Source organism: Bacillus cereus group sp. MYBK30-2, from assembly GCF_051915945.1.
GTDB classification, from domain to species: Bacteria; Bacillota; Bacilli; order Bacillales; family Bacillaceae_G; genus Bacillus_A; species Bacillus_A paramycoides.
The window spans coordinates 692,057-748,743 of sequence record NZ_JBQAFR010000002.1; the positions used below are offsets into that span (position 1 = coordinate 692,057).

Here is a 56,687-nt window from a genome sequence, read left to right on the forward strand (position 1 = left end):
AAATGGGACGTAATGTCCCATTTTCATCCTTTCGTACCTCCAGCTGTTAAACCAGAAATAAAGTATTTTTGTAATGATAGGAATAAAATCGAAATTGGTATTGCAATTAATACAGAACCCGCTGCAAATGTTGTAAATTCATTACCAAATTTTTTCGCTACCATTTCATATAACCCAACTGCTAAAGTATAATTTTCCGGTGTGCGTAAAATAACACTTGCTAAAATAAAATCTGTAAATGGACCGATGAAAGTGAATAACGCTACAACCGCTACGATTGGTTTTGCAAGTGGCATAATAATTTGCCAGAAAATACGGAAATGCCCTGCTCCATCCATTCGAGCTGATTCGTCCAACTCTTTCGGAATCGTATCAAAATACCCTTTCATAAGCCATGTATTCATCGGAATTGCTCCGCCCACATAAATTAAAATTAATGCAAGATGTGTATCAATTAATCCTGTTAACTGAGCTAATATATATAGCGCGATTAACGCTGCAAAGTTCGGAATCATTTGGAGAATTAAAAATGTTAATAAACCATTCTTTCTTCCAACAAAACGATATCTCGAAAACGCATAAGCAGTAAAGCTAATTGCTAACACCGAAAAGATCATCGTCATTACACTAATTTTTAAAGTATTTTTATACCAAAGTAAGTAATTACTTGAATCAAGATCAAGTAGCTGACGATAATGATCTAACGTTGCATTTTTCGGAATAATGCTAGAACCAGACAAACTATCTCCTGGATTAAACGATGAGCCAATAATCCATAGTAATGGATAGAAAATAATGACACACATTATGAAGATAACGAAATAACTTAATGAAAGACGTAACATCTTTTGTCGTTTAATATTCATTTACATCATATCCTCTTCTTGGAATGATTTTGTTCTCTTAAATTGCCATAACGCAACTGTAATAACGATTAACGATAAAATCATTGTAAGAGCTGCTGCTTTTCCGTACTGCGCCGAAGTCATCGTTAACTTATAGATCCATGAAATTAAAATATCCGTTCCACCTGCATTTTGTCCAGACACAGCAGGTCCCCCGCTATTAAATAGATAAATAATACTAAAATTATTAAAGTTAAACGTATATTGTGTAATCAAGATTGGAGCTGTTGCATATAGAACGAGTGGCAATGTAATTTTGCGGAACTGTTGCCAAGCTGTTGCTCCATCTACTGTAGCTGCTTCATATAATTCTCCTGGAATCGATTGCAATATACCTGTTGTCATTGCAAAGACAAACGGGAAACCGAGCCATGTTTGAATCATAATTAAAGCGATTTTCGACCAAAATGGATCAGTCATCCAAGCAACCTTTTCAATTCCGAATAAATCTAATACTTGATTGTTAATTGCTCCAAATGTCTCATTAAACATACCAGCAAATACAAGAATAGACACGAATGCTGGAACAGCCCACGGCAAAATAAAGATTGTACGAATAATCGCCTTCCCTTTAATACCAGGCTGATTTACGATAATCGCTAAAAAAATTCCAAGTGCTACTTGTAATGTCGTTGCAACGAACGTCCAAATGACAGTCCAAGAGAACACACTTAAAAATGTATCTCTCCACATTGGTAATGTGAAAATATCAATAAAGTTTTTAAAGCCCACCCAATCAACCAATTTAGCTGGTGGCGAATGATACAAATCGTAGTTCGTAAATCCAATTAAAATTACGAAAATGATTGGAAATACAACAACAAAGATAAGTAATAGAAACCCTGGTGAAACCATTAAATATGGAAAACCTTGATCTAATAAGTTACGATATTGCTCTTTTACGGAGTTTAATGGTGTTCCTATATCACGTTTCTTCCCATTTTGATATGCATCATATAAATTAAATGCATATATTCCTAGTCCGAACACTATGACGATAAGTGCCAAAATCCCTTCTACTAATAGAAAGACAGAATGGTCGCGTGGAACTTCTGTACCTAGTGTTACAATTCCCCATAATCCTATATTTAATAAATCAGCAAATGCTACAATAAATGAACCTGTTAATACTAGAAAAATAAGACCTTTAACATATTGTTTATTATATAGTTGACCAATGCCTGGAATGATTGATAACATGGTCGCTAATTTCCTATGCTTTGAACCGTTCACATCTTTCGTTGGTTCTATAGATGTTTGCATGTTCCTTCCCCCTTTTTTCTTCCTACTTGGAAGGGAGAGAATTCGTGCCTCTCATATTTAGAGGCACGAATTTCACCTTATTTTTTCTTACTATGATTTGCCTCAATATTACCTTTAATTTGTTTCACTGCATCATCAAGTGCTGCTTTTGGCTCTTGTTTATTTGATACAACTAATTGAAGCGCATCTCCAGCTGGTTTCCAAACTTCTTGCATTTCTGGAATATTTGGCATTGGAATTCCATTTTCTGATTGAGTCGCAACTGCTTTTGCAGCCTCATTATCTTTAATAACTGGATCTTCCATTACTGATTTAACTGGAGGAATTTCTTTTGTTTTCTCAAATCGAATTTTCGCGTTTTCTTCATTTGTTACCCACTCAGTGAATTTTGTAGCTAAATCATTTTGTTTAGAGAAGCTTGTTACATGCCATCCTTTTACCCCAACAAATGTTTTCATCGGTTGACCGTTTGGTAATTTCGGCATTGGAGCAACACCATAATCAATTCCAGCCTTTTCCATCGCTTGGAATGCCCATGGTCCGTTCATAATAGATGCTGCTTTTCCTTCATTAAATAATCCATCTGCAGCTGAACCGCCAGATTCACCAATAATTCCTTTTGGTAATAATTTTTCTTTATACCATTTTTGAATATATTCAGCACCTTGTACTGCACCACTATTATTTAATCCAATATCTGTCGGAGTCAGTTTTCCATCTTTTTCACCAAATACATAACCGCCCATACCCGCCATAAACGCGTTAGCAAAGTAGAAGTTATCTCCTAATGCTAAAAATCCGTACTTGCCATCCTTCGTAAAGTCTTTTGAGAAGTTAAACAGCTCGTCCATCGTTTCTGGTGCTTTTTGCATGAATTTTTTATTGTAAATAAAAATTGGTGTTTCAATTGCTTTTGGTAAACCGTATAGTTTTCCGTCGTATGTTTGTGCCTTTATTGATAGATCTGTAAATTTATTTTTTACCGTATCATCCACTTTCACCTCTGAAAGTAGCCCTTCTGTTACCGCATTACCAATATGATCATGCGGTAATGTTACAACATCTGGTCCTGTACCAGCTGGACCGTCGAGACGAAGTTTTTCTATTTGTTTCGTCATCTGAACCTCTACAACTTTTACTTTCACATTATATTTCTTTTCAAAACTTTCCACTGCCGGCTCTAGACCAACACCTTTTTTCTCATCTTCCCAAACGAGAAGATCATAATCCTTCTTCTCTTTACTTGCTTCTTTTTTCCCTGAATCTTTCGGTCCACATGCAGATAACATACCGATTGACAATGCTGAAATCGTTAATAGTGATAATGCTTTCTTCATCCCAAAAACCTCCCTAAATTGTCTATGTACCTTTTGATTGAAAACGTTTGCATTAGATAGTTTAATAGAAGCGCAAACAATATCATAATCTATGAAAACGTTTGCGCTATTTGTCTATCATTATACATCCTTTTATTCATTTTGCAAATATTAATTTTCAAAATAATCTTCTTCTACTCTTTATACATTGACTTTATATGAAATGAATACTACTCTTATAAGCAATATTAAAGTTATGAGAAAAGCAATCGTTTGCAACACATTCTTTATTATTACGTTTAAGGGAACGATATGTATAGAGATATTAAAGGGGGATTTTCTATATGTTTAAAGAAGCGATTTATCATAGGCCAAAAGATAATTATGCATACGCTTACGACGAAAAAACGATTCACATCCGGATGCGTACAAAAAGAAACGATGTTCACACCGCCACTCTTATCTACGGTGATCCTTACGAATGGCAAGATGGGAAATGGATTACAGCAAGTACATCGATGAAAAAAACTGGTTCTACTGAGCTATTTGATTATTGGTCAATTTCGATCGAACCAAAGTTTAAACGCTTACGTTATGGATTTGAATTAAAAAATGATGCAGAAACTCTTATTTATACAGAGCGCGGTTTTTTTTCTAACATCCCAAATGACGATGTTGGTAACTTTTTCTGTTTTCCGTTTATTCATGCAAAAGATGTTTTCAAAGCCCCGTCCTGGATTAAAGACACAGTATGGTATCAAATTTTCCCAGAACGATTTGCTAACGGGGATAGCGCAATAAATCCGGAGGATACTCTTCCTTGGGGAAGTACAGAGCCAACTGCGACTAATTTTTTCGGAGGTGACTTTGCTGGGATTCTTCAAAATCTTAATTATCTTGCGAAGCTTGGAATCTCCGGCATTTATTTCACTCCTATTTTTAAAGCTCATTCGAATCATAAATATGACACAATTGACTACATGAAAATCGATCCACAATTTGGGACAAAAGAAACTTTTAAAGAACTCGTTCAAGCGTGTCATAAACATGGTATAAAAGTAATGCTTGACGCTGTTTTTAATCATAGTGGATATTTTTTCGATAAATTCCAAGACGTACTAGAAAATGGCGAGAAGTCAGCTTATAAAGAGTGGTTCCACATTCATGAATTTCCGATCATAACCGAGCCACTTCCTAATTACGATACTTTCGCGTTTACACCATATATGCCTAAATTAAATACTGCACACCCAGATGTAAAAGAATACTTACTTGAAGTAGGTCGTTATTGGGTAAGAGAATTCCATATAGATGGTTGGCGCCTTGATGTAGCAAATGAAGTCGATCATAGTTTTTGGAGAGAATTCCGAAGTGAAATAAAAACAATAAATCCTGAAGTATATATTTTAGGAGAAATTTGGCACGATGCACTCCCATGGCTACAAGGTGATCAATTTGATGCTGTAATGAGCTACCCTGTTACAAACGCTCTACTTTCTTACTTTGCTAACGACTCCATTAAAGCAAGTGAATTCATGAAACAAATTACAGAATCTCTACATTCCTACTCTATGAATGTAAATGAAGCAGCATTTCATTTATTAGACAGCCATGATACACCAAGAATTTTAACAACATGTAAAGGAGATAAAAATAAGTTAAAGTTACTCTATGTATTCCACCTTTCTTTCATCGGTTCTCCTTGTATTTATTACGGAGATGAAATCGGTATGGATGGCGGAATGGACCCGGATTGCCGCAAATGTATGATTTGGGATACAAAAGAACAAGACCATGTATTATTTACACATATACAAACATTAATTTCATTACGGAAACAATATAAAGCATTTGGAGGACATGGTACTTTCCAATTCATCGAAGCAAATAATGAGCATAATTATATTTCTTATACAAAAACATATGAAGATGAAATTATCTTTTTCGTTCTAAATCCTACTAACGATGAAGTTACAGCTCCACTTCCTATTCATATTACAGGAAAAAAAATAATCAATATATATACAAATGAAGAATTTTCAGCGGAAGCAAGTGTACTACAAGTTACACTCCCTCCGTATGGATTCTCAATATTAAAATGGTAATAGAAAAGGCCTTATGCCGCTCGGGCATAAGGCTTTTTCTTATTTTAATTTATACACCATTGCTTCATATGGACGTAATGTAATGTTATCTATCGATCCGCTTTCCACGTCGTAATTGTGTATTAATAACTCTGATTCGCTATAAATGATGTCCTCAGGCAATTCAAATACACATTCATCGGCAGTGAAGTTTGCAATAACAAGAAGTCTTTCTTCTCCATACGTTCTTACATAAGCAAAAATAGACGGGTTATTTTCTAGTATTAAATCATATGCTCCATATACTACTATTTCATTGTTTTTGCGTAACTCAATTAACTTTTTATAGTAATAAAAAATTGATTCTTCGTCTCGCATCGCTTGTTTCACATTAATCTCTTTGTAATTAGGATTTACCGCAATCCAAGGCTCACCCGTTGTGAATCCAGCATGTTCTCTATCATCCCACTGCATCGGAGTTCTAGCGTTATCTCGGCCCTTTATATAAATAGATTGCATCACCTTATCTTTATCTTCGCCACGCTCTATAACTTTTTCTTTATACATATTTAGTGTTTCAATATCTCGATATTCATTAATTGATTCAAAGCGAACATTGGTCATTCCGATTTCTTCCCCTTGATAAATATACGGTGTTCCCTTCATCATATGAAGTACTGTCGCTAACATTTTCGCTGATTCAGTACGATAAACCCCATCATTACCAAAACGAGATACAACGCGCGGCTGATCATGATTATTCCAATAAAGACTATTCCATCCCGTTTGTTCTAATGCTTTTTGCCATTTTGTTAAATTTTGTTTCAACGTAAGGAGTGAACATGACTTTACATCCCATTTCCCGCCTTCTCCAGAATCTAAATCCATATGTTCAAATTGGAATACCATTTGCAATTCGTCCCGGTCTTCTCCTGTATACAATTTAGCCTCTTCTGTCGTTACTCCTGGCATTTCACCAACTGTCATAATATCATAATGAGACAATACCGCTTCATTCATTTCATGCAAATATTTATGAATGTTCGGACCGTTCATAAAATGCTTATGACCTGAAACATATCCTTCTTCGTCAGTTTCAACGGCTGGTAAGCCTTCTTCTTTAGAAATAAAATTAATAACATCCATACGGAATCCATCAATTCCTTTTTCTAACCAAAACTTCATCATTTCATAAACATCTTGTCTTACCTTTTCATTATCCCAATTTAAATCTGGCTGTTTTTTGGAAAACAGATGTAAATAATATTCATCTGTCATTTCATCATACTGCCATGCAGATCCACTAAAAGCTGCTCCCCAGTTATTCGGCTCTTTCCCGTCTTTTCCAGGACGCCATATATAGTAATCTCTATATTCATTATCTTTCGATTTACGTGATTCAATAAACCAATTATGTTCATCTGAAGTATGATTAACAACTAAGTCCATCATAAGTTTCATATTACGTTTATGCATTTCATGCAATAGTTCATCCCAATCTCCCATTGATCCAAACTCATGCATGATTTTACAATAATCACTTATATCATAACCGTTATCATCGTTTGGAGATTCATAGACTGGTGATAACCAAATTACATCAATACCTAATTCTTTTAAGTAATCTAGCTTCGAAAGAATTCCACGAAGATCACCTATACCATCACCGTTACTATCCATAAAACTACGAGGATAAATTTGATATACTACACTTTCTTTCCACCATTGCTTTTCCATTATGCTACCCCATTTCATCTATACTATAAATTTTTTCTTTTTTAAGGCGCAAACGTTTTCATTACTGAATGATAACAGATTCTATCCAAATTTAAAATAGCGCTTACAATGTTTATTTTCTTTTTTTAAGAAAACATACGGAACTTATTATATATTCAATAAGAAGAATGAAAACGTTTTATTTTTTTCTAGTGTTTTTATTTCTTTTTTGAATCTATTCGTTTATAATGAATTCAAAGAAAACGTTTGCATAAATTTCTAGGGGGAAATATCATGGCAGAACTGAAATTAGAAAACATTTATAAAATATATGATAATAACGTAACAGCCGTAACAGATTTTAATTTACATATTCAAGATAAAGAATTTATCGTATTCGTTGGTCCTTCTGGCTGCGGAAAATCTACAACACTACGAATGGTGGCTGGCCTTGAAGATATTTCAAAGGGAGAATTTTCAATTGATGGTAAGCTAATGAACGATGTTCCTCCAAAAGATCGAGATATCGCAATGGTCTTCCAAAACTACGCTCTTTATCCACATATGAGTGTATATGATAATATGGCATTTGGATTAAAACTTCGAAAAATACCGAAAGATGAAATCGACCGTCGAGTGAAAGATGCCGCTCAAATTTTAGGGCTTGAAGAATATTTAAATAGAAAACCAAAAGCGTTATCAGGTGGACAACGCCAACGTGTTGCATTAGGTCGAGCAATTGTTCGAGACGCAAAAGTTTTCTTAATGGATGAACCATTATCAAACTTAGACGCAAAACTACGTGTTGCAATGCGTTCAGAAATTTCCAAATTACATCACCGCCTTGGCACAACGACAATTTACGTAACACATGATCAAACAGAAGCAATGACAATGGCTTCACGTCTTGTTGTTATGAAAGACGGGAAAATCCAACAAATCGGAACTCCAAAAGAAGTATATGAAACACCTGAAAATATTTTCGTTGGTGGATTTATCGGCTCACCAGCAATGAATTTCTTCCGTGGAAAATTAACTGAAACCGATTTCGTTATAGAAAATGCACTAAAGATTAAAGTATCTGAAGGAAAAATGAAGTTATTACGCGAACAAGGCTATGTAAACAAAGAAATTGTTTTAGGTATTCGTCCAGAAGATATTCATGATGAACTATTATTTTTAGAAGCTTCACAAACTACTACTTTCACAACAAAAATTGAAGTTGCAGAGTTGTTAGGTGCTGAATCCATTTTATATATGAAACTTGGAAGTCAAGATTTCGCAGCACGTGTTGATGCAAGACATACTTTTTCACCTGGTGACCAAATTAAACTTGCATTTGATATGAACAAAGCACATTTCTTTGATAGTCAAACCGAACAACGTATTCGTTAAAAAGTAAATTCTTAATATATAACATACAAAAAAACCGTCCACATATATGCTGAGGGCGGTTTTCCATTATTATACTAGGGGTTCTATTGTATGAAATGATTGTCCTTTCGTGCTAATAATACCGAAAACCGGTAAGTCACTGAGCACCACTTCTTCTTGCTGTTTCATAAAAGATGACGTTAATTGTTTTATCTCTATCCAAACGTCATTAATACAAAGTACATTGGAATCGTTCTCTTGTTGACGGGAAAAAATAGAATCTATTTTATATAGACCAGCATTTTGAAAAAGCATATCAACACGACTGTATGCCTCCATTGCAAAACTGATAACTCGTTGCCAATCTCCTTGCTTTTCCATATCATAGGAGACAAAAAGTGCCTCTCCGCCTAGATTCGTAATTTCATCCGCTGTTGCTTGTCCACTTTCTTGATCAATGTCCGTCACAATTACTTTTGCGCCTTGCTTAGCCAACAAAAGAGCTGTACTACGTCCAATACCGATGCCACCACCAGTTACAATGGCAACTTTTCCTGCAAGCTTCATTTTCATTACCCCTTCTATAAGTCTTACCGTCATTCAGTATACTCCTTTATTAGATTAGTCTGCAAGCAGGAAAAGTTAACACTATGAATTGTAAACGTTTACTTTTTTACTCCTTCTTTTTTCTTACTATTATATTGATCAAAAATTAAACCTATAAAAATAAGAATTCCCCAAAAAATCAAGCTACCTCCCGTCATTCTAACTTCCCCCTTTGTTATATAACAATATTATGTGCATTCATTATATCATTTTCTTAATTTTCAATCTATTAAAACAAAAAATAGGATGTTTGAATTAGCTACTCGCTTCTTTAAACATCCTTCAGCAATATGGAGGGTACTATATAGGAGATATCCGCCCTATATAAATTCCATTATATCAATTCCATTTATCGAATTTTGTAAAATAATAAGAGGTAAATGATTATTTTTACAAAATTTAAATAAGACTCCCATCTAAATTAAATGGGAGTCTCACTGCTCGTAAAAGCACGATTGGTATGGCTTATAATCAATAGGGAGAGAAACGCTGATTCCCCCCACTTTATTACTATTATTTTTAATAGAATACATAATTTACATATCGCTTATACAAGACTCATCACTTTCGTCTTTGCAATTAAATCATGGAAGCCACAATTATCTTTGCGGAATAACATCATATATACATTGCATATTAATGGAATTCCAAGTAATAATATGCCTGGTAATAATAATACAAAAAATCGTATTATTAATGTTTGTAACGTTAGTTTTTCACTCGTTAATGAGATTATTTTTGTTCTTGTTACCTTTTTACCAAGTGTAGAACCGTTCCAAAGAAAAGGTAACATAATAAAATTTATTGCCATTAATACGAAAACAAGTGTGAGGTCATACCTATAGTCACCTAAACTTATATTAAAACGATTAAAAATAGCACTATAGTTTCCGGTGATAATAGCTACTACTGCACCGTACGTAACCGAGATTAAAAACATGTCAATAAGGGAAGCACCTATGCGATTCATTACAAGCGCTGGACGATGCATCTTTAACTTCATTCTGTGTCGACTCCTTCATATCCTTCTTTACCCGTTTCATCGTACCACTTCTAAAAAACATTGTAAACTAGCGTTTCTCTTACTTTTCTTGTACAATGTGTTACAACAGCATTGTAAAGGAGGTTCCCATATTGAAAAGATGGATAATCCTATTTGCCGCATTCTTATTAACAGGTTGTGCAGGCAATACAAATCATTTAACCTATACGATTAACGATGAATACGAACTCATGCATACTTCTGGAGATGCATTTGAACTTTTCCCCACACAGGATGCTGTATATGCAACACAGTATATCCCTGCAAAAATTACAGAGATTGCTTGGGATGATAAATATATTATCGCAAAACAAATTGAGGAAAAATCAGATCCAAATAATCCTGATTCAGCAATAACAAATAAAAAAAGTGAACATTATTGGATTATCGATGTAAAACACAATAAACGATTCGGTCCTTATAATGAAAAACAATTTAATGAACAAAAAGATGCTTTTAAAATTAAAGTGCCTTTTCAAAATGTAGAGTCATACGTTAAAGAACTAAAAAAACAGTCAGCATAATTTTGAATGCTGACTGTTTTTTCTTACATTATTATTAAGATATCTTATTTAGAAAGTGAAATATTAAAAGTTTGCGGTTCTTTAACAGTTTCATTTGTATCTCCTGCTGCTAAATCATCTGTCGTAAACTTAATATCCTTTACCTTTTCTTTTCCATCATCGAGTATTAGACCGATAATTCCTTCTCGTGTCTCACCAGGCTTATAATCTTCCCTTGATACACTCTTTGTACCAACGAGGGTGTCTTCATCGTATAAAAAGTTTTGAGTCGCTACATTAAAATGTTGTTTGTCATTTATTGTAACATCATTCATAGAGAAAAATTGCATATTTTTATCTCCACTATTTTCTACCTTATATGTAATTTCAACATAACGAATCGTATCACTAATCTCTGTTCCACTTAACGATGCGTATAATTCAGCATCTTCTTGACTAACTTTATCTCCCAATCTACGCTTTACTTCTTCAGGAGTTAATGCAGTATACACTTTTAATGTATTTTTTGCATCTTTGCTCATTTGTGATAATGAGATTACTTTAACGTCTTGTACGTGAATTTTCATTGGGGCCACTTCAAATGTTTGATTCACAGAATTGATCTGTTCTAATTCAAAAGTCCCCCATCCTTTTTCTTTCACCTTTTGCCCTACTTTTTTAAGCTCACGCCCACCATACTCTTTTGTTTCTGGAATAGATTCTTTCTTTTTAGGCTCTGCTTTCTTTTCTTCTTGATGGAAGCAACCACTTAACATAAGAAGAAAACTACATAAAACAAAAATACTTTTCCATGCTTTCATCATTTAATTTCTCCTAACACTATCATTCATTAAAATACACAATTAGTCCCTTGTTTTGTAAACTATAGAAACAATGAGAAGTCCACAAAACGAACTTGTCAGTCCAGCTACTATTATACCTCCTATTTGGAAAATATGAAAATAGGGGTCTAATAACGCGTGAACGATAAATATAATGGCTGCCACAACGATTGATGAAGCCCAATATTTCCTTTTTTCCGAAGCTAAACTAGTATCTTTATCCGTTTCTCTCCTATATTTCCATAGTACATATATTAGTAATAGTAGACCAAAACATGTACTCCCATGCTGCACATATTTATAAATTGGAATACCATGTAATCCTTGCTGTAACAACGGCATTTTCACAACAAAATAGCCTGTCTTATGGGTAAACGCATCCCAAACTACATGCGTCACCATACCGAATAGAGCAGAATAGCAAAATACAAAAAGATCTTTCCATGTATAAAGCCCCCACTTCTCATCTACTACATATTTATAATAACTAGCAAAAGGCTTAGGTAAATGTGTTATAAATGGTCCTTTTAAAATACGATGATATGCATATGCTAATAAAATAACAAGTGGTAAATTCAAATATAAAAACCCAGACCATGTATGTCCAATAATACCGTATGGCCTAAAATGTAAAAAATATTCAAAATCAGGTGCCATACTACCTAATATAAGAGCCGTCACTGAAATATAGCTAGAATGTTTCTTAGCGAAAGGGAGAACAGCTGCTGGATGTGCAAATGTAAACGGCATGTTTTAACTCCTTTTCATATTTTCAATAGAATACATTCTATCATAACGACATGAACAATCTCTATGCAATATTTATTTTCACATTGGAATATGATAGTTTAAATGTTATAATCACATGAAATATTCAGATAATAAGGAGAGGTTCATGTGTCGTTAACACTTTTCTTTTCTCTTATTCTTTCTATTCTTTTAATAAGTACATACATAGGATTTTTTCTATGGAAGAACTTTAACATTATAAAATATACGCCTGCTCTAGTTGGCTTTATAAGCGTTCTTTTCATTTTTATATTGAAGAGAATGACTTTCGGATGGGAAGGTCTCGGTTTTGGCGCACTTCAATATACGATATTATTAGCAAGCTGTCTTACACTTGTATTCGCTGCTTTTTTAGAAACAAAATCCCTTATGAATTGAGGTTTGTACATTGATCGAAACACCCTTTTTAAAAAGTGTCTCATTACAAAAAGAAAATATCCCTAGTTTTTCCGCATATCCATACTGTTTACCGGCCATCCGAACATTACAATCACTCGTTTTCCATCCGAATGTAACATTCATTATTGGAGAAAATGGAACTGGTAAATCAACATTACTCGAAGGAATTGCAGTTTCTCTAGGTTTTAATGCAGAAGGAGGAACGAAGAACTTCCGTTTTAACACGTATGATTCACATTCACCTTTACATGAATACATTCGAATTTCAAAAAGTTTCAACACACCAAAAGACGGATTCTTTCTACGTGCCGAATCATTTTATAACGTCGCTTCTTACATTGATGAAATGGATAACGATTCAGAAGGACTTGGGGAAAAAGTTATTAATTCTTATGGTGGTATTTCACTACACGAACAATCCCATGGAGAATCATTCTTCTCATTATTTATGAATCGTTTTTCAGGGCAAGGTTTATACATTTTAGATGAGCCTGAGGCAGCTTTATCCCCAATGAGACAACTTTCAATGCTTATTCGTATGCATGAACTAGCTGAACAAGGTTCACAATTTGTTATTGCGACCCATTCTCCTATTTTAATGGCTTATCCCGAATCTACTATATACTCTTTAACTCAAGAAGGGATTCACGAATCGACATTAGAAGAAACGGAGCATTACCAAACGACGAAACTTTTCTTTGAAAATCGCGATCGATTATTTCATCATTTATTTGAGTCATAAAAAAAGAGGCAGCAATCGCTGCCTCTTTTTTATAGCGCTTCTATAAATAATGCTACTCCAATACCGCCTCCAACGCATAGAGAGGCAATACCTTTTTCTAATCCACGTCGTTTTAATTCGTGAATTAAACTTACCGTAATACGAGCTCCTGTACAACCGATTGGATGTCCAAGTCCTACACCACTACCGTTTACATTCACTTTCTCACGATCTAAACCTAATTCTTTCTCTACAGCTAAATATTGCGCAGCGAAAGCTTCATTAATTTCAAGTAAATCAGCGTCTTCTAATGACCACTCTACTTTTTCTAATCCTTTGCGAATTGCTGGTGCCGGTCCAATCCCCATAATTTTCGGATCTACTCCAGCTACTGAATATCCAACAATTTTAGCTAATGGCTGTAAGCCTTTTTCCTTCGCTTTTTCTTCACTCATTAATACTAGAACTGCACTTCCATCATTAAGACCAGATGCATTCCCTGCAGTTACTGATCCATCTTTACGGAAAGCTGGTTTTAATCCTGCTAATTTTTCAGCTGTAATATCTGCACGTGGATGTTCATCCTTTGCAAATACAACTTCTTTTCTACGTTCTTTTATCGTAATAGGAACAATTTGATCGTCAAAATATCCAGATTCAATCGCTTGCAGCGCCAATGTATGACTACGAAGCGCAACTTCATCTTGTTCCTCTCTTGTAATTTCATATTGTTCAACTAAGTTTTCCGCTGTTTCCCCCATCATAATATGATGGATCGGATCTTCTAAAACTTCCCACACCGTATCACGAATTTCTCCGTGCTGTAGACGTTGTCCCCAGCGGTGTTGTTTTAATGCATAAGGGCTCGAACTCATCGCTTCTACTCCACCTGCAACAACAATATCACTTACACCTAATTGGATTTGCATTGCAGCGGACATAATCGCTTGCATACCTGAAGAACATTGACGTTGAATCGTATAACCAGTAACTGTGTCAGGAAATCCTGCCGCTAATGCAGCCGTTCTTGCCGTATTTGCTTCATCAGTTCTTTGAATACAATGACCTAAAATTACTTCATCAACTTCATGTGGCTCCACTCCGCCTCTTTTTACAGCTTCCTGAAGTACAGGAACAGCTAATTCTACTGGTGTTATATTTTTTAGTGCTCCTCCAAAAGTTCCAATTGGTGAACGAACTGCAGCTGTAATGACAACATTATGCATTTTGTACTTGCCCCTCTCTTATGTACCCTAATAAGTTTTTAGATGGATTTCCATAAGATGTATGTCTACCATTATCATACTATAAACATACTAAAAAATCAAAATATTTAATATAATAAAAATAGAAGGAATTAACCTTCTATTCTGTTAATGCATATAAAAATTTTTGTAAAATCTTCTCTGTCGTTTCATTCAATTTCGGTAACTTATCTACCGGAAAATATTGAAGCTGCAGCCCTTCATGATCCAGCCTTAATTCTCCACTTACATGATGCGCCTGATAAAGATGAATTACATTAAAAATTTCATCTCCATTTGGATAACGGAAATAAACTTCCTTTCCTGAAAGAACACCAAGAAATTGCATTATTTTCGCACTTAGCCCCGTCTCCTCGAATAATTCTCTACGAGCAGTTTCTTCTGTCGTTTCACCCAGTTCCATCGCCCCACCAGGTACACCCCAATCATATGTATCTGAACGATATTGAAGCAATACTTCTTGATTATCATTTAATATAATAATTGCTGACCCTACTAGAATAAGTGGTCTCGTACCAACTACTTTGCGTAACTCTTCAATATACCCCAATATGCAAACTCTCCTTTCCTGACCCTTCCTTATCATAACAAAATTCTCTTCCCTTTGTTGATGTAATTTTCAATTAAAAAAGGAAGCTTTCGCTTCCTTTTTTACCTTTATTTTCTAAGACTTTCGTATTTTACAGTTTCAAAAGCCTCTTCAATTTCCTCATTACGATAATGGACATATGTAAAACGCCCCAATTCTACTAATCTAGCTATTTCTTGTAGCGCTTTATATTGGTCATATTTTTCTTCAATTGTAATATGTACATGAAATTTCATTAATGGATGTTCATATAAAGGTTCTCCCACCTCTACATATACATCTTCAACCCCTTGCACAACTCTTACATAGCTCGCAAATTGATAAAGAGCTTCTCTGTCTGAAACAATTTTTAATGTATACATATATACTCCCCCTTTTCTTTACTATATCAAAAAGATGACCATACTACGTTATAGAACTATGAAATTTTTTCGACTTATATTATATATATTTCAACAAAAACGGTTATACGCCTCCAAAAATAGAAGTAATGACAACTAGGGTTTTTATCCATACCTACCACCTTTTCCTCACATATATTATAGGAAGAATTTTTTCCATTTGAGGTGTTTTCAATGGATCAATATTTAAATATATGTATTTGCATTACCCCAGGAGCTGATATTTCAGACGAACGTATCGCAAAAGATTTAGCTGTCGCAGAATCAATATGGTATCCCATTACATTTCAAATTAAAGATGTAATTGTATTAAACGAGTTATTCCGCTTTACGAATGGAGAAATTAGTTATAAAAACTCTATTCAAAACCAACCGAAATTATCATCTTTTTTTAACACTTGTATTTCCGAATCCCCAAATTGTGATTTGTACATTTGCTACATCGCTAGTGATTATTTCAAAGAAACGGCAGTAATTGCCTGCGCTTACTCTTTAGCGAAGCAACAGCAACTCACTGGCTATATCGTTTTAACAAACTCAGCTGCTCCAATAAAAAATATATACACCCTCGCTCACGAAATTGGTCATATTTTATTTACAAGGCGGATTCATGGAAAACTTACGCACGCTGATCCCCATTCTCCAACAGGTTCTGAACATCATCCTTCTCCATCCAACCTTATGTATCCTATAGTCCCCCGCCCTGATCAAGTTCATATCAATTCATTATTAACAAATGAGCAAAAAGCTCTTTCTTTACAAAGTCCTTTATTACACAGAAAAAAACAGTAACAATATTGTTACTGTTTAAAACATCATATTCACATCAACAAAGCAAATACCGGCTGCCAGAAATAAAAATATACAACTAAAAGTAAACGTAACCCCTCTAAAAATCCTAATATAATATTTCTTTGGAAATATTATATTGCATATCTAGAGCAGCCTTTTTCTTATTAAACACCTAATTCACACTTTTTTCTCTTCAATTTTTAAATACCATCTCATTAATCCATATAAACTACCATACATAAGTAAAACCTTTGCAATTCCCCAAAATATATTCCTCTCTTCTAAGTCTTTAAATATAAACATAATTACTAAAGGGACAATTAACGCAAGAACGCCCATCCAACCAAGAACATACACTTCACCAATAAGAAGTAACAAAAAGATAATTGCGGCTAATATATAAGTTTGTATTGTCGTCAATTGTAAGACAGATGTACCGTACCATTTATCAATAAACATCAATAATACTAATAATAGAATAGGGACCATCACTATCATATAAATAATTCCGAACTCTACTAACTTACTTTTAAAAGAAGACATTCTAAACGCAACAATGGTTCCGACGATCGTAATCATTAATACGATTGGATAACCAATTAATTGTACATTAGTTAGTGTAAATTGCTGATTTGGATTATTAAACAAAATATGAGTTAATAACCAATACCCACCAACACCAATTATCATTGCAAGAATACTTTTTATACTCCCGCTTTTATCCTTCTCCATCTCTTTCGCTAACTCTTCCGCGTATGCTTTTGGTGAATCACCAAATATATCACTTACCGTCTTTCCCTCTTTCTCACCTTCTATTAAATGAAGCTCTGCATCTTCTAGAAAAGCATCCACATCTTCTTCTTTAATTCCCTTCGTTATTAAATACACTTTCGTATCGATTAAAAACTTTTCCCCTTCTTTAGAAACTTGCATCATAACCCCTCCCTTATTTGACCGTCTCTCTTTTATTCGCCTTCATCATAATTTCAAGGAAAATTAAAACAAATAAACTTCCGTATAAACATATAATTTGAAATAACATTGGAATTAGTTCTTCTGATGTAAATGTTTTAAAAACTAACATAATAGAAAGTGGAATGATTAAGTATAAATTTTTAAACCATCCTTCAAAATATACATTTATAACTACCGTGATAATGAAAATTATCCCAGCCAATATATAACTTTGTACTAGAGTGAACGTAAACATCGTTGTAGGATATATCACATCTAATATAATAACTACACCTAATAAAAACATTGGCGCTATCATTACTAAAAACCACATAGAAAACCAGTTTTTTGTAAAACTTGTCAAAAAGGTCATTTTACGAAGTAGAAAATTAGGACCAATAATAGCTAGAATCAATGTAAGGCTATATCCAACACATTGAATAAACGAAATCTGTAGAATCCCATTATTGACTACTAGAATAGAACCGATAATCCAAAACGAAACGATATTCATTACCGTATAGCCAATTTGCTTCCACGTTTCCTGTCTATCCTTTTCCATCACTTTTACAAGTTCATTTGCGTATTCTTTCGGTGAACTCCCAAAAATGTCTACTACACTTTTCCCATCACTCTCACCTTCAATTAAATGGAGTTCTGCATCTTCTAAAAAATTATGAACATCACTTTCTTTAACACCCTTTGCAGTCAAAAATAATCTCATATCTAATAAAAACTTGCGTGCTTCATTTGATAGCATTATTTTCTGCTCCTCTTCCCTTCCAGTAGACGCTCTACACTACTTTGCATCGCTTCCCAGCGATCCATAAATTCATCTAGTGCTTCTTCGCCTTTTTCTGTTAATGTATAATATTTTCGCTTTGGGCCAGATGGAGATTCCTTCATTACACTTGTTATTAATCCTTCCTTTTGCATTCGTATTAATAACGGATAAATACTCCCCTCACTTGCCATTGTGAAACCATATTTCGCTAGTTTTTCACTCATTTCATAACCATATATTTCACCTTCAGAAATAATAGCAAGGAGGCAACCTTCTAAAATCCCTTTTAGCATTTGACTTGTCGACATAATTCAAATCCTCCTACTATCTTGTTTTACAAGGTAGATAAGCGTAAGTATCTCGCTTTACAAAATAGTATAGCAGAGGCTATTTTGCAAAGCAAGATAGCTAACGACATTATTTCCAAATGTTTGCAGGAATTTCATTATCGCTTCTCTAAATAGAGCAATAAGAGAACTATTAGCCCGCTATTTGTGGGCTAATAATCAGTGAGGGATGCCCTCCACTGATTAAAATTTCACTTTATTATGAAGGAGTGTTTTTCATCATGGTTACAAATCGAGTTGTTTTTTTAACAGGTGCTGCGAGCGGTATTGGTTATGAAATGGGAAATGCTTTCGCAAAAGAAGGTGCAAAAGTTGTCATTAGTGATCGCCTTGAAGATCGTGCAAAAGAAGCTGCTGAACAATTACAAAAAGAAGGTTTTCAAGCTATCGGTTTAAAATGTGACGTTACCTCCGAAGAAGAAATTGCAGCAGCAATTTCTCAAACAGTTACTCATTTCGGTTCATTAGATATATTAATTAATAACGCCGGAATGCAACATGTCTCACCAATTGAAGATTTTCCAACGGATAAGTTCGAACTTCTTATTAAAATTATGCAGATTGCTCCGTTTATCGCAATTAAGCATGCCTTTCCTATTATGAAGAACCAAAAATATGGGCGAATTATTAATATTGCTTCTATTAACGGCCTTATCGGATTTGCTGGAAAAGCTGCTTATAATAGTGCGAAACACGGAGTAATTGGATTAACAAAAGTGGCTGCTTTAGAGGGAGCAACTCATGGAATTACTGTAAATGCTCTTTGCCCTGGATATGTTGATACCCCCCTTGTACGCAATCAACTACAAGACTTAGCAACTACACGGAATGTACCACTTGAAAATGTTTTAGAAGATGTCATTTATCCACTTGTACCACAGAAAAGATTGTTACAAGTACAAGAAATTGCTGATTATGCTATATTTTTAGCTGGTGAAAAAGCAAAAGGTATAACTGGTCAAGCTGTCGTTATCGACGGTGGTTATACTGCTCAATAAGAGAAATAACGTGAAACTTTAATCAGTGAGGATTTTGTCCATCCTCACTGATTATTATCCCGCACATAGCGGGATAAAGTTTGCTCACAAAGAGCAAACTTTATTCTATTTTCTATCGCGAGGATCTTCATACTTTAGTAATTGTTGCGGGAGTTTTTCAATTGCAACAATTACTCCATCTAATTTACTTTCAATACGATGTAGTAAATATAATGTTACAACAATCGGAAACCCCACATTACCTATCATCGAGATCCACTCTTCCATCCTTCTCTCCTCCCTTCATTACATAAATAAGGGAAAAAGAAAACTTTAGGCATAAAAAAACAAGCTATTATTAATTAGCTTGTTTTTTAAATAATGACGTAATTTCATCTTTATAATCCCCTCTTAAAATACCCTTCTCAGTAATAATACCTGTAATTAATTCATGTGGTGTTACGTCAAATGCAGGGTTAAATACAGGAGTACCTATTGGCGCCACTTGTTTCCCAAAAATTTTCGTAACTTCTGTTTCGTCTCTTTCTTCAATGACAATTTCAGCACCTGTTTGTTTCGTAATATCAAATGTAGATAGCGGAGCTGCAACATAAAATGGGATACCGAAATACTTTGCTAGTATAGCTAAATTTAATGTTCCTATTTTATTAGCAGTATCACCATTTTCAACGATTCGATCTGCCCCTACGATAATTGCATTAATTTCTTTCGTTCGAATTGCATGAGCTGCCGTATTATCCGTAATAAGCGTTACATCAATGTTTGCTTGCTCTAATTCCCATGTCGTTAAACGACCACCTTGTAACACTGGTCTCGTTTCACACGCATACGCATGTAAATGCACACCTTTCTCGTTCCCAATATAAAACGGTGCTAATGCGGTACCATATCTAGCAGTTGCAATACTCCCTGCATTACAAATTGTTAAAATTTTATCACCGTCTTTAAAACATGTTAAACCATGTTCTCCAATACTTCGGCACACCTCTTCATCCTCTTGTTGAATGCGAAGCGCTTCGTCTTCTAATATTTTTTGTGCTTCTTTTATTGTAGTAATCTCTTGAATAGATTCTCTCATACGATCGATTGCCCAAAATAAATTCACTGCCGTCGGACGTGATGTCCCTAAATAATTACAATCTCGATTAAACTTCTTTTGAAATTCATCGATATTTGGTGCATTGTATTTCTTTGCCGCAAGTGCCAAACCAAACGCAGCTACAATTCCAATTGCAGGTGCTCCGCGTACTTCTAACATAATGATGCTTTTCCATACCTCTTCAATAGTCGTTAATGTTTTGTATTCAGTGACATGCGGTAGTTTGGTTTGATTTAATACCGCAATGGCATCGCCTTTCCAACTTACAGATCTCGGAACAGTAATAATTGTACTCATGCCTTTATGCCTCCTGAAACTGTATGTTGAAATAATGTTCGAAACAGTTGAATATCTGCGCTCTTTGATTCATATTTTAATAGTTCTTTTCCTAAGTAAAGTGCTTGTTTCTTAGCTTGGATTCTTCTTTCTTTATCTGCTATTTCATCTAAATCAGCTACATGCGCTAAGCCAATTGTTCTACGAATAAGTTCACATCCGGCAAATCCAACAGCATCACTAAAAATGTTTTGCAAAATAATTGGTAACCATTGCTTTTCTTTCGTATATGCTTCTACACCTTCTCCAATCCATAACTTCGTAAAAGCTTCTACAAAATAACTCCATGTCTTCTCTATATGGAAAAACAACACATTTCTTTTTTCCTCTTCTCGCGATAACGCATTTAACAATAAATTTGCAATAAATTGACCTAAATCAAATCCAAACGGGCCATAAGTTGCGAACTCTGGATCAATTACTTTCGTTTCAGCAGGTGATGAAAAAATACTACCAGTATGCAAATCCCCATGAATGAGCGCTTCTTTTCTCGTTAAGAACTTATATTTATGCTGCGCTACTTTTAATTTTAAAGTTTTGTCACTCCAAAGTTCATCAACTACTAGTTTCAAATCTGGCTCATAATCATTCGTATCATAATGACCAAATGGATCTGTAAATACTAAATCTTCTGTAATTTTACAAAGATCCGGATTAACAAATGTGCCATCCAACACTCTTTTCTCTTCTGAGCGTAAGCCGAAATCTGAAGTATAAAATAAAACATGTGCTAGAAAACGACCGATATGCTGAGATAAAAGCGGATACTCTTCTCCGTCTATTAATCCTTTTCTTGTAATTGTCAACCTTGATAAATCTTCTATTACTGTTACTGCCAGCTTCTCATCATGACTGTATACTTCCGGAACGTATTCCGGTACATACTTCGCAAAAATTTGCAGTGCTTTACTTTCAATTGTCGCTCTTTTTATAGACAGTGGCCAGCTCTCACCAACTACTTTTGCATATGGAAGTGCTTGTTTTATTATAATCGTCTTCTCTCCATCATCTAATTTGAAGACGTAATTTAAATTGCCATCCCCAATTTCATGGCAGACTACAGTTGCTTTCTTTTCAAAATAGCCATGTTCTTTTGCGTATTGCACAGCTGTTTCTTCTGTTAATGAATAATATCCCACCGTCTTCTCCTCCTTTTAATTCAGAGGTTTTTCAACATAAGAAAAACCTCTTTCCACGAAGAAAGAGGTTTGAAGTTTATCTTCTCCCCTCTTATCTGCCAGAAAGTTTACTTTCTGCTGGAATTAGCACCGTGCCTTTTTGGCGTAATAAACGCCCCATTTCACAATGGTATTACGGTCGGTTGCTGGGCTTCATCGGGCCAAATCCCTCCACCTGCTCTTGATAAGAGTTGTATATTTTTGAATTTTCAACTTTATGATGAAGACTATACCAAGAATAAAAATCATTTGTCAACATTTTATTTGTATAATTCTGGACGGCGATCAGCGAACACTGGAATTCCTTTACGTACTTCTTTAATTTTCTCGAGTTTAAGCTCTCCAAATAAAATAGATTCCTCTTCACTTACCTCTACAACAACTTCACCCCAAGGATCCACAATTAAAGAATGACCTGCAAACTCATTATTCGGATCCTTTCCTGCTCTATTACACGCCACAACATAACACTGGTTTTCAACTGCTCTCGCTTGCAAAAGCAAGCGCCAATGTGCTAAACGGGCTAACGGCCACTCTGCTACAACAAATAAAACTTTTGCGCCTTTAGCAGTATGAACACGCATCCACTCTGGAAAACGAATGTCATAGCAAATTGCTCCCGCGCACTCTACATCATCTAGCGTAAATTCACCTGTTCCATTACCAGCGATTAAATACTTATGTTCATCCATAAGCTGAAATAAATGCACTTTACTGTATTCATTTACTAGCTGCCCTTCGCGATTTACAACATACATCGTATTTGTAACACCTTGCTTCGTTTGCTTTGCTATAGAACCACCAACAATATGTACACCATATTGTTTTGACCATTCTTTCAACATATCTTTCGTTTCCAATCCATTCCTATCCGCAATCTCAGAAAGCCTCGTTAAATCATAACCTGTTGTCCATAGTTCTGGCAGTACAATAACATCCGGCTGCTCTTTCATAGCTTCGCTTATTTGTTTTTTTGCATTTTCAATATTCTTTTCCACATCCCCAAATACGATATCCATTTGAATACATGCGACTTTCATTTTGTCAGCCCCATTCATTATTTTTTCTTTACAAAATACTGGAAAGATTATATCATTTGTCACTAGAATTGTAACAACTTTCAAAAGAGGTGGAAAGTATGAAAAATTTTCAACCTTCCGAGGTAGTAACATCATTGCCGACACAATTTTTCGCTTCACTTGTTGCAAAAGTTAACAAAGTCGTTGCAGCTGGTCACGATGTTATTAATCTAGGTCAAGGAAATCCAGATCAACCAACACCGTCGCATATCGTAAAAGCTTTACAAGATGCGGCAGAAAAGACCCTTCATCATAAATATCCGCCATTTCGCGGACATGAAAGCTTAAAAGAAGCCGTTGCCACGTTTTATGAACGTGAATACGGAGTGACAGTAAATCCCGCTACCGAAGTCGCTATTTTATTTGGCGGAAAAGCTGGACTCGTTGAATTACCACTTTGTTTTACAAACCCTGGTGATACTATTCTCGTTCCAGATCCAGGGTATCCAGATTATTTATCTGGTGTTTCTTTAGCAAAAGCACACTTTGAAATAATGCCACTTGTCTCAGAAAATAATTTTTTACCGGACTATTCAAAAATAGATGACTCTATTGCCAAACAAACAAAGTTAATGTTTTTGAACTACCCTAATAATCCAACTGGGGCTGTAGCATCAAAAGAATTCTTTGATGAAACAATTCATTTCGCTAATAAGCATAATATATTAGTTGTTCACGATTTTGCATACGGTGCTATCGGATTTGACGGAAAAAAGCCCGTTAGTTTCTTGCAAGCAGACGGCGCCAAAGATACCGGCATTGAAATCTACACTTTATCAAAAACTTTCAATATGGCCGGATGGCGTATCGCTTTTGCTGTCGGCAATGAAAGTGTCATTGAAACGATTAACTTATTACAAGATCATATGTATGTTAGTATTTTTGGAGCTGTACAAGAAGCTGCCCGTGAGGCTCTATTAAGCCCGCAGTCTTGTGTAGTAGAACTTGTAAATTGTTATGAATCTCGAAGAAATGCTCTTATTAAAGCTTGTCATTCAATCGGATGGAATGTAACTATTCCAAAAGGATCATTCTTTGCATGGCTTCCTGTCCCAGAAGGTTTCACTTCTGAACAATTTGCTGATATGTTACTTGAAGAGGCCCATGTCGCTGTTGCCCCTGGTGTTGGATTCGGTGAACATGGCGAAGGTTATGTTCGTGTCGGTCTATTACATACGGAGGAACGATTGCAAGAAGCCATTAATCGAATCGATAAATTAAAAATTTTCAAAAAGTCATTGACAACATAAAAGATATCTGACAAAATTCAGATATCATAAAAATTTAAACATTTCTAAATACTTCTTATCAAGAGCAGGTGGAGGGACGAGCCCGACGAAGCCCGGCAACCGATCTACAATTGTAGACACGGTGCTAATTCTCGCAGCGTTACGCTGACAGATAAGGAGCTGGTTGTAAAAAAACCTCTCCTTAGCTGAGAGGTTTTTTTATTTAACTAGGAGGTTATAACAATGAGCGGAATTATAGCGACATATTTAATCCATGATGATTCTCACAACTTAGAAAGAAAAGCAGAACAAATTGCAATTGGTTTAACAATTGGTTCATGGACTCATTTACCACACTTATTACAAGAACAATTAAAACAACATAAAGGGAATGTCATTCATATAGAAGAATTAGACGAACAAGAGCATATAAACTCTTATCTTGCTAAAAAGGTAACACGTGGAATTATTAAAATTCATTATCCATCACTGAACTTCAGCCCAGACTTACCAGCCATTTTGACAACAACGTTTGGAAAACTATCGCTAGATGGTGAAATTAAACTAATAGATTTAACATTCTCAGACGAATTAAAAAAACAGTTCCCTGGACCGAAATTTGGAATTGATGGTATTCGAAACCTGTTACAAGTTCAAGATCGCCCTCTTCTAATGAGTATTTTTAAAGGGATGATAGGCCGTAATATTGGATATTTAAAAACACAACTACGCGATCAAGCAATTGGTGGAATAGATATTGTAAAAGATGATGAAATCTTATTTGAAAATTCATTAACACCACTTACGAAAAGAATCGAATGTGGAAAAGAAGTATTACAATCTGTATATGAAACATACGGTCATAAAACTTTGTATGCAGTAAATTTAACAGGACGAACTTATGATTTAAAAGAAAATGCGAAACGTGCAGTGGTAGCTGGAGCAGACATTCTTTTATTCAATGTATTTTCTTACGGGCTAGATGTACTGCAATCACTTGTAGAAGATGATGAAATTCCAATTCCTATTATGGCACATCCTGCTGTAAGTGGCGCTTACGCTTCATCGAAACTATACGGATTCTCTTCTCCATTACTACTTGGAAAATTACTACGTTACGCTGGTGCTGATTTCTCTTTATTCCCATCACCATACGGTAGTGTCGCATTAGAAAAAGAAGAAGCTCTTCTTATTACAAAGAAATTGACTGAAGAAGACACGTTTTTCAAACAAAGCTTTCCTGTCCCATCTGCTGGAATTCATCCTGGTTTCGTTCCCTTTATCCTTCGTGATTTTGGTAAGGATGTTGTTATTAACGCTGGTGGTGGTATACATGGCCACCCAAATGGAGCACAGGGCGGCGGAAAGGCTTTCCGAGCAGCAATTGAAGCCACTTTGCAAAACATTCCACTCCATGAAGTAGATGAGATTAATTTGCAAAGTGCGCTACAAATATGGGGAAATCCATCTTATGAGGTGAAATTATGAGTATTCAAGTGTTTTGTGATTTCGATGGTACGATCACAAATAATGATAATATCATGTCCATCATGGAATATTTCGCACCACCAGAAGCTGAGGGAATAAAAGAAAGAATTTTATCACAAGAACTTTCTATTCAAGAAGGTGTTTCTCAATTATTTAAATTATTACCTACCACTTTACACAACGACATTATTAAGCATCTAAAAGAAACAGCGGAAATTCGTGCTGGCTTTAAAGAATTTATACAATTTGCAAATAAAAAAAACATTTCTTTTTATGTTATTTCTGGCGGGATGGATTTCTTCGTCTATCCACTCTTACAAGGAATAGTCCCTAAAGATCAAATTTATTGTAATGCAACTGATTTTTCAGGAGATTATGTTGAAGTGAAATGGCCTCATCCTTGTGATGAACAATGTCATCATAGTTGTGGTCTCTGTAAATCATCATTGATTCGTAAACTAAGCTCTACAGATGATTTTCATATTGTAATAGGGGATTCCATTACTGATTTACAAGCAACAAAACAAGCCGATAAAGTATTCGCTCGCGACTTCCTTATTACGAAATGTGAAGAGAATCATATTGCTTATACACCATTTGAAACGTTTTACGATATTCAATCTGAGTTACAACATTTGTTGGAGGTGAAATCATGAAACAGCTTTTCCGTCAATGGCATAACTTAAGCGAGATAAAAAAAGAATTAACAATTCGTAATTGGTTTCCAGCAACAAGTGGGAATATTTCTATAAAAGTAAACCATGATCCGCTTACTTTTCTTATTACAGCAAGTGGGAAAGACAAAACCAAAACAACTCCAGATGACTTCTTACTTGTAAATCACGAAGGACTTCCTGTTTCAGATACTGAACTACGCCCTTCAGCTGAAACGATATTACATACACATATTTATAATAACACGGATGCTGGTTGCGTCCTTCATGTTCATACAACTGATAACAATGTCATCACAAATTTGTATAGCGATACAGTGTCTCTTCGGAACCAAGAAATCATTAAAGCTCTTGATATTTGGGAAGAAGGTGCAACGATTAACATCCCTATTATCGAAAATGATGCTCATATCCCAACACTTGGAGAGAAATTCCGAACACATATACAAGGGGATTCAGGAGCAGTATTAATTCGAAACCATGGCATTACCGTATGGGGGCGAGATAGCTTTGATGCAAAGAAAAGATTAGAAGCTTATGAGTTTTTATTCCAATTCCATATAAAACTATTATCAATTCAAGGAGGCGTTTCTAATGGCGCAAATTCGTATTCATGAAGTAAATGTTCGTATTGAAAATGAAGTGGAAGTATCAAGTTTTCTACAAGGAGAAGGTGTTTTATATGAGAAATGGAATATTTCTAAACTTCCTACTCATTTAAAAGAAACTTACTCCTTAACAGATGAAAACAAAGCTGAAATATTAACATTGTTTTCAAAAGAAATTGCTGATGTTTCAGAACGCCGAGGTTATAAAGCTCATGATGTAATTTCACTTTCAAGTAGCACACCTAACCTTGACGAGTTATTAATTAATTTTCAAAAAGAACACCATCATACTGACGATGAAGTTCGCTTTATTGTCAGTGGCCATGGCATCTTTGCTATTGAAGGAAAAGATGGTCGATTCTTTGATGTTGAACTTGAACCTGGTGATCTTATATCTGTTCCTGAAAATGCTAGGCATTATTTTACCTTGCAAGATGATCGCCAAGTTGTAGCTATTCGTATTTTTGTTACAACAGAAGGTTGGGTTCCAATTTATTAAGGTAGTTGGTTGAATAAAAGGATTTGGACCCCCTTTTCCAACCTTTTATTCACTCTACATATATACATCCTCCTATGGAACAGGCTTATTTCATAAAAATGAAGTAAGCCTGATTTTTTATTTACTAAAAGGATTTGTCCCTTTCGTTTGCATATATCAAATCCCCTGATCATAATTCCACTTTATCAAGTGCATTTCTCAACACTTTTTGAACATTTATTGAACTTTTTTTGAATTTTTTCTGAAAATTCTGTTTTATATATGATATACTACAACTAATAAGAAGGAAAAGAATCTTGCAAACAGAGGGGGATAATCATGAGTTTACTTATCGCACTTATACTAGGAGTTTCATGCGGAGCTATTCCTGTCATTTTAGGAGCTATTATGGAAGAGTTAGAAGTTGGGGTTTTAGGTTTTGTCGCATCTTGTGTAAGCGCTTTATTTTTTGGTTTGTACGGTGCTATTCCTGTTTCTATTCTGTGCGCATTTTATATATTACGTCATGCTCGCACAAAACAGTTTGGTCCTAATCACATTGCACAAGTTATTCCATTCCCAATTGAACGATGCCGTCGTGCTTCCAGCTTATAATTATACAACTTGAATATTTTACCTGCCTATATAAATAAAAAGTCCTCAAATGAGGACTTTTTATTTATTCTCTTCTAGAAATTGAAACAATTCTTGTAGATGTAGTGCCTCTTCACTATAGCTAACAGATACATGACATGTACCTTCAATTTCAGCGTGCATGTAAAGATCAATTCCATCCCGATCATACTTCAATGCCAAATAAAACTCCATTTCTTCTAACATCTTTTTTGAAGTTCGAATAACATAATGCCCTTGTTCATCTCGCCCATATTCGAAATTTGGTTCAAAATCATATTTTTGTTTAAAAGCCTCTTTTTGCTTGCCATTTATCTGTACACAAGTTGCTCGCTGCACAGCATCAATCATCGTATCAAACTTTTGAAGATCCATCTCATTTACCCCCTTGTATACTTTTTGTATAATACTTGTGTTCCGCTATTCTCTTCTCCATCTTCCATTAACTCTTCATACAATTCCTTTGCTAAGCTTAAACCCGGTACTGGTAATTGTAATTTTTCAGCCTCATCTAAAGCAATCTTCATATCTTTCATAAAATGCTTTACATAAAAACCAGGTTCAAAATCTCCCTTTAACATTCGCGGTGCTAAATTACTTAATGACCAACTACCTGCTGCCCCTGTTGAAATACTCTCTAATACTTTATCTGCATTAAGTCCAGCCTTTTTTGCATAAGCTACTGCTTCACATACCCCTATCATGTTAGAAGCAATTGCAATTTGATTACACATTTTTGTATGCTGCCCACTCCCAGCTGGTCCTTGCAACTGAATATTTGTTCCTAGTTTTTCAAATAGAGGTAAGCATCTATCATATATTTCTTTCTCTCCACCTACCATAATTGCTAGTCTTGCTTCTTTAGCCCCTACATCTCCCCCAGATACAGGTGCATCTAATGTAAATACGTTCTTATTTTTCGCAACTTCATTAATACGTTTTGCTAATGTTGGTGTAGATGTCGTAAAGTCAATCGCTATCGTACCTTCATTTGCATGTTCTAAAATTCCATCTATCCCAAAGTATACTTCTTCTACATCGTGGGGATATCCAACCATCGTCATAACAACATCAACTTGCTTTACTAACGCTTTCGGTGTATCACACCAAGTCGCACCCTCTTGTACTAAAGAATCCGCTTTTTCCTTCGTTCTATTATATACATATACTTTATAACCATTTTGCATTAAATGGTGGACCATGCTTTTTCCCATCACACCAATACCAATGAAACCTACTGATACATTTTTATATTCCATCTTCTCATCCCCTTTGTTCTAATAAATCATTTACCATCTTTCGAAATTCCTTATTAAAATCATCATCCATACTATTTTTCACATTTGAAAATAAAATAACAAACGTTCCTTTTTCTTTATTGAAATTGTTAAACGTATTCCAACCAGATAGTACACCATGATTATGGAAATAATCTGGATATATGTAAAAACTAAATGCATATTTTCTCTCTGCAGAGGGTGTAAACATCGCTTGTATACTTTGTTCTGAAAGAAGCTTGCCATTTATAATCGCTTCGTCTAATTTTTTCATATCCCCCACTGTCGTATACATCTCACCACAGCCATATAACCAATCCATCCCTAATTTCTGCGCTGGGACAAGTGCTTGATCTTTTTTCACATAACCCTTTGTAAAATTTTTGTCTCCAAGTACCATATCTCCCATACCTGATTCATGCATCTCTGCTTTTGTAAATATGTTTTCTTTTATATAATCTCCTAAAGGCTTTTTCGTTATATTTTCAATAATATAAGCAAGTACCATATAATTATAATCCGTATACTTCCAGCCTGTTCCTGGTGGAAACGCTAATGTCTGACTTCCAATCCAATTTATTAAATGTATACGTGAAGCTACATTAACTTTTCCTTTTCCGTTTTCCGGTAAACCTGATGTATGCGTTAATAAATGATATAAAGTAATATTTTTATCTGCTGGAAATGAAGGAATGTATTTATTTACATTATCCTGAATATTTAACTTCCCTTGTTCTTGTAACTGTAAAATGGATGTAGCAACAACTGTTTTCGTAATAGAACCGATACGATATTTTGTTTGAGGCGTATTTTCTATTTTATTTTGAACGTCAGCATATCCATATCCTTTATTCAATATAACATGCTCTTTATCTGTCACCAAAACGGTCCCATTAAATTGCTTTCCTACTAAATATTGATCTAACTGTTGAGATATACTGGCATAATCAATTTGTTGTTCTTCCTTTTTTTCTATATTATCCTTTACTTCTGACTCGATAGCAGGAGTTACTTTAGATGTTAATACTGTTTGTTCCTTTGGACTTGAGAGAAAGTAGTATATTCCTCCGCAAACAACAGCAGATAGTGAAACCATAATCATTATTTTTTTAAACATATATTTCCTCCGTAAGTACTTCATTACAAATAGTCCCCCTCATTCTATTATCCGGCAATAAAAAAAAATCGCAACAATTTGTTGCGAAAAATCACATTTTTTCTTTTCTATATACACACACTTGATTTTTTCCATTTTTTTTCGCTTCATATAATGCAATATCCGCTCTTTGCATTAATTCTTCTCTTGTAATCCCTTGCTCATATAACGCAACACCAAAACTTGCTGTTAATTTCGAAATTCCAGAGAATTGCTTTGTTTCAATGAAAAATCGCAATGATTCCGCAACTTGAAAAGCTTCTTTTTCTACCGTATTTGTCACTAATATTATGAATTCCTCTCCTCCCCATCTTGCAAATATATGTTGATGTTCAACTTTAGATTTCATAAGATCTGCAAGTTGTATTAATGCTAAATCGCCAAAATCATGACCATATGTGTCATTTACTGTTTTAAAATTATCTATATCAAACAAAATAAGTGCAATTTTTTCATCCTTACGTATTACATTGTCCCACTCTGTCTCCAATATTTGTTGGAATTTTAAACGATTATATATTTCTGTCAATGAATCTATCATAGCCAATCTTTCTTGTTCTTGATAGATTTCATCTAATTCTGTAATCTCTGTGCACTTCACTACAAATCGTGATAAATCTTCTGGCAATGGTGTGGCACGTAATAAAAAGGTAGACACTTCTCCTTCATAATTGTACATCTTAATTCTTCTTCCATTTGTTAAAGTATCATCCAGCCATGTTATATCGTGGGTCGTCGAATAATAGCCATTCTCTCTAATAAGATGTTCTGCAAAGACTAAGTGCTGTTCGCGATATGCAAATAAATTTTCATAACCGAAAAATTCCAAGAAATTTGTATTACAATCAACAATTTCATCATCTTCTACTATAAATAATAAATCATTTTGAAAATCAAACATCATTTGAAGTAATTCTTGTTGTAAACTTACTTGTCGTACTAAAGAAAGCTGATACAAACTCTTATTTACTTCCTCAAGTACCACTTGTGGGGTTACTGGTGCTATAACAATATTACGTATTCCTAACATAAGTAAATCTGCAAATTCATTGTTTATCTGTTGATCCCAAATGACAATGAATGCACTCTTCGGATCATATATATTCTTTATATATTTTATTTGAGCAAAATCTGTTACATACAGAATTACAATATGCGGTCTAGTTCTATGAAATAATATTTCTCCTTCTTCAAAACTATTTGCTATAAACATACATTTTGGATGGACATTTTCTATCGTTTGTTGATGTGTACATCCATCTTCTATATAAAGGACATTCAACTGAAGATCTTGTAATACATTTTGGAAAACAGTATTCTCTAATAAAAAACGTAGTATGTTCATCACTAGTCTTCACTCACTTCATATATCTTGTTCTACTGAATTCCTCACAATCATTTTATAAAGGATTGTTCCAAAAAAATCCGATTAGTGAGGGATACATATTAACAAGCTAATTGAGAATGTTATCTGCGCTTATCTACTCTGGAAATTCCTTTTTTAGTGTATGATTATATGAAGTGTATCGTTTGTATGAATGCCCTACCTTATTGTTTAAAACTTGACAATTAAAATAAAGATATTATATCCTTAAATTCGATAACTTACAAAATGTAAGTAGAATATATTATATGTATTTTTATTAAGTTGATATGTAATTTGGAGGATATATAATGACAAACAATGATTTTTTTAACGTTTTATATGAACGCACATCTACACGTGCATTCAACCCTGAAAAAGAAATTTCATCTACAGAACTACACGATATTTTAAAAGCAGCTGCACAAGCACCTTCTGCTTGGAACTTACAACACTGGAAATTTCTTGTTTTCCAAGGAGAAGATGTACAAAAACGATTACATCCAATTGCTTATAACCAACAACAAATTCTTGATGCTTCTGCCGTAGTCGCTATTTTAGGTGATTTAGAAGCTTATAAAAATATTGAACCTGTTTACGGCCCAATTGTAGAACAAGGATTTATGAAAAAAGAAGCAAAAGAGCGCTTAGCTACAAATATTGAATCTGCATATAATCGTGAGCAATATCCACGAGATGCTGCCTTTTCAAATGCAGCTTTAGCAGCAATGCAACTTATGCTTGCAGCTAAAGCAACTGGCTGGGATACTTGCGCAATTGGTGGTTTCAACTCACAAGCATTAATGGAAGAATTCAATGTTTCATCTCGTTACGTACCAATTATGCTTATTACAATTGGTGAATCAACTTTAAAGGGTCACCCTGCACCACGCATGAGCGTCGAGCAAGTAAGTGAATGGGCGAAGTAATAAAAAACGAAGGTAATGAATTACCTTCGTTTTTTATTACTTTTCTTTGTCATATATTCGTAATATCAAATCAGATATTTCGACATTAATACATGTAAAATCATAAAATTCATTTCCTTTATATAAAAATATATGACGTTTTATGTCGAAGTTTGTTAGATTATTGAAATATAGGCGTGTTATTTTGTTACAATTATGATACAATGGTAACAAATAGATAACAAGAGAGGGATTTTCATTGAATTCATACGGAAGCTTTATTGCGCTTTTAAGTTACATCGTAACTGTACTGCTTCTATATTTTATTGGCGATGCTGCAAATATTTCAGTGTTACAATTCCCAAAAGAAGAAGCGTTCCAATTAGAGGAAGGATTACATACCTCACGATCTATCGTACCACTACTTTTAGCCCTTCCCGTATATATCATCGTTTTATATAAAAGTAAAAAAGTGTAAAGATTACCTACTTCATTCATTTTGGTGGTCTTTACACTTTTTTATGCTATTTTACCCATTCTAAACATCATTCCGTAATAAACACCCATCTAGTCGTTTAAAATGAGAAAATCCCCTAGAAAAAATTCCACTCTCTGTCCAGTCACGAACTACCGAACTTACATAGATTATAAATGTGAAGGGGGGCATGAGGATTATGTTTGGATCATTTGGATGCTGTGATAACTTTAGAGAATGTCATCATCATGAAAGAGAGTGCAACCACCGAGAAAGAGAGAGAAGAAGTTAGACCACAACGGCCTGCTGTATGTAACGTACTTGCTAGCATTTCAGTTGGAACAGAAATTTCTCTTTTAAGCATTAGAGGCCACCAATCATTCCGCAATGTAATTTTTGAAGGATTCTGTAACGGTGTTGCTCTTTTCTCTGCTTTAGCTAATAACAACAAAGATAACAATAAAGACGATAAGAACAATCAAAATAATCAAAACCAAAATACTTTTACTGGCATTTTACGTGTATGCCCAACTGATATTATCGCAATCGCTATCTAATTCTGTCCCTTATCCTCTATAGTAAGAAAATAAGCTTTACTTTTCTCATAGAAAAAACCTGAGACCGATTTCAAATCGACTCAGGTTTTTTTATAATTATATGCTTTTAACTAGTTCAACAACTTCCTCAGCAGTTGACATCATTAATGCCTTTTCTGCTAAAGTTTCCATTTCTGCTTTTGACAACTTGCTTAGTTGTGTTCTTGCAGGAAGGATTGATGTTGCACTCATACTGAACTCATCTAAACCTAAACCTAATAATAATGGAATAGCAAGTGAATCTCCCGCCATCTCACCACACATACCAGCCCATTTGCCTTCTTTATGAGCAGCATCGATAACCATTTTTACAAGACGTAAAATTGATGGGTTATATGGTTGGTATAAGTAAGCTACTTGTTCGTTCATACGGTCTGCAGCCATTGTGTATTGGATTAAGTCATTTGTTCCAATAGAGAAGAAATCAACTTCTTTTGCGAATTGATCTGCTAATACTGCTGAAGCTGGGATTTCAACCATCATACCAACTTCAATAGAATCAGAAACAGTTGTACCCGCTTCTACAAGTTTTGCTTTCTCTTCTAATAAGATCGCTTTTGCTTGACGGAACTCATCAAGAGTTGCAATCATTGGGAACATAATTTTTAAGTTACCGTATACGCTAGCACGAAGTAATGCACGAAGTTGTGTACGGAACACATCTTGCTCATCAAGACATAAGCGAATTGCACGGTATCCTAAGAATGGGTTCATTTCTTTTGGTAAATGTAAGTATGGAAGCTCTTTATCTCCACCGATGTCAAGTGTACGAACAACAACAGGTTGACCTTCTTTTACACCTTCAAGAACTGCTTTATACGCTTCGAACTGCTCTTCTTCTGTTGGAAGATTGTCACGGCCCATGTATAAGAATTCTGTACGGTATAAACCAACGCCTTCTCCGCCATTATCGATAATGCCTTGTACGTCATTTGGTGTACCGATATTAGCAACAAGCTCAACGTGATGTCCATCGCTTGTTACAGTAGCTTGGTCTTTTAATTTTGCCCATTCAGCTTTTTGCTCTTCAAATTTCGCTTTCTTTTCTTCAAACGAACGAAGAGTTTCTTCTGATGGATTTACAATTACTTCTCCATCTAAACCGTCGATGATTACGATATCGCCGTTTTGGATTTTCTCCATAACAACTTTCGTACCAACAACAGCTGGAATTTCCATAGAACGAGCCATAATTGCAGAGTGAGATGTACGTCCACCGATATCAGTTGTGAACCCTTTTGCATACTTACGGTTTAACTGAGCTGTATCAGATGGTGTTAAATCTTCAGCAATGATGATTACTTCTTCAGAAATTGTACCAGGGTTTGAGAAGTTAATTCCTAATAAATGTGCAAGAACACGTTTTGTTACGTCGCGAATATCCGCAGCGCGTTCTTTCATATATTCGTTATCCATGTTTTCAAACATAGAAATAAACATTGATGCAACTTCATCCATTGCAAATTCAGCATTTACTTTTTCGCTATTTACTTTATCTTTTACTGGATTTACTAATTCCGGATCATTTAATACTAATAAATGTGCTTCAAAGATAGCAGCTTTATCAGCACCTAGCTCAGCAAAAGCGTGGTCCTTAATAGCTTCTAGTTCAGATTTTGCTTTCTCAAGCGCAGCGTCTAAGCGTGCAATTTCAGCAGCTTCGTTTGTAATTGATTTCTTTTCAATGTTAAATTCAGGATTCTCAAGTCTGAAAGCCTTTGCAATAGCAATCCCACTTGATGCAGCGATCCCTTGGATATTAAGAGTCATTATTCTCCTAATCCTTCGTTTTTCATAGTTTCTTCGATAGCTGCTAGTGCTTGAGCTGCATCATCACCATTTGCAGTGATCTTAATTTCTGCGCCTTGTTGAATACCTAAAGACATAACGCCCATGATTGATTTTAAGTTAACGTTTTTTCCGTTATACTCTAAGTTAATGTCAGAACCGAATTTGCTTGCAGTGTTTACAAGTAGAGTTGCTGGACGTGCATGAATTCCTGAGTCGCTAGTTACTTTAAAGATTTTTTCCATGATAATTTATCTCCTTTAAATTACGAATTTTTTTAGTTGTATAGACGTGAGTACTACATCATCTATTGTATATAATAGGCGATGTTCGGTCAACCACATCGCCTATTATAATTATAAACATTTTGCGTCAAATTCCTACTGAATGTCAATAATAGCGTTGTCGCCCTTCTTAACATTTCCATCTTTTTTCAATTCGACTTGTTGTCCTTGTTGTAAATTCGTAAAGACAATTGGTGTAATGATAGATGGTGCATTTTCTTTTACGAATGCAAGATCTACTTTTAATAATGGTTGTCCTTGTTTCACTTTATCACCTTGTGCTACAAGTGCTTCAAAGCCTTCACCATTTAATTTTACAGTATCAATACCAAAGTGGATTAATATTTCTTTTCCGCCTTCAGACTGAATACCAATCGCATGTTTTGTAGGGAATACATTGACAATCTCACCGTTTACTGGAGAAACTACTGTTCCTTCAGTCGGCTCAATTGCAAATCCGTCTCCCATCATTTTCCCTGAGAATACTTGGTCAGGTACTTCTGTAATCGGTAAGATTTTTCCTTCAATTGGTGATACGATTGTTTCATTTTCATCAACTTTTTGAGGAGTTTCTTCTACCTTTACAGGCTCTTCTTTTTCAACATGAGGTGTACGACCTGACATAATATCATGAATTTGTGATTTTAATGTGTCAGATTTCGGTCCGAAAATAGCTTGAATGTTATTTCCAACTTCAAGTACACCAGCTGCTCCAAGTTCTTTTAAGCGGTCTTTGTTTACATTTTTTTGTTCGTTAACTTGAACACGTAAACGAGTAATACAAGCATCTAAAGAAGCGATATTTTCTTTACCACCAAGTGCTACTAATACTTCACGAGGAAGTTCACCTGCTTCTGCTTTTCCTGCACCGTCATTAGCATTTGCTACTTCACGACCAGGTGTTTTTAAATCCCATTTGCGAATTGCAAAACGGAATCCGAAGTAGTAAATAACTGCTAGTACAAGACCAACAACAATTACCCACCACCATGCTGTACGGCCTGGTAGTACACCGAATAAAATAAAGTCAATTAAGCCACCAGAGAATGTCATACCAATTTTAACACCTAAAATTTGCATTGTCATAAATGATAGACCAGCAAATACAGCGTGAATCCCGAATAATACTGGTGCTACGAATAAGAATGAAAATTCAAGTGGTTCTGTAATACCTGTTAAGAAAGATGTTAATGCAGCAGAACCTAAAATACCAGCTGCTAATGTTTTATTTTCAGGACGTGCTTCATGGTACATCGCTAAAGCTGCTGCTGGAAGACCGAACATCATGAACGGATACTTACCAGTTGTAAATGTACCTGCTGTTAATTCTACGCCGTCTTTTAACTGTGCCATAAAGATTTTTTGGTCACCACGGATTAATTCGCCAGCCGCATTTGTGTACTGACCAAATTCGAACCAGAACGGTGAATAGAAAATGTGATGTAATCCAAATGGAATTAGTGAACGTTCAATTAAACCAAAAATAAATGCTGCTAACGTTCTATTTGCATCAATCATTTGATGTGAGAACGTATTTAAGCCACCTTGAATGTATGGCCACACGAAGCACATGATAATACCTACTACTAAAGAGAATGTTGCAGTCGCGATCGGTACGAAACGCTTACCTGCAAAGAAACCTAAGTATGATGGTAATTCAATGTTGAAGTATTTATTGTAGCAATATGCCGCTACTATCCCGACGATAATACCACCAAATACTCCGGTTTGTAGTGTTGGAATTCCTAATACGTTTGCATATGCAGGATCTGCAAATCCAATTTTCACTGGATCTGTTCCAGTGCTTGTTACTTTCACTAACTTATCTACTTCTAAGAACACACTCATCGTTTTGTTCATAATTAAGTAGCCGACGAATGCTGCTAAACCAGCTACTCCGTCTCCACCAGCTAAACCAATTGCTACCCCAACTGCGAATAATAACGCAAGGTTAGCGAAAATAATATCACCAGATTGTTCCATAATTTTCGCAACCATTACGAACCAATCTGCTTTTAAAGCAGGAATAACATTTGTTAACTGTGGATTTTGAAATGCATTACCAAATCCAAGCAAAATACCTGCAGCCGGTAAAATCGCTACTGGAAGCATAAGCGCTTTTCCGACTTTTTGAAGAACACCAAAGATCTTCTTAAACATGGAAACCCTTCCTCTCTTATCTATATTGATACTTTTCGACAAACGCCAAAAAGGCATGAGGAAAAAAAGATAGAACGATAGCTATACAAAGGGTAGTATATCCCTTTCTCTAGCTTACATTCCTTACTTTTCTCCACTCATGCCTGATCGAATCAGTAACACGTGTCAAAAATAGGATTACGTATAAGTTCACTATAATTAAGGCAAACGTTTTCGTTACTCACCTTAATGTGTTTGTCGAATTTTGTATAACTTTGCAATAGTTATTATACATAACTATTGTAAGCGATTCAATCATTTTTTTTAACGTTTTCATTTTAGACAAAAATATATGTCTTTTTACACATGCTCTGCTTTCACTAACCGTTGTAAATGCATCGTTAAATAAATACTTTCCGCTTCATATACAGGTAGTTGCAATTCTTTCTGCATAACTTTGACTAGCTTCCACGCCAAATTGTAACAGACTGGATATTCCAATTTTAATAAATCAGCAAAACTTTGTGCCTCTTCTACTTTTTCGCCTTTTTTTACCCGTTCAATAGCATATTGTAAATGACGAATAAGGCGTAAGTAATGAATGCTTTCTTGGTCTAATGTAATTTGTAGGTTTGTTTCAATTAAAGACACAAGTTGTGCAATAAGACGAGAATTTTGATTAACAGAAGATAAATCAGAGTTTGTAAGCGAGCTGTATATATGAAGTGCGATAAAGCCAACTTCCCCTTCTGGCAATGTAATTTGCAAACGAGAGTTTAACAGGTGTACAACTCCTTCGGCAATTTTATATTCCTCTGGATATAGCATTTTCGTTTCAACCAAAAAAGGATTATCTATTGTAAGTCCTTGTTTCAGTCTTTTAATTGCAAAAGAAATATGATCTGTTAAAGCGATATGAATATGTTCATTTAATGGGGACTCTGCTTTTTCTTGAATGTATAACATAATATCATTCATCAATTCAATTAGCTTTTCACTCACATGTGGCACTAAAAGTTTGTATTGTTCTCGATCACGTTCATTTTTTAAAACAAACATTTTCTCAATTTGTTCTTGCTCCAACACATCTTCAGCCTTTTTTCCAAATCCAATTCCTTTACCGATCACTACTACTTCCTCGTGTTCAGGATGGCTAGCAATGATGACATTATTATTTAAAACTTTTTTTATTTCTAGATAATTACTCATATAACACCACCCTCGTACTTAAATAGCCTGCTTTTATGTTACAGAACATTCTTCTTTGTCGTCAATGTAAAACATCTACCATTTGATAAAAATTCATTTTTTAGACATGTTTGTATATGATGCGTATAATGTAAGAGCAACTGTACATAGAAAGGAGATAGCAACATGATTAAAATGTTTGTAAGTGATATTGACGGTACAATGATGCAACACGGAGGTCTAATTGACGAACAAGATATTGCAGCACTTCGTAGTCTAGCTGAGCAAAATGTTATTCTTTGTTTCGCTTCCGGACGACTTGATAATGAAATCGCAGACTTAATGAAAGCTGTAAATACAAATTTTCATCGTATTAGTGTGAATGGCGTTTTCGTATATACTCATGCAAATAAGCAACTATTATCTGCAACATTCGATTCCAGTATTCTACCTGACTTGTTAGCGATGACGAACGAAGACCCTTATTTCCGTTATGTAAGTGATGAGCATAATTACTACATTGAAGAAAAGACACCTTTTATTCATGAACTTGAAAAACAAGTAACGATGACTTCCGTTGAAGAACCACATTTGTTACAGAAAATAGACGATACAATTTTTCCAAATAAAATTTCTGTTGGTGGAACTAAGGAAAGCTTACAAGTTCTTCAAAAAAAAATTGATGAAAAATTTCAGGGGAAAGTTAGTACTTTCATTTCAGCTGAACAGTGCTTAGATGTAATGCCACCTAATATTAGTAAAGGCTCCGCTATCTCCATTTTATTACAAGAGTTTCAAATACAACCCGAAGAGGTTGCTTGCATCGGAGATTCTTACAATGATATCCCTATGTTTACTCTAACTCCTCATAGTTTTGCTATGTCTCAGGCTGATGACGCGGTAAAAGAACATGCTCACTATGTAGTCGATGCTGTTAAAGATGCAGTTAACCAAGTGCTTGCTCATAATAAAGAAGAAAATAAAAATACGACTCGATCCTTATAAGGATGAGTCGTATTTTTATTTTCTTTACATGTTGAACACATGAAAGTTCACTGTACTTCACAAACTGAAATATATTACTTGTTACGTGCGATGTTCGTAATAAACTTATAACGATCACCGCGATAAATACATTTCACATACTCTAACGGTAACTCACCTTCTGAATATGACCATTGACGCATTACAAGTACAGGCGCCTTTTTAGGAATATGCAGATGTTCAGCTTCATTATCTGTTGCGATTGAAGCTTCAATTGATTGAGTAGCGCGAACAAGTTTAAAGCCTAGTTTTTTCTCTAAATGTTCATATAAAGATTGTTGCAATATTTCTTCGTTAATATCATTCACAAGAGTTGGCGACAAATATGTCGTCTCAAATGCAATCGGTTCGTCATCAGCTAAGCGAGTACGCCTCACTTCATAAACCGACTCTCCCTCTTGTATTCTCAGCCGGTCTGCTATTTTAGCAGTAGCTGGAACTAGGCGGAAGCTCAATAACTGGCTGCTCGGTTTCATACCACGAGAAATCATATCTTCTGTGAATCCCGTCATTCCTTGCAACTTTTGCTCCACTTTCGGAAGTTGAACGAATGTTCCAATTCCACGTTTCCGGTATAAATATCCTTGTTCCACTAAGTTATTAATTGCCTGTCTGATTGTCATACGACTCACTTCGAACTTATCACAAAGTTCATTCTCAGATGGAATTTTATCTCCCGGCTTCCATTCGCCGTCCTCAATTAGCTGTTTCACCCACTCTTGAATCTGATAATAGATCGGAAATGGTGAATACTTGTCGATGTTCATCAGCAATCGCCTCACTGCATAAAGATAGAGCTTCTGGATCTGCGATTACGGTTACATTCGGATGACGTTGTAAAACTGTAGCAGGACACACCTCACTATATTCACCTTGCAATAATTCTTTAATAGCTTCTGCCTTTTTAGATCCCATAGCAACAAGTAGAATTTGTTTCGCTTTCATGATGCTTCCAATTCCCATTGTAATCGCATGAGTCGGCACATCTTCTTCATTCTCAAAGAAGCGAAGATTTGCTTGGCGCGTAGATTCTGTTAATTCCACAATGTTAGTTGGAGAATTAAATGGTGTTCCTGGCTCATTAAATCCGATGTGACCGTTTTCACCGATTCCAAGAATCTGTAAGTCAACTGGGTTAGCTGCTAGAATGCCTTCATAACGCTTGCACTCTTCCTCTAAATCACTTGCCATCCCGTTTGGTACATAAGTTTGTTTAAATGGAAGATGATCAAACAACTGTTCTTGCATGAAATAGTGATAGCTGTTTTTATCTTCGTGTGGTAAATTTACGTACTCATCTAAGTTTACAGTGGTTGCATGACTTGTATCAAGTTTATTTTTTCGCATTTCTGCATAAATACCTAATGGGGAGCTTCCAGTAGCCATTCCTAATGTTGGATTTTCTTTTGATTTTACAACCTCTTCAATTAACTTATAGCCTGCTTCTGCTAATTCTTCTGGAGTTTTTACAACAAGAATTTTCATCTAATTACTTCCCTTCCTTCATATGAGTTCCTAAACGAACCGTATCATATACATGTAATTCTTCAGTCATAACAACAAAGTCTGCATCTTTACCTGCCGCTAACGCACCTTTATTATTTAATCCAAACTCTTCTGCCTGGTTAACTGATGTCATCAGTACTGCATCTTCGATTGAACATCCTGTAAATTCAATTACATTTCGGAAGGCTTGATCCATTTTCAAAATACTACCAGCTAACGTTCCATCTTCTAATCGGGCACTTCCATCTTTTACATGTACTGGCTGTCCGCCAAGCTCATATAATCCATCTTCAAGACCTTTTGCACGCATTGCATCAGTAATGACACTTACTTTTTTCGGTCCTTTTAATTTATATGCTAATTTCACCATATCAGGGTGAATATGAATGCCATCTGTAATTACTTCAACCATTACATCTGGATTTAATAACACATGACCAACAACTCCTGGTTCACGGTGATGTAATCCACGCATTTGATTGTATAAATGTGTTGCATGTGTAATTTTTCTATTTTTCAGTTGTGCATCCATCGCATCTGTGTGCCCCATTGTGCCAACAACACCTGTTTCAGCAAGATACTGTTCAAACTCTAACGCGCCTTCTTCTTCTGGCGCATATGTTACTAATTTAATTAGATTACCGCTTGCTTCCTGCCATTGTTTAAATTGCTCGATACTCGCAGGAACAATATGTTCAAGTGGTTGTGCACCCGCACGTTTTTTTGAAACATATGGTCCTTCTAAGTGAATATATTCGAAATGTGCTCCTTTTTCTTTCGCTTCCTTCGCAGCACTAAGTGCCGCTTCAATCGCTTCTGGAGCTTGTGTCATTGTTGTTGGGAAGTAAGTTGTAACTCCTTCTTTTAACATTTCTTTACCAAGAGTTACTAATCCATCGCTATTTGCATCCATCGCATCAATATCGTACCCACCATGAATATGAACATCAATCATACCTGGAATCACAATCTTCCCTGCCGCATCTAAAACAGTTTCATTTTCTTGTGAGACATATTGAGCCATCAAACCAATTTCTTTAATTGTTTCTGCGTAACGAATAAATCCGTTTTCCACTACTTCTTGACCTGTATAAATTTTGGCATTGATGACAACTTGCGTTTTCATTTTCATCGATCCTTTCCCATGAAATACCTACTTGTTATTATTACCTTATTCGCCTAATTCCATCTTAATATACACACGAGTAGTTGTCTATACATTCTAATGAAATTTCCTCTTTGTTCAGCAAAAAAGGAAATTAATTGTTTCTCTCACAATTATAATATATGTTATTCATTTTTTCCAAAAAGGGACAATAACCTCTTATATAATTAGTTACTTAAGTAATGGCATCCAGCCGCTCGACCACATCGCAATATGTTCACCATCTGTTTCTATTTCTACTGTTCGCTTGTTTGTTCCATATAGCATTATACCGCGCTGTTTTAATCGTCTCACTACACTTTGGTGGGGATGTCCATACGGGTTTTTACTCCCGTATGAAAGAATAGCGAATTGTGGATCTACTTTTTTTAAAAATGTTTCACTCGTTGAAGTATACGAGCCATGATGCCCCACTTTTAGCACATCTGCATGTACATCAAATCGCTTTAATATTTCATTTTCCGTCCGTACATCCGCATCACCCATTAATAAAAAGTCTGCTTTACCATATCGAATTTTTAAAACAATTGAAGACTCATTATTCTCATCTTTCGATTTCCCATTGTTCAACACCTGTATAGAAACATGTGGATCTAACGGTATATATTGTCCTTCCTTCACTGAAACGAAAGGTATGCCCCTTTTTTTAATATTATTCCGATACGTATGATAAGTAAATGAACTATATGTTTTCCCACTATCTAATACGAGTGAGACTGGCATTTGTTCTACAATCGGAATAAGTCCACCTATATGGTCCATATCAGGATGCGTACCTACAATAACATCTAAGTGGTTAATCCCTTTTTCAATTAGCTTTTGAATAATGACCTCTCCCGCTTCATAAGGCCCTCCATCAATTAACATCGTTTGGCCATTTGGCAAGGTAATAAGTGTCGCATCACCTTGTCCAACTTTTAAAAAACTCACTTTCATTTTCCCTAAATGTTGCCGCTGCATATGTAAAGAAGACGCAGTATGAATAGTCATCATATATCTTTTAGCCGATGCGCTGTTTAGCGAAAAACATAATAAAACAGAAACCAACAATAGAATACTCCGTACACCTCTCATAACTCGTCTCCTTTTTTCATTTAGTATGGCACGCCCTGTAATTGATATACAAAAAAAGCTTAGCAAAATGCTAAGCTTTTATTTTGATAATTCCTGTAAAGAACCGAAGAATAAATCTGCTTCATTCATTTGTTCATTTTCTTCAGAAAGCGATGGTAAATCATCTAACGTTTTCAATCCAAACGTATCCAAAAATTCTTTCGTAGTTCCGTATAAGATAGGACGCCCTGGGCCTTCCGCTCTTCCCGTTTCTTTTATAAGTAAGTGCGAAACTAACGTTTGTAATGCCTTGTCCGTTTTCACGCCTCTAATCTCTTCCATTTCTGTCCTTGTAATCGGTTGACGATAAGCAACAATTGCCAACGTTTCAAGAGCTGCTTGAGAAAGTGAAGCCGCGGTTGGGGTATCTATTAATTTTTGATAATACGAAGCATGCTCTTTCTTTGTTGCAAAACGATATACTTTTGCATATTGCACAATTTGCAAGCCGCGATGCGTTCCTTCGCATTCCGTTTGCATTTCCTCTATACTGTTTCTTACTTCTTCCACTTCAATTTCAAGAACTTTCGCTATTTGTTCTGGATAAATCCCTTCATCACCGGCAACAAATAAAAGTCCTTCAATAATTGCTTTTTGTTCTTTTCTATCCATTTTACGAACTCCTTCCTCCTGTCTTTTCCAAAAAAAATACACATAAAAAAACCGAATCACAGTTAATGCGTTCGGTTCAATATTTCTTTTCTTGTTCCAAACGATACACTAAAAACGATCATGAGATAAAGTATTTCCCTCTCATTTTCCACCCTAATAAACTATACTGAATCTATACGGATTTATTAGAGCTTGATACGAAAATTTCATCAAAATTATGCTCTTGTTCAATAATAATTTGTTGATTTTTCATCAGCTCAAGAACCGCTAAAAATGTTACAACCATTATTTCTCGTTCTTCATCAGCAAACAAATCATAAAAGCTTTGACGACCGCCTTTTGTTTCTAACTGTTGTAGAATATCAGTCATTCGCTTTTCAATTGGTATTTCTTGACGAGTAATTCGTGTTGTTACAGGGTTCTTTGCTTTTTTACGACGCATTAGCTTTTGAAATGCCGCTAACATATCATATAATGTAACATCAAGAGGTAAGCTTGTCTCCTCTTCTTGTTGAAATGATGTAAAATCAATTGGCGGACGTGTATATAGCTGTGCTCTTTCTTGTTCTCTTTCTTTTAACTCAGTAGCAACTTGCTTATATTTCTTATATTCAATTAACCTCTCCATCAATTCTTGACGAGGGTCATCCATAAAGTCTTCACCGTTATCAGGTACATCTTCTTCTTGTTTTGGTAACAACATTTTACTTTTAATTTGCAATAACGTTGCTGCCATTACTAAATACTCACTAGCAACATCTAATTGTAATTCTTTCATCGTATGGACATAAGATAAATATTGCTCTGTAATTTCCGCTACAGGAATATTGTATATATCAATTTCGTAACGATGTATTAAATGTAACAATAGATCTAAAGGCCCTTCAAATGCCTCTACTTTAAAATTATACTGCACAAAGCATCCCACCACATTTTTTCTATAACAACATAAGTATAGAGCATACTCATGTTCTATCCAACCTTTTTAAGAAATTTAATTAAAAATAGACCTATGCCCATGTCATAATGCCCACCGCTTCATATGATAACAGTGTAGTAAGAACAATGTAGGAGGTCAAAAAACTATGGGTCACGTTGATTGCGGTTTTAGCGGTGGATTCGCATTACTTGTTGTACTGTTCATTTTACTAATCATTGTAGGAGCGGCTTGCTTCTGCTAACATGAGGCAATAAAGCGACTAAGGAAAATTCCCTAGTCGCTTATTGTTAATATTTCTATGATACACTGTACATATAATAGTTAGACAGGGGCGAAAAAAATGTATCCTACCGAATACATACAATTTTTAATTCATTTTCACGGAGATTATGATTATTTTGAATGTCATGAAATACTAGAAGAGTATTGGAAATTAAAACCTAGAGGAGAGCGTGACAATTACTTAGTTGGTCTCATTCAAATTGCAGTTTCTTTATATCATCAAAGACGCTCCAACTGGAATGGCGCAGAGAGAATGATAAAAAGTTCAATAGCACTTTTAGAAAAGAACAGTGCGTCATTACAACAATTAGGAATAGATCATAAACAGCTAATATTCTTATTAAATGAAAGATTACAATCTATCCATAAAAAAGAAAATTTCGCTCCGTTATTTTTACCATTATTAGACGCTTCATTGGAAAGTCACTGCATACAGTTATGTAAGAAACAAGGGCTATTTTGGAAAGATGCGAACGCCATTCCTGGTGAATACATTATGAATAAGCACACATTACGTGATCGAACAGAAGTCATTTCTGAACGAAACGAACAACTACAAAAAAGAAAGCAGAGATAATAAACTACTTATCCCTGCTTTCATGAATGTATATTTTGTTCAAGCTCTTTACACTTTTTGCAAAAACTTGCTGTTTGCTCATTTCCGCAAATTGTAAACTCAAGAAATTTAATCTTAAGCTCTTGAACCATCTTCGTCCCAATCCCCATATGACGGTGAGACGGGTTCACGCTCAAATGCTGAATTTCTAATACATGATTCTCTTTTTTTACAATCCCCATTATCCCAACAAAATCTTCGTTTTGTTTCCACAAATACAGTTGCCAATCATCTTTCGTTTCATACTCTTTCATTGTCAATTGTAATGTTTTCACATCTTTTTCAGTTGGCATAAATGAAAGAAGCCCCATTGCAATCTTTTCATAACTTTTTTTAAAACGAATTAACATAACCCTTATCCCTTCTTACAAAAGTTATAAACTATTAATCCCCTCAATCACTCTTTTCACATCATATTCATTCTACAGTATTTTCACCAGAGTGAGAAGAGTCTAAAACAACTTGATAATCATACAAAGCGTAAAGAAGAAAGTCAAATATATGTTTTCACACTATTTGTTTCCAGTAGACTACACAAAAAAACACTACTGCATAGGAACTAAAAGGAAAATCCCCTGCTCATCACAGCATAATTATTGACCACTTTTGAACAAAGTAGTTCTAGCAAAAATAATATGATAAAAGAAATCCATTTATTGAAGCATATAATTGTTAATGTATTCTATGTATTTTGTTAAAACTTTGTTCTTATGAACAATATATTTTAACAGCAGTAACCGTCCTATCTGTATCATGTACTGTAGAATATATCCCAATTCCTATTTGAGTAAATAAAAAAGAGAGCACAATTGCTCTCTTTTTTTCATAACTTATTCTTCCCAAACTTTAACTTCTTTCATTACATCGCCTTGACGCATGTTTAATACTGTTTCAATACCACTCGTCGCTTTACCAAACACTGTATGTACGCCATCTAAATGAGGTTGTGGCTCATGAACAACAAAGAATTGGCTACCACCTGTATTACGGCCAGCATGTGCCATAGAAAGTGAGCCAACAAGATGTCTATGAGGGTTTCCATCAGTTTCACATGGAATAGAGTAACCTGGGCCACCTGCACCTGTGCCTGTTGGGTCTCCACCTTGGCTTACGAAGCCAGGAATAACGCGGTGGAATGTCACACCATCATAAAATCCTTGCTCTGCTAATTTTTTAAAGTTTTCTACTGTTTTCGGTGCCTCTTCTGGGAAAAATTCCAATTCGATTTTTTCACCGTTTTCCATTAATATGTATCCTAAAGTTTTCATACGTATATGTCTCCTTTCAACTATCTCAGCACTATATTACCATATTCATGACGAGAAACAAAAAGAATCCGACAATCTGCATACTTCTTTTTTGAAATGTGGAAAAAGCTAGGTGACAAATAAGAAAAATATACTATAATAACTGTGTTGCCCGAAAATTTCAGAAAGAGAAAGGGAGCGATTTTTCGTGAAAGCGAAATTACTAGCTCTGCTATTAGCTGTAGCCGTATTTATTATGCCAACAGCTTCATTTGCAGACATCATTGAGGGAGAATCAATTGTTACACTAGGAGAAAACTTATCTGAACAACAAAAACAAGATCTGTTAAAAGAAATGAAAGCACCAAAAGATGCTACAATTATTACTGTGTCTAATGCGGAAGAACATAAATTTCTAGAAGGAATTGTTCCAAAAGCACAAATTGGTACGAGAGCAATTTCCTCTTCTATGATTACATACACAAAACCAGGGTCAGGTCTCATTGTACGCTCAAAAAACATTAATTCGATAACAGATGCAATGTACACAAATGCACTTATTACAGCAGGTGTGAAAGATGCAGAGATTCAAATTACTGCACCATTTAAAGTTTCAGGAACCGCTGCTTTAACCGGTTTAATGAAGGCATATGAAACAACATCGAACAAAGAAATTCCAGAAGATGTTAAAAAAGTAGCCAATGAAGAAATGGTACAAACAGCAAAACTTGGTGATAAAATCGGTGAAGAAAAAGCAGTTCAACTTGTTGCAAAAATTAAAGAAGAAATTGCAAAAGAACAGCCAAAAACGACTGAAGATTTACGTTCATTAATAAAAAAAATTGCTGATCAACTCGGTATTACATTAACAGATGAACAGTTGGATAACTTAGTAGCGTTATTTGATAAAATGAAAAATCTTAATATTGATTGGAACCAAGTTGGTAGCCAATTAAACAAAGCAAAAGACCATGTATCAGCCTTCTTAGGATCTGAAGAAGGACAAAGTTTCTTAGATAAAGTAAAAGATTTCTTCTCTAGTATCATTGATTTTGTTAAATCATTATTTAAGTAAAAAGCTCGTCTTTGACGAGCTTTTTTATTTTGCATTAACGAGCGTCTGAGCTAATAATTAGCAGGATTTAAGGTTTCACTTTATACGAGCAAAGGTAATTTCATAATAGCCTCTTCAACCGAACGAACAACATGATTTGCCTTCTCTTTCACATACGGATGAGCATGATGAAGAGTAAACGAGTGCGGAGTTACTTCAAACATAGAAATATCATTAAAAGAATCACCAATGCACGCGACTTCCTTTGCCTCAACTTTTAAATATTCCATTAATCGCTTCAGAGCGCTCCCCTTACTTACTCCCTTTGGCATAATGTCAACGTAGCGCTTACCCGATATAAAAACTTCCGCTTCGCTATGAAATGTATCTCGCAATTCTTGATCTAATGCTACAATTTTCTCTTCACCCCCAAAAACAAACAATTTCGCAGGATGTACAGTCTTCCCAAATTCCTCTTCTAATGCTTCTATTTCAGCGATATGCACTCCCATATACTCTTCAAAAGTATGATGATGTTCATTCTTCCTTTTTGTATATCGCTGCTCATTTGCACATACAATATCTGCTAGTCCCTTTTTATGTATATATCGATATATTTCCTGGGCAACCCCATCTTCAAAACTCGATTCATGAAATACTTTTCCATCCGGTAGTAACATTGTCGCTCCATTTAAACCGGTTGTGTAATACGGGAACGAAAACCGTTCTACCGCCTCATTAATTCGGTGAGTAAAACGGCCAGAGGCAAAACAAATATTTGTCCCTTTTTCAGCTAGCCAACAAAGCGCTCGTTCATCTTCTTTTTGCATATGATTCACATTGTAAACGAGCGTATCATCTAAATCACTTACAAATAATTTAATCATGTCCTCTTCCCCTTTCATACACAATATCTACTCTAATTGTACAAAAAAAATGTTTGGTTTTTGTTAAAAAAGCAATAATTTTTCAATAAAAAATAAGCGGGAGCATAATCCCGCTTATTTTTGTCTTCGCACATTTTGAGGTCTTACAATACTTGGACGAACCTTTAAACTAGACATAGTTGGACGGAGTAAAACTTTTGTTAATGCACCCCAATCAAACGGTAAAAACGGCCATAAATACGGTGTTTGTAAACTTTTTATAGACGCTAAGAATAAAATCAATACCGTCATTCCGATTACAAATCCCATCTCATGAAAGATACCGGTCAAAATAATGACAAACAATTTTCCGACCTTATTTCCAAGTCCAAGTTCATAACTCGGCGTTGCAAATGATCCAATCATAGAAACCGCTACATACAAAATAACTTCTGGTACAAATAGACCTACATCAATTGCAATTTGACCAATTAATATAGCTGAAATCAAACCTGCTGCTGACGACAATGGTGTCGGTGTATGAATAGCAGCCATTCTTAAAAATTCAAGTCCAATTTCAGCCATCAAAACTTGTAATAAAATCGGTAAATGCGTCATCTTATTTGGCCCAATGAAAGCTAGTTTCTCCGGTAAAAGCGTTGGATCAAATACAAACACTAACCAAAATGGCAATAAGAATAAGGAGAATATAACACCTAGAAAACGTACCCAACGTAAAAATGTACCTACAGCTGGATTTTGTCTAAATTCTTCCGCATGCTGTAAATGATGGAAATATGTCGTTGGCGTAATCATAACACTTGGTGACGTATCAACGAGCACTAACACATGTCCTTCTAATAGATGATTTGCTGCTACATCGGGCCTTTCTGTATATCGAATAAGCGGGAATGGATTATAACTTTGTTTGACAACAAATTCTTCTACCGTTTTATCCGCCATCGTAATCCCGTCTACATCAATGTTATTTAATTCTTGTTTTATAATCTTCACTAAATCTGGATTTGCAACATCTTGTACATATGTAATACAAATATCCGTTTGCGACCTATCCCCTACTCGAATCATTTCATTTCGAAGACGTGGGTCGCGTATTCTTCTACGAATTAACGCTGTATTTACAACGATGTTTTCAACAAAGCCATCCCTTGCACCACGTACTACCTTTTCTGTATCTGGTTCTGTCGGTGTCCGACCTGGATAACTACGTACATCTATCACGAACGCTTCCGTTTCACCTTCCACAAATATAATAATGAGTCCTGATAATACTTGGAGCATTACCTCATCCATCGTTTTCACTTTACTTACTTGTTGATGAATTAAACGATTCTCTAAAAGCTTCACTGTATCTTCTTCTACATCCCTTATTTCATTTGTATCCACCGCTTCTTCTAAAATATGGATAATATAATTTGTATCACAAAGTCCATTTACAAATAACACACCAATTTTTTTATTTAAAATTTGAAATTTACGAATACCCACATCGTATGTAACACCTAGTCCAACCGTTTGTTTTAAATAATTTTCATTATCACTTAAAAAAGATGAAATAGGGATATTCACTTTTTTAGGCTTCGTCATAAAACCCACTCCTTTCCAAAATTAATTGAATCGCTTTTCTAGTAATAGGTGATCCTCTCTCCCATTCATCATTTCCACACATCTTACCAATATCACCGACCCCCACAATGACAGGAACATTCAAATCATCTAAACAATAAATCGTATCCCCACTAATCCTGCCAATTTCACCATCTGGAAGTCCAAATTTATCCACACCGTATTCTGTCAAATTCCCATTCCGATCTACACTTACATCTACACGTGCCCATTCCCAATGATGTGTATTAGACGCTACTGCTAAAATACCAAGTACATCAACTTGTTTATGTGTTGCGACATATTTTAACGCCTTTTCACCAGATCCTTCTCCTATAAATCCGCTGTCATCAAACATGACAAATACAGGGTCATATGGTGTTTGCATAATAAGCTCAACAACTTTCTTCCCTGTCAATTTGGTTGGATTACTTTGCGATGCTGAAATACACCTTCCCCCAAATTCCTTTGTTAACAGCTCAATTGTCCGCTTTGCATATTCATCTCCATCTGTGACCAAAACAACCCTTCGTCTCATTTGATTTATCCTTTCGGTTTACATATAAGTGCTACAAAAAATGAAAATAATATTGCTGCTGAAATACCCGCTGACGTTAAGCTAAACATACCGATTCCAATTCCTAAATATCCATGTTTTTCTGCCGCATGCATTGCTCCGTGCAGTAGTGAATGCCCAAAGCTTGTAATAGGGACCGTTGCCCCAGCACCCGCAAATTTTATAAGCTTATCATACAATCCGAATCCATCTAATATAGCCCCAACGACTACAAAAGTTGCCATTAAATGAGCTGGTGTTAACTTGGCGAAGTCTAGCAACACTTGTCCAATTACACAAATAGCTCCACCTACAAGAAATGCATATATAAAATCCACAATTCACTCTCCTTTCACTCTTTCAAATACAACACCGTGCGCGATTGTCGGAATCGTTTCCTTCTGTTGCATCATCAGCGGGCTTAATAATGCTCCAGTAGCAACAACAAGAATTCGTTGTAAATTCCCCTTTTGCATCTCACGTAATAAATGCCCGTACGTTACAACCGCTGAACAAGCACAGCCACTACCACCTGCAAACACTTCTTCCTGACTCGAATCGTAAATCATTAATCCGCAATCATTGTATATATTCCCGAGATTATATCCTTCCTCAAGTAAAAGTTGTTTCGCAATTGGTGTCCCAACAGCTGATAAATCACCCGTAACAATCAAATCATAATCAGCGGCACTTCTTCTTAAATCTTCAAAATGCTGTTGAATTGTATGAGCAGCAGCTGGTGCCATTGCCGATCCCATATCTAAAGGATTCGCAATTCCTAAGTCCTGTACTTTCCCAATCGTAGCTGCCGTTATTTTAATTGCACTCTCTTCATTGCTAATTAATATGGATCCTGCTCCAGTAACCGTTGAATTTGCTGTTCCTGGCTTTTGCCCTCCATACTCTGTTGGATAACGAAATTGTCTTTCAGCCGTCGCATTATGACTACTTACTGTAGCTAAGATGCGATTCGCAAATCCACCGTCTATAAAGGCTGCTCCAACCGCTAAAGTTTCCATTGACGTCGCACAAGCGCTAAACATTCCTAAAAAAGGAATACCACACTCACGAGCAACATAATTTGCGGTCACTGTTTGATTTAATAAATCACCCGCTAAAAAGAAATCAATTTGCGATTTTTTTATATTTCCTTTTTGCATCGCTTGTTGAATCGAGTCTGACATTAACCTTCGCTCAGCAAGTTCCCAATTTTCCTCTCCACAATGTAAGTCAGCATATGAAATATCAAAATCCTTTCCAAGAGGGCCTTCAGCTTCTTTCGGACCGACGGCAGTACCAGTTGCATTCACGAAGATATCATTTTGAAATACCCACGTTTGTTTTCCTGTCAACCTCATACCTATCCCTCCTTTAAGACATTAAAATTTTAAATGTATATCTTATTAACCCGATAATGTATGCACCGACGACTCCAAACACAATGACGCTGCCTGCAATCTTAAACATATTAGTAGCAATCCCAAGAACAATCCCTTCACTCCTATGTTCTAGTGCAGCACTCGCCATAGAGTTCGCAAATCCAGTAACTGGTACTGCTGATCCGGCTCCAGAAAACTGCCCGATCTTATCATATACACCACATCCTGTTAAAATCGCCGATAATAAGACAAGAGTGGCAACTGTAGGATTCCCTGCCTCTTGTTCGCTAAAATGAAAGTAATGTATATAGAATTTCATCAATACTTCTCCCACCATACAGATAAGTCCACCTACAAGAAATGCCTTTACACAATTTATCAAATAGTTCGGTTTTGGATGGTACTCCTTCACTTTATTTATGTAATCATCCTTCAATTTTCGTTGTGCCATTTATATATTGCCTCCTACTTTACGAAATAAATCCAGTGAAATAATGAGCCTATTACTTTTCCAAGTACAAGAGCAACGAGCAAAATAACAATTTTCCCCTCTACCCCTACCCGTTTCGCTAAAATAGGTAAAACGTTTAACACTTCCGTTAATGCCGCAGCAAGCATTCCAATGAACGTGCCACAAAACAATCCCAGTATGACGAGCCAATATTGTGACGTTTGAAATGTAATATTTTTTAAACTACACCAAGCCCCTATTAAAGTACCTGCAATGACTGCCCACTCAAAATATCGAATATGCTTTCCACTTCTCGTTAATTGAGCTAAACGTGGAATAATACCAAGCGCAGCTAAAAATGCAACATATCCGCTACCTACCGCAATGCCTCCAGCTAAACCAATTAAAACTACAAATCCAAACTCAATCATCGGCAATCTGTTTTGTATTATCCTTATTTTCATGAACGATAACATATTGATCGAGTGACTGCTGATACTGAAACATCTCAACTTCTAATGGACTAGGCTCTTCATTGATTCGCTTTTGAAATACATGATTAAAAAACAAGACCATACCTAATCCAAGACCTAATGAATATGGAATTTGAAATAAAAGTGGTTGCTCCTTAAACTCTCCGGTAATCATGTAATATAACCGTTGGTGCACTTGTTGCATACTTACATCTTCATGGAAATAAATAATTGCAAGAGCTGCTCCAACAAAAAGCAACATCCAAACTAGACCGAAGAATACTGGATGTACCTCTTTTTTGTCATATATAATTTCAACAAGCGTTTGTCCAGATCCAAGTAAATTAATTTGTATGTGCGCTACCTTTTGTTGAATAATCTCAATCACTTTCATTACATCAATTACGACATGAGTCTTATCACACGCTGTAATTTTATAAACAATCTCATTTTGCACTTTTTCAACTATACTAGCGTCCCCAACAATTTGAGCAACGTCTCCCAGCTTTACTTCATAAGAAGAAGAGACTTTTAACCGATTGCGCATTTTGAGATATATTGTTTGTTCCAATTTACACTCACTCCTTCACTCTTCCTCGTAGTTGTAGTATGGTTATTGGAATTTTTTCTAATACAATTTTTTCATAAAAAAACATCTGTACCGTTTCGGTACAGATGTTTTTTTATGAAATAAATTTGCAATACTTAATGCGAGTCCTCCCCAAATGACTACCATACCAATAACCATCATCATAATCGCTAATCCACTCCTCATGAAACACCTCGGTCCTTCCATTCTTTTTCAAGCTGGACAGAATCTGAATGTATTTGTGCATTCCATTTTTTCAAGCTAATTACTAGCGCAACAACAAGAAATGCTGCGGCTATCGACCAACCATACGTTACAACAAAAAAAAATCGAATAGATAGCTATTCATCTATTCGATCTTTCATCTGTTTCAATATTTTCTTTTCAAGTCTTGAAACTTGTACTTGCGAAATGCCTATGCGCTCCGCTACTTCTGATTGGGTTTGGTCTTTATAATAACGCAAATACACAATTAGACGTTCTCGTTCATCCAATTCTCTAATTGCTTCTTTTAAAGCAATTTTATCAAACCATTTCGTTTCAGATTGATCTGCAATTTGATCTAAAATAGTAATTGGATCTCCATCGTTTTCATACACAGTTTCATGTATTGATGAAGGAGCACGACTCGCTTCTTGTGCCAAAACGACTTCTTCTGGCGTTAGTTCAAGAGCCTCCGCTACTTCATTAATCGTTGGGGCTCTTCCAAATTCTTTCGAAAGCTCGTCTCTCATCTTTCGAATTTTGTTTCCTGTTTCTTTTAAAGATCTACTTACTTTCACAGATCCATCGTCACGTAAAAACCGTTGTATTTCACCAATAATCATTGGAACTGCATATGTTGAAAATTTCACGTCGAAAGATAAATCAAATTTATCTACCGATTTTAAGAGCCCAATACATCCAATTTGAAATAAATCGTCTGGTTCGTACCCTCGATTAAGAAATCGCTGCACAACCGACCATACGAGACGCATATTACTTTGAACGATTGTATCTCTCGCTTGTTGATCTCCATCTTGACTTTTTTGAATTAACGCTTTTAGCTCGTGGTCCTTTAACTGAGGTTTCTTCTTCTCATTTCTGACCTCTATGTCCATAGGCTATTCTCCTTAATTGCATAGAGCGTTACTATTTGATAAGTATTTTGTCAAATGGATTGTTGTCCCGAAAGATTCGTTTGAAATAACTTCTACTTCATCCATAAAATTTTCCATGATAGTAAATCCCATTCCGGAACGCTCTAATTCAGGTTTAGTTGTAAAAAGGGGTTGTCTTGCCTCATCTAAGTTAAAGATACCAATCCCTTCATCTCGAATCGTGAGTTTCACCATAGCTTCTTCCAAAATCACTGAAATATAAACAACACCTTCTGCATTTCCTTCATATCCATGAATAATTGCATTTGTAACTGCTTCTGACACAACTGTTTTAATCTCTGTTAGTTCTTCCATCGTCGGGTCTAGTTGCGCAATAAAAGCAGCTACTGTAACGCGAGCGAA

General features: G+C 35.4%; 65 protein-coding genes, 2 pseudogenes and 2 riboswitches (1 of these 69 cut by a window edge). Of the genes and pseudogenes, 20 read left to right on the forward strand and 47 right to left on the reverse strand.

What is annotated here, in order from left to right; genetic code table 11:
- Nucleotides 1–23: 23 nt before the first annotated feature.
- The 3 genes from malD to ACTFQM_RS15060 form a co-directional block, all read right to left on the reverse strand.
- Nucleotides 24–866, reverse strand: a complete 843-nt coding sequence (gene malD, locus ACTFQM_RS15050) for a maltosaccharide ABC transporter permease MalD (RefSeq protein ID WP_025150412.1) — start codon at nt 864–866, stop codon at nt 24–26.
- Complete coding sequence (malC, locus tag ACTFQM_RS15055) at nt 867–2,168, reverse strand: maltosaccharide ABC transporter permease MalC (RefSeq protein WP_440035049.1); 1,302 nt, start codon at nt 2,166–2,168, stop codon at nt 867–869. It abuts the gene before it with no gap.
- 77 nt (nt 2,169–2,245) lie between these two features.
- Nucleotides 2,246–3,505, reverse strand: a complete 1,260-nt coding sequence (locus tag ACTFQM_RS15060; RefSeq protein WP_025150410.1) for an extracellular solute-binding protein — start codon at nt 3,503–3,505, stop codon at nt 2,246–2,248.
- Nucleotides 3,506–3,828: 323 nt separating this feature from the next.
- Between ACTFQM_RS15060 and ACTFQM_RS15065 the strand changes: the two genes are divergently transcribed.
- Complete coding sequence (locus ACTFQM_RS15065) at nt 3,829–5,589, forward strand: alpha-glycosidase (RefSeq protein ID WP_440035052.1); 1,761 nt, start codon at nt 3,829–3,831, stop codon at nt 5,587–5,589.
- A 39-nt stretch (nt 5,590–5,628) separates the two neighbouring features.
- On the opposite strand, the gene ACTFQM_RS15070 is transcribed toward ACTFQM_RS15065, so the two are convergent.
- Nucleotides 5,629–7,305 (reverse strand): glycoside hydrolase family 13 protein, encoded by a 1,677-nt coding sequence (locus ACTFQM_RS15070; RefSeq protein ID WP_440035053.1) that lies wholly within the window; start codon nt 7,303–7,305, stop codon nt 5,629–5,631.
- Between the two features lie 273 nt (nt 7,306–7,578).
- Here ACTFQM_RS15070 and ACTFQM_RS15075 point away from each other — a divergent pair, with 273 nt between their 5' ends.
- Entirely contained in the window at nt 7,579–8,679 is a 1,101-nt protein-coding gene (locus ACTFQM_RS15075) for an ABC transporter ATP-binding protein (RefSeq protein WP_071718771.1), read from the forward strand.
- A gap of 69 nt (nt 8,680–8,748) precedes the next feature.
- On the opposite strand, the gene ACTFQM_RS15080 is transcribed toward ACTFQM_RS15075, so the two are convergent.
- From ACTFQM_RS15080 to ACTFQM_RS15090, 3 genes are all read right to left on the reverse strand, one after another.
- Nucleotides 8,749–9,258: an SDR family NAD(P)-dependent oxidoreductase gene (locus ACTFQM_RS15080; RefSeq protein WP_440035055.1), complete on the reverse strand. Its 510-nt coding sequence runs from the start codon at nt 9,256–9,258 to the stop codon at nt 8,749–8,751.
- A 65-nt stretch (nt 9,259–9,323) separates the two neighbouring features.
- A complete protein-coding gene (locus ACTFQM_RS15085) occupies nt 9,324–9,422 on the reverse strand; it encodes a hypothetical protein (protein WP_002173252.1) in 99 nt (32 codons plus the stop codon).
- A gap of 389 nt (nt 9,423–9,811) precedes the next feature.
- Nucleotides 9,812–10,267, reverse strand: a complete 456-nt coding sequence (locus ACTFQM_RS15090; protein ID WP_440035057.1) for an RDD family protein — start codon at nt 10,265–10,267, stop codon at nt 9,812–9,814.
- 131 nt (nt 10,268–10,398) lie between these two features.
- Between ACTFQM_RS15090 and ACTFQM_RS15095 the strand changes: the two genes are divergently transcribed.
- The gene (locus tag ACTFQM_RS15095; RefSeq protein ID WP_048374066.1) at nt 10,399–10,830 is read left to right on the forward strand and encodes a DUF3997 domain-containing protein; all 432 of its coding nucleotides are present in this window, start codon (nt 10,399–10,401) and stop codon (nt 10,828–10,830) included.
- Nucleotides 10,831–10,874: 44 nt separating this feature from the next.
- On the opposite strand, the gene ACTFQM_RS15100 is transcribed toward ACTFQM_RS15095, so the two are convergent.
- Nucleotides 10,875–11,633, reverse strand: a complete 759-nt coding sequence (locus ACTFQM_RS15100) for a hypothetical protein (protein WP_002173255.1) — start codon at nt 11,631–11,633, stop codon at nt 10,875–10,877.
- 39 nt (nt 11,634–11,672) lie between these two features.
- Nucleotides 11,673–12,401 carry a DUF4184 family protein gene (locus ACTFQM_RS15105; RefSeq protein WP_440035058.1) on the reverse strand — a complete coding sequence of 243 codons (729 nt, stop codon included), beginning with the start codon at nt 12,399–12,401 and terminating at the stop codon, nt 11,673–11,675.
- A gap of 147 nt (nt 12,402–12,548) precedes the next feature.
- Between ACTFQM_RS15105 and ACTFQM_RS15110 the strand changes: the two genes are divergently transcribed.
- A complete protein-coding gene (locus ACTFQM_RS15110; RefSeq protein WP_440035060.1) occupies nt 12,549–12,818 on the forward strand; it encodes a hypothetical protein in 270 nt (89 codons plus the stop codon).
- 10 nt (nt 12,819–12,828) lie between these two features.
- Entirely contained in the window at nt 12,829–13,581 is a 753-nt protein-coding gene (locus ACTFQM_RS15115) for an AAA family ATPase (RefSeq protein ID WP_025150400.1), read from the forward strand.
- 29 nt (nt 13,582–13,610) lie between these two features.
- Here ACTFQM_RS15115 and ACTFQM_RS15120 read toward each other — a convergent pair whose 3' ends face one another.
- The 3 genes from ACTFQM_RS15120 to ACTFQM_RS15130 all read right to left on the reverse strand — a co-directional run bounded on the left by ACTFQM_RS15120 (nt 13,611) and on the right by ACTFQM_RS15130 (nt 15,776).
- Entirely contained in the window at nt 13,611–14,786 is a 1,176-nt protein-coding gene (locus ACTFQM_RS15120; RefSeq protein WP_440035061.1) for an acetyl-CoA C-acetyltransferase, read from the reverse strand.
- A gap of 139 nt (nt 14,787–14,925) precedes the next feature.
- Nucleotides 14,926–15,375: an NUDIX hydrolase gene (locus tag ACTFQM_RS15125; RefSeq protein ID WP_002173260.1), complete on the reverse strand. Its 450-nt coding sequence runs from the start codon at nt 15,373–15,375 to the stop codon at nt 14,926–14,928.
- 107 nt (nt 15,376–15,482) lie between these two features.
- Nucleotides 15,483–15,776, reverse strand: coding sequence for a DUF3928 family protein (locus ACTFQM_RS15130; protein WP_002173261.1), 294 nt, complete (start codon nt 15,774–15,776; stop codon nt 15,483–15,485).
- A 213-nt stretch (nt 15,777–15,989) separates the two neighbouring features.
- Here ACTFQM_RS15130 and ACTFQM_RS15135 point away from each other — a divergent pair, with 213 nt between their 5' ends.
- Nucleotides 15,990–16,607: an ImmA/IrrE family metallo-endopeptidase gene (locus ACTFQM_RS15135; protein ID WP_002173262.1), complete on the forward strand. Its 618-nt coding sequence runs from the start codon at nt 15,990–15,992 to the stop codon at nt 16,605–16,607.
- Between the two features lie 15 nt (nt 16,608–16,622).
- On the opposite strand, the pseudogene ACTFQM_RS15140 reads toward ACTFQM_RS15135, so the two are convergent.
- The 4 genes and pseudogenes from ACTFQM_RS15140 to ACTFQM_RS15155 form a co-directional block, all read right to left on the reverse strand.
- Nucleotides 16,623–16,751, reverse strand: a pseudogene (locus ACTFQM_RS15140) (DNA-binding protein); the annotation flags it as partial.
- A gap of 33 nt (nt 16,752–16,784) precedes the next feature.
- Nucleotides 16,785–17,540: a DUF1129 domain-containing protein gene (locus tag ACTFQM_RS15145; protein WP_098473364.1), complete on the reverse strand. Its 756-nt coding sequence runs from the start codon at nt 17,538–17,540 to the stop codon at nt 16,785–16,787.
- 13 nt (nt 17,541–17,553) lie between these two features.
- Nucleotides 17,554–18,321, reverse strand: a complete 768-nt coding sequence (locus tag ACTFQM_RS15150; protein WP_440035063.1) for a DUF1129 domain-containing protein — start codon at nt 18,319–18,321, stop codon at nt 17,554–17,556.
- Nucleotides 18,321–18,653, reverse strand: coding sequence for a PadR family transcriptional regulator (locus ACTFQM_RS15155; protein ID WP_048374071.1), 333 nt, complete (start codon nt 18,651–18,653; stop codon nt 18,321–18,323). The genes ACTFQM_RS15150 and ACTFQM_RS15155 overlap by 1 nt, the downstream gene beginning before the upstream one ends.
- 260 nt (nt 18,654–18,913) lie before the next feature.
- Between ACTFQM_RS15155 and ACTFQM_RS15160 the strand changes: the two genes are divergently transcribed.
- Nucleotides 18,914–19,690, forward strand: coding sequence for a 3-hydroxybutyrate dehydrogenase (locus tag ACTFQM_RS15160; protein ID WP_048374072.1), 777 nt, complete (start codon nt 18,914–18,916; stop codon nt 19,688–19,690).
- Between the two features lie 105 nt (nt 19,691–19,795).
- On the opposite strand, the gene ACTFQM_RS15165 is transcribed toward ACTFQM_RS15160, so the two are convergent.
- From ACTFQM_RS15165 to ACTFQM_RS15180, 4 genes are all read right to left on the reverse strand, one after another.
- Nucleotides 19,796–19,957 (reverse strand): YvrJ family protein, encoded by a 162-nt coding sequence (locus ACTFQM_RS15165; RefSeq protein ID WP_002173267.1) that lies wholly within the window; start codon nt 19,955–19,957, stop codon nt 19,796–19,798.
- 70 nt (nt 19,958–20,027) lie between these two features.
- Entirely contained in the window at nt 20,028–21,086 is a 1,059-nt protein-coding gene (mtnA, locus tag ACTFQM_RS15170; RefSeq protein WP_440035066.1) for an S-methyl-5-thioribose-1-phosphate isomerase, read from the reverse strand.
- Entirely contained in the window at nt 21,083–22,264 is a 1,182-nt protein-coding gene (gene mtnK / locus ACTFQM_RS15175) for an S-methyl-5-thioribose kinase (RefSeq protein WP_002173269.1), read from the reverse strand. Before mtnK ends, mtnA begins: the two co-directional genes overlap by 4 nt.
- Nucleotides 22,265–22,352: 88 nt before the next feature.
- A riboswitch (SAM riboswitch) is annotated at nt 22,353–22,494 on the reverse strand.
- A 69-nt stretch (nt 22,495–22,563) separates the two neighbouring features.
- Complete coding sequence (locus ACTFQM_RS15180) at nt 22,564–23,427, reverse strand: carbon-nitrogen family hydrolase (RefSeq protein ID WP_440035788.1); 864 nt, start codon at nt 23,425–23,427, stop codon at nt 22,564–22,566.
- A gap of 14 nt (nt 23,428–23,441) precedes the next feature.
- Between ACTFQM_RS15180 and ACTFQM_RS15185 the strand changes: the two genes are divergently transcribed.
- From ACTFQM_RS15185 to ACTFQM_RS15210, 6 genes are all read left to right on the forward strand, one after another.
- Nucleotides 23,442–24,632, forward strand: a complete 1,191-nt coding sequence (locus ACTFQM_RS15185; RefSeq protein WP_440035067.1) for a pyridoxal phosphate-dependent aminotransferase — start codon at nt 23,442–23,444, stop codon at nt 24,630–24,632.
- 52 nt (nt 24,633–24,684) lie between these two features.
- Nucleotides 24,685–24,790: riboswitch (SAM riboswitch) on the forward strand.
- A gap of 64 nt (nt 24,791–24,854) precedes the next feature.
- Nucleotides 24,855–26,099 (forward strand): 2,3-diketo-5-methylthiopentyl-1-phosphate enolase, encoded by a 1,245-nt coding sequence (gene mtnW / locus ACTFQM_RS15190; RefSeq protein ID WP_048374077.1) that lies wholly within the window; start codon nt 24,855–24,857, stop codon nt 26,097–26,099.
- Nucleotides 26,096–26,755, forward strand: a complete 660-nt coding sequence (locus tag ACTFQM_RS15195; RefSeq protein WP_440035068.1) for a 2-hydroxy-3-keto-5-methylthiopentenyl-1-phosphate phosphatase — start codon at nt 26,096–26,098, stop codon at nt 26,753–26,755. The genes mtnW and ACTFQM_RS15195 overlap by 4 nt, the downstream gene beginning before the upstream one ends.
- On the forward strand, nt 26,752–27,390 hold the full coding sequence (locus tag ACTFQM_RS15200) for a methylthioribulose 1-phosphate dehydratase (RefSeq protein ID WP_440035070.1): 639 nt from the start codon (nt 26,752–26,754) through the stop codon (nt 27,388–27,390). Before ACTFQM_RS15195 ends, ACTFQM_RS15200 begins: the two co-directional genes overlap by 4 nt.
- Nucleotides 27,368–27,880 carry a 1,2-dihydroxy-3-keto-5-methylthiopentene dioxygenase gene (locus ACTFQM_RS15205; protein ID WP_025150387.1) on the forward strand — a complete coding sequence of 171 codons (513 nt, stop codon included), beginning with the start codon at nt 27,368–27,370 and terminating at the stop codon, nt 27,878–27,880. The genes ACTFQM_RS15200 and ACTFQM_RS15205 overlap by 23 nt, the downstream gene beginning before the upstream one ends.
- A 318-nt stretch (nt 27,881–28,198) precedes the next feature.
- Nucleotides 28,199–28,474 carry a hypothetical protein gene (locus tag ACTFQM_RS15210; protein WP_002173276.1) on the forward strand — a complete coding sequence of 92 codons (276 nt, stop codon included), beginning with the start codon at nt 28,199–28,201 and terminating at the stop codon, nt 28,472–28,474.
- Between the two features lie 60 nt (nt 28,475–28,534).
- Here ACTFQM_RS15210 and ACTFQM_RS15215 read toward each other — a convergent pair whose 3' ends face one another.
- From ACTFQM_RS15215 to ACTFQM_RS15230, 4 genes are all read right to left on the reverse strand, one after another.
- On the reverse strand, nt 28,535–28,867 hold the full coding sequence (locus ACTFQM_RS15215) for a DUF3909 family protein (RefSeq protein ID WP_048374081.1): 333 nt from the start codon (nt 28,865–28,867) through the stop codon (nt 28,535–28,537).
- A gap of 5 nt (nt 28,868–28,872) precedes the next feature.
- Nucleotides 28,873–29,751 (reverse strand): NAD(P)-dependent oxidoreductase, encoded by an 879-nt coding sequence (locus ACTFQM_RS15220; protein WP_002173278.1) that lies wholly within the window; start codon nt 29,749–29,751, stop codon nt 28,873–28,875.
- A gap of 4 nt (nt 29,752–29,755) precedes the next feature.
- Nucleotides 29,756–30,886: a serine hydrolase gene (locus ACTFQM_RS15225; RefSeq protein WP_440035072.1), complete on the reverse strand. Its 1,131-nt coding sequence runs from the start codon at nt 30,884–30,886 to the stop codon at nt 29,756–29,758.
- Nucleotides 30,887–30,977: 91 nt separating this feature from the next.
- Nucleotides 30,978–32,270, reverse strand: coding sequence for a GGDEF domain-containing protein (locus tag ACTFQM_RS15230; protein ID WP_071718756.1), 1,293 nt, complete (start codon nt 32,268–32,270; stop codon nt 30,978–30,980).
- A gap of 329 nt (nt 32,271–32,599) precedes the next feature.
- Here ACTFQM_RS15230 and ACTFQM_RS15235 point away from each other — a divergent pair, with 329 nt between their 5' ends.
- From ACTFQM_RS15235 to ACTFQM_RS15245, 3 genes and pseudogenes are all read left to right on the forward strand, one after another.
- Complete coding sequence (locus ACTFQM_RS15235) at nt 32,600–33,217, forward strand: nitroreductase family protein (protein WP_071718755.1); 618 nt, start codon at nt 32,600–32,602, stop codon at nt 33,215–33,217.
- Nucleotides 33,218–33,455: 238 nt separating this feature from the next.
- Nucleotides 33,456–33,674 carry a hypothetical protein gene (locus tag ACTFQM_RS15240; RefSeq protein WP_002173282.1) on the forward strand — a complete coding sequence of 73 codons (219 nt, stop codon included), beginning with the start codon at nt 33,456–33,458 and terminating at the stop codon, nt 33,672–33,674.
- 196 nt (nt 33,675–33,870) lie between these two features.
- A pseudogene (locus tag ACTFQM_RS15245) lies at nt 33,871–34,228 on the forward strand (DUF3915 family protein).
- A gap of 96 nt (nt 34,229–34,324) precedes the next feature.
- Here ACTFQM_RS15245 and ptsP read toward each other — a convergent pair.
- From ptsP to glcT, 4 genes are all read right to left on the reverse strand, one after another.
- Nucleotides 34,325–36,037 carry a phosphoenolpyruvate--protein phosphotransferase gene (gene ptsP / locus ACTFQM_RS15250; protein WP_002173284.1) on the reverse strand — a complete coding sequence of 571 codons (1,713 nt, stop codon included), beginning with the start codon at nt 36,035–36,037 and terminating at the stop codon, nt 34,325–34,327.
- The gene (ptsH, locus tag ACTFQM_RS15255; protein ID WP_000411079.1) at nt 36,037–36,300 is read right to left on the reverse strand and encodes a phosphocarrier protein HPr; all 264 of its coding nucleotides are present in this window, start codon (nt 36,298–36,300) and stop codon (nt 36,037–36,039) included. Before ptsH ends, ptsP begins: the two co-directional genes overlap by 1 nt.
- Nucleotides 36,301–36,435: 135 nt before the next feature.
- Nucleotides 36,436–38,499 (reverse strand): PTS glucose transporter subunit IIABC, encoded by a 2,064-nt coding sequence (ptsG, locus tag ACTFQM_RS15260; RefSeq protein WP_440035073.1) that lies wholly within the window; start codon nt 38,497–38,499, stop codon nt 36,436–36,438.
- Nucleotides 38,500–38,838: 339 nt separating this feature from the next.
- Entirely contained in the window at nt 38,839–39,687 is an 849-nt protein-coding gene (gene glcT, locus ACTFQM_RS15265; protein WP_002173286.1) for a glucose PTS transporter transcription antiterminator GlcT, read from the reverse strand.
- A gap of 165 nt (nt 39,688–39,852) precedes the next feature.
- Here glcT and ACTFQM_RS15270 point away from each other — a divergent pair, with 165 nt between their 5' ends.
- Complete coding sequence (locus ACTFQM_RS15270) at nt 39,853–40,671, forward strand: Cof-type HAD-IIB family hydrolase (protein ID WP_071718751.1); 819 nt, start codon at nt 39,853–39,855, stop codon at nt 40,669–40,671.
- Nucleotides 40,672–40,745: 74 nt separating this feature from the next.
- Here the strand turns inward: ACTFQM_RS15270 and phnF are convergent, their stop codons facing one another.
- From phnF to ACTFQM_RS15300, 6 genes are all read right to left on the reverse strand, one after another.
- Complete coding sequence (phnF, locus tag ACTFQM_RS15275) at nt 40,746–41,477, reverse strand: phosphonate metabolism transcriptional regulator PhnF (RefSeq protein ID WP_071718750.1); 732 nt, start codon at nt 41,475–41,477, stop codon at nt 40,746–40,748.
- Nucleotides 41,407–42,195 (reverse strand): glucosamine-6-phosphate deaminase, encoded by a 789-nt coding sequence (gene nagB / locus ACTFQM_RS15280; RefSeq protein WP_002173289.1) that lies wholly within the window; start codon nt 42,193–42,195, stop codon nt 41,407–41,409. Before nagB ends, phnF begins: the two co-directional genes overlap by 71 nt.
- Before the next feature lie 4 nt (nt 42,196–42,199).
- Nucleotides 42,200–43,342: an N-acetylglucosamine-6-phosphate deacetylase gene (nagA, locus tag ACTFQM_RS15285; RefSeq protein ID WP_440035791.1), complete on the reverse strand. Its 1,143-nt coding sequence runs from the start codon at nt 43,340–43,342 to the stop codon at nt 42,200–42,202.
- 210 nt (nt 43,343–43,552) lie between these two features.
- A complete protein-coding gene (locus ACTFQM_RS15290) occupies nt 43,553–44,455 on the reverse strand; it encodes a ComEC/Rec2 family competence protein (protein ID WP_002173291.1) in 903 nt (300 codons plus the stop codon).
- 78 nt (nt 44,456–44,533) lie between these two features.
- Complete coding sequence (scpB, locus tag ACTFQM_RS15295) at nt 44,534–45,106, reverse strand: SMC-Scp complex subunit ScpB (RefSeq protein ID WP_002173292.1); 573 nt, start codon at nt 45,104–45,106, stop codon at nt 44,534–44,536.
- Nucleotides 45,107–45,278: 172 nt separating this feature from the next.
- Entirely contained in the window at nt 45,279–46,022 is a 744-nt protein-coding gene (locus tag ACTFQM_RS15300) for a segregation/condensation protein A (protein ID WP_265621744.1), read from the reverse strand.
- A 169-nt stretch (nt 46,023–46,191) separates the two neighbouring features.
- Here ACTFQM_RS15300 and ACTFQM_RS15305 point away from each other — a divergent pair, with 169 nt between their 5' ends.
- The gene (locus ACTFQM_RS15305) at nt 46,192–46,287 is read left to right on the forward strand and encodes a YjcZ family sporulation protein (protein WP_000510194.1); all 96 of its coding nucleotides are present in this window, start codon (nt 46,192–46,194) and stop codon (nt 46,285–46,287) included.
- 99 nt (nt 46,288–46,386) lie between these two features.
- Nucleotides 46,387–46,905, forward strand: a complete 519-nt coding sequence (locus ACTFQM_RS15310; protein ID WP_002173294.1) for a DUF309 domain-containing protein — start codon at nt 46,387–46,389, stop codon at nt 46,903–46,905.
- 20 nt (nt 46,906–46,925) lie between these two features.
- Here ACTFQM_RS15310 and ribT read toward each other — a convergent pair whose 3' ends face one another.
- On the reverse strand, nt 46,926–47,294 hold the full coding sequence (ribT, locus tag ACTFQM_RS15315; RefSeq protein WP_002173295.1) for a GNAT family N-acetyltransferase RibT: 369 nt from the start codon (nt 47,292–47,294) through the stop codon (nt 46,926–46,928).
- Nucleotides 47,295–47,774: 480 nt separating this feature from the next.
- On the reverse strand, nt 47,775–48,212 hold the full coding sequence (locus tag ACTFQM_RS15320) for a peptidylprolyl isomerase (RefSeq protein ID WP_000853789.1): 438 nt from the start codon (nt 48,210–48,212) through the stop codon (nt 47,775–47,777).
- A gap of 187 nt (nt 48,213–48,399) precedes the next feature.
- Between ACTFQM_RS15320 and ACTFQM_RS15325 the strand changes: the two genes are divergently transcribed.
- Nucleotides 48,400–49,266, forward strand: a complete 867-nt coding sequence (locus ACTFQM_RS15325) for a DUF1002 domain-containing protein (protein ID WP_002173296.1) — start codon at nt 48,400–48,402, stop codon at nt 49,264–49,266.
- An 80-nt stretch (nt 49,267–49,346) separates the two neighbouring features.
- Here the strand turns inward: ACTFQM_RS15325 and ACTFQM_RS15330 are convergent, their stop codons facing one another.
- The 11 genes from ACTFQM_RS15330 to spoIIAB form a co-directional block, all read right to left on the reverse strand.
- Nucleotides 49,347–50,150, reverse strand: coding sequence for a Cof-type HAD-IIB family hydrolase (locus ACTFQM_RS15330; RefSeq protein ID WP_440035074.1), 804 nt, complete (start codon nt 50,148–50,150; stop codon nt 49,347–49,349).
- A gap of 96 nt (nt 50,151–50,246) precedes the next feature.
- Nucleotides 50,247–51,719 carry a spore germination protein SpoVAF gene (gene spoVAF, locus ACTFQM_RS15335; protein ID WP_440035076.1) on the reverse strand — a complete coding sequence of 491 codons (1,473 nt, stop codon included), beginning with the start codon at nt 51,717–51,719 and terminating at the stop codon, nt 50,247–50,249.
- A complete protein-coding gene (locus ACTFQM_RS15340) occupies nt 51,706–52,275 on the reverse strand; it encodes a stage V sporulation protein AE (protein WP_001254419.1) in 570 nt (189 codons plus the stop codon). The genes spoVAF and ACTFQM_RS15340 overlap by 14 nt, the downstream gene beginning before the upstream one ends.
- A gap of 5 nt (nt 52,276–52,280) precedes the next feature.
- Nucleotides 52,281–52,631, reverse strand: a complete 351-nt coding sequence (gene spoVAE, locus ACTFQM_RS15345; RefSeq protein ID WP_000345912.1) for a stage V sporulation protein AE — start codon at nt 52,629–52,631, stop codon at nt 52,281–52,283.
- A gap of 3 nt (nt 52,632–52,634) precedes the next feature.
- Nucleotides 52,635–53,651 (reverse strand): stage V sporulation protein AD, encoded by a 1,017-nt coding sequence (gene spoVAD, locus ACTFQM_RS15350; RefSeq protein ID WP_242270933.1) that lies wholly within the window; start codon nt 53,649–53,651, stop codon nt 52,635–52,637.
- Between the two features lie 13 nt (nt 53,652–53,664).
- Complete coding sequence (gene spoVAC / locus ACTFQM_RS15355; protein WP_025150149.1) at nt 53,665–54,123, reverse strand: stage V sporulation protein AC; 459 nt, start codon at nt 54,121–54,123, stop codon at nt 53,665–53,667.
- Nucleotides 54,124–54,137: 14 nt separating this feature from the next.
- The gene (locus ACTFQM_RS15360) at nt 54,138–54,554 is read right to left on the reverse strand and encodes a stage V sporulation protein AB (protein ID WP_025150148.1); all 417 of its coding nucleotides are present in this window, start codon (nt 54,552–54,554) and stop codon (nt 54,138–54,140) included.
- A complete protein-coding gene (locus ACTFQM_RS15365; RefSeq protein WP_178939008.1) occupies nt 54,547–55,167 on the reverse strand; it encodes a stage V sporulation protein AA in 621 nt (206 codons plus the stop codon). Before ACTFQM_RS15365 ends, ACTFQM_RS15360 begins: the two co-directional genes overlap by 8 nt.
- Nucleotides 55,168–55,224: 57 nt before the next feature.
- Entirely contained in the window at nt 55,225–55,371 is a 147-nt protein-coding gene (locus ACTFQM_RS15370) for a methionine/alanine import family NSS transporter small subunit (protein ID WP_440035079.1), read from the reverse strand.
- 155 nt (nt 55,372–55,526) lie between these two features.
- The gene (gene sigF / locus ACTFQM_RS15375) at nt 55,527–56,285 is read right to left on the reverse strand and encodes an RNA polymerase sporulation sigma factor SigF (protein WP_025150147.1); all 759 of its coding nucleotides are present in this window, start codon (nt 56,283–56,285) and stop codon (nt 55,527–55,529) included.
- Nucleotides 56,286–56,297: 12 nt separating this feature from the next.
- Nucleotides 56,298–56,687, reverse strand: partial view of an anti-sigma F factor gene (gene spoIIAB / locus ACTFQM_RS15380; protein WP_001243400.1) — the 3' portion only. Its footprint extends 51 nt past the window's final position; only the last 390 of its 441 coding nucleotides appear in the window; its start codon lies beyond the right edge, outside the window — the gene reads right to left on this strand; the stop codon is at nt 56,298–56,300.

Excerpts from the sequence above, each read along its gene's own strand:
- malD (WP_025150412.1), bottom strand. The coding sequence starts at position 866 with ATGAATATTAAACGACAAAAGATGTTACGTCTTTCATTAAGTTATTTC.
- malC (WP_440035049.1), bottom strand. The coding sequence starts at position 2,168 with ATGCAAACATCTATAGAACCAACGAAAGATGTGAACGGTTCAAAGCAT.
- ACTFQM_RS15060 (WP_025150410.1), bottom strand. The coding sequence starts at position 3,505 with ATGAAGAAAGCATTATCACTATTAACGATTTCAGCATTGTCAATCGGT.
- ACTFQM_RS15065 (WP_440035052.1), top strand. The coding sequence starts at position 3,829 with ATGTTTAAAGAAGCGATTTATCATAGGCCAAAAGATAATTATGCATAC.
- ACTFQM_RS15070 (WP_440035053.1), bottom strand. The coding sequence starts at position 7,305 with ATGGAAAAGCAATGGTGGAAAGAAAGTGTAGTATATCAAATTTATCCT.
- ACTFQM_RS15075 (WP_071718771.1), top strand. The coding sequence starts at position 7,579 with ATGGCAGAACTGAAATTAGAAAACATTTATAAAATATATGATAATAAC.
- ACTFQM_RS15080 (WP_440035055.1), bottom strand. The coding sequence starts at position 9,258 with ATGACGGTAAGACTTATAGAAGGGGTAATGAAAATGAAGCTTGCAGGA.
- ACTFQM_RS15085 (WP_002173252.1), bottom strand. The coding sequence starts at position 9,422 with ATGACGGGAGGTAGCTTGATTTTTTGGGGAATTCTTATTTTTATAGGT.
- ACTFQM_RS15090 (WP_440035057.1), bottom strand. The coding sequence starts at position 10,267 with ATGAAGTTAAAGATGCATCGTCCAGCGCTTGTAATGAATCGCATAGGT.
- ACTFQM_RS15100 (WP_002173255.1), bottom strand. The coding sequence starts at position 11,633 with ATGATGAAAGCATGGAAAAGTATTTTTGTTTTATGTAGTTTTCTTCTT.
- ACTFQM_RS15105 (WP_440035058.1), bottom strand. The coding sequence starts at position 12,401 with ATGCCGTTTACATTTGCACATCCAGCAGCTGTTCTCCCTTTCGCTAAG.
- ACTFQM_RS15120 (WP_440035061.1), bottom strand. The coding sequence starts at position 14,786 with ATGCATAATGTTGTCATTACAGCTGCAGTTCGTTCACCAATTGGAACT.
- ACTFQM_RS15130 (WP_002173261.1), bottom strand. The coding sequence starts at position 15,776 with ATGTATACATTAAAAATTGTTTCAGACAGAGAAGCTCTTTATCAATTT.
- ACTFQM_RS15135 (WP_002173262.1), top strand. The coding sequence starts at position 15,990 with ATGGATCAATATTTAAATATATGTATTTGCATTACCCCAGGAGCTGAT.
- ACTFQM_RS15145 (WP_098473364.1), bottom strand. The coding sequence starts at position 17,540 with ATGCAAGTTTCTAAAGAAGGGGAAAAGTTTTTAATCGATACGAAAGTG.
- ACTFQM_RS15150 (WP_440035063.1), bottom strand. The coding sequence starts at position 18,321 with ATGCTATCAAATGAAGCACGCAAGTTTTTATTAGATATGAGATTATTT.
- ACTFQM_RS15155 (WP_048374071.1), bottom strand. The coding sequence starts at position 18,653 with ATGTCGACAAGTCAAATGCTAAAAGGGATTTTAGAAGGTTGCCTCCTT.
- ACTFQM_RS15160 (WP_048374072.1), top strand. The coding sequence starts at position 18,914 with ATGGTTACAAATCGAGTTGTTTTTTTAACAGGTGCTGCGAGCGGTATT.
- ACTFQM_RS15165 (WP_002173267.1), bottom strand. The coding sequence starts at position 19,957 with ATGGAAGAGTGGATCTCGATGATAGGTAATGTGGGGTTTCCGATTGTT.
- mtnA (WP_440035066.1), bottom strand. The coding sequence starts at position 21,086 with ATGAGTACAATTATTACTGTTCCGAGATCTGTAAGTTGGAAAGGCGAT.
- ACTFQM_RS15185 (WP_440035067.1), top strand. The coding sequence starts at position 23,442 with ATGAAAAATTTTCAACCTTCCGAGGTAGTAACATCATTGCCGACACAA.
- mtnW (WP_048374077.1), top strand. The coding sequence starts at position 24,855 with ATGAGCGGAATTATAGCGACATATTTAATCCATGATGATTCTCACAAC.
- ACTFQM_RS15195 (WP_440035068.1), top strand. The coding sequence starts at position 26,096 with ATGAGTATTCAAGTGTTTTGTGATTTCGATGGTACGATCACAAATAAT.
- ACTFQM_RS15200 (WP_440035070.1), top strand. The coding sequence starts at position 26,752 with ATGAAACAGCTTTTCCGTCAATGGCATAACTTAAGCGAGATAAAAAAA.
- ACTFQM_RS15205 (WP_025150387.1), top strand. The coding sequence starts at position 27,368 with ATGGCGCAAATTCGTATTCATGAAGTAAATGTTCGTATTGAAAATGAA.
- ACTFQM_RS15210 (WP_002173276.1), top strand. The coding sequence starts at position 28,199 with ATGAGTTTACTTATCGCACTTATACTAGGAGTTTCATGCGGAGCTATT.
- ACTFQM_RS15215 (WP_048374081.1), bottom strand. The coding sequence starts at position 28,867 with ATGGATCTTCAAAAGTTTGATACGATGATTGATGCTGTGCAGCGAGCA.
- ACTFQM_RS15220 (WP_002173278.1), bottom strand. The coding sequence starts at position 29,751 with ATGGAATATAAAAATGTATCAGTAGGTTTCATTGGTATTGGTGTGATG.
- ACTFQM_RS15225 (WP_440035072.1), bottom strand. The coding sequence starts at position 30,886 with ATGTTTAAAAAAATAATGATTATGGTTTCACTATCTGCTGTTGTTTGC.
- ACTFQM_RS15230 (WP_071718756.1), bottom strand. The coding sequence starts at position 32,270 with ATGAACATACTACGTTTTTTATTAGAGAATACTGTTTTCCAAAATGTA.
- ACTFQM_RS15235 (WP_071718755.1), top strand. The coding sequence starts at position 32,600 with ATGACAAACAATGATTTTTTTAACGTTTTATATGAACGCACATCTACA.
- ptsP (WP_002173284.1), bottom strand. The coding sequence starts at position 36,037 with ATGACTCTTAATATCCAAGGGATCGCTGCATCAAGTGGGATTGCTATT.
- ptsH (WP_000411079.1), bottom strand. The coding sequence starts at position 36,300 with ATGGAAAAAATCTTTAAAGTAACTAGCGACTCAGGAATTCATGCACGT.
- ptsG (WP_440035073.1), bottom strand. The coding sequence starts at position 38,499 with ATGTTTAAGAAGATCTTTGGTGTTCTTCAAAAAGTCGGAAAAGCGCTT.
- glcT (WP_002173286.1), bottom strand. The coding sequence starts at position 39,687 with ATGAGTAATTATCTAGAAATAAAAAAAGTTTTAAATAATAATGTCATC.
- ACTFQM_RS15270 (WP_071718751.1), top strand. The coding sequence starts at position 39,853 with ATGATTAAAATGTTTGTAAGTGATATTGACGGTACAATGATGCAACAC.
- phnF (WP_071718750.1), bottom strand. The coding sequence starts at position 41,477 with ATGAACATCGACAAGTATTCACCATTTCCGATCTATTATCAGATTCAA.
- nagB (WP_002173289.1), bottom strand. The coding sequence starts at position 42,195 with ATGAAAATTCTTGTTGTAAAAACTCCAGAAGAATTAGCAGAAGCAGGC.
- nagA (WP_440035791.1), bottom strand. The coding sequence starts at position 43,342 with ATGAAAACGCAAGTTGTCATCAATGCCAAAATTTATACAGGTCAAGAA.
- ACTFQM_RS15290 (WP_002173291.1), bottom strand. The coding sequence starts at position 44,455 with ATGAGAGGTGTACGGAGTATTCTATTGTTGGTTTCTGTTTTATTATGT.
- scpB (WP_002173292.1), bottom strand. The coding sequence starts at position 45,106 with ATGGATAGAAAAGAACAAAAAGCAATTATTGAAGGACTTTTATTTGTT.
- ACTFQM_RS15305 (WP_000510194.1), top strand. The coding sequence starts at position 46,192 with ATGGGTCACGTTGATTGCGGTTTTAGCGGTGGATTCGCATTACTTGTT.
- ACTFQM_RS15310 (WP_002173294.1), top strand. The coding sequence starts at position 46,387 with ATGTATCCTACCGAATACATACAATTTTTAATTCATTTTCACGGAGAT.
- ribT (WP_002173295.1), bottom strand. The coding sequence starts at position 47,294 with ATGTTAATTCGTTTTAAAAAAAGTTATGAAAAGATTGCAATGGGGCTT.
- ACTFQM_RS15320 (WP_000853789.1), bottom strand. The coding sequence starts at position 48,212 with ATGAAAACTTTAGGATACATATTAATGGAAAACGGTGAAAAAATCGAA.
- ACTFQM_RS15330 (WP_440035074.1), bottom strand. The coding sequence starts at position 50,150 with ATGAAAGGGGAAGAGGACATGATTAAATTATTTGTAAGTGATTTAGAT.
- spoVAF (WP_440035076.1), bottom strand. The coding sequence starts at position 51,719 with ATGACGAAGCCTAAAAAAGTGAATATCCCTATTTCATCTTTTTTAAGT.
- ACTFQM_RS15340 (WP_001254419.1), bottom strand. The coding sequence starts at position 52,275 with ATGAGACGAAGGGTTGTTTTGGTCACAGATGGAGATGAATATGCAAAG.
- spoVAD (WP_242270933.1), bottom strand. The coding sequence starts at position 53,651 with ATGAGGTTGACAGGAAAACAAACGTGGGTATTTCAAAATGATATCTTC.
- spoVAC (WP_025150149.1), bottom strand. The coding sequence starts at position 54,123 with ATGGCACAACGAAAATTGAAGGATGATTACATAAATAAAGTGAAGGAG.
- ACTFQM_RS15360 (WP_025150148.1), bottom strand. The coding sequence starts at position 54,554 with ATGATTGAGTTTGGATTTGTAGTTTTAATTGGTTTAGCTGGAGGCATT.
- ACTFQM_RS15370 (WP_440035079.1), bottom strand. The coding sequence starts at position 55,371 with ATGAGGAGTGGATTAGCGATTATGATGATGGTTATTGGTATGGTAGTC.
- sigF (WP_025150147.1), bottom strand. The coding sequence starts at position 56,285 with ATGGACATAGAGGTCAGAAATGAGAAGAAGAAACCTCAGTTAAAGGAC.